The 57,671-nt window shown below is 36.3% G+C and carries 54 protein-coding genes, 2 tRNA genes, 1 pseudogene and 2 riboswitches (2 of these 59 running past the window's edge); of the genes and pseudogenes, 9 read left to right on the top strand and 48 right to left on the bottom strand.

The features are described from left to right. A pseudogene (locus C7437_RS17430) lies at window positions 1-181 on the top strand (YolD-like family protein) (it extends 112 nt beyond the left edge of the window). Between the two features lie 223 nt (window positions 182-404). Further along, window positions 405-1,502 (top strand): 3-phosphoserine/phosphohydroxythreonine transaminase, encoded by a 1,098-nt coding sequence (gene serC, locus C7437_RS02800; RefSeq protein ID WP_111438111.1) that lies wholly within the window; start codon window positions 405-407, stop codon window positions 1,500-1,502. A gap of 112 nt (window positions 1,503-1,614) precedes the next feature. On the opposite strand, the gene C7437_RS02795 is transcribed toward serC, so the two are convergent. The 13 genes from C7437_RS02795 to C7437_RS02735 form a co-directional block, all read right to left on the bottom strand. Next, window positions 1,615-1,803, bottom strand: a complete 189-nt coding sequence (locus C7437_RS02795) for a cysteine-rich CWC family protein (protein WP_111438110.1) — start codon at window positions 1,801-1,803, stop codon at window positions 1,615-1,617. 149 nt (window positions 1,804-1,952) lie between these two features. Then, the gene (locus tag C7437_RS02790) at window positions 1,953-2,135 is read right to left on the bottom strand and encodes a hypothetical protein (protein WP_111438109.1); all 183 of its coding nucleotides are present in this window, start codon (window positions 2,133-2,135) and stop codon (window positions 1,953-1,955) included. 136 nt (window positions 2,136-2,271) lie between these two features. Next, window positions 2,272-4,563 (bottom strand): 5-methyltetrahydropteroyltriglutamate--homocysteine S-methyltransferase, encoded by a 2,292-nt coding sequence (gene metE / locus C7437_RS02785; protein WP_111438108.1) that lies wholly within the window; start codon window positions 4,561-4,563, stop codon window positions 2,272-2,274. Window positions 4,564-4,733: 170 nt separating this feature from the next. Further along, window positions 4,734-4,917, bottom strand: a riboswitch (cobalamin riboswitch). A gap of 106 nt (window positions 4,918-5,023) precedes the next feature. Beyond that, window positions 5,024-5,518: a GNAT family N-acetyltransferase gene (locus C7437_RS02780; RefSeq protein WP_111438973.1), complete on the bottom strand. Its 495-nt coding sequence runs from the start codon at window positions 5,516-5,518 to the stop codon at window positions 5,024-5,026. A gap of 90 nt (window positions 5,519-5,608) precedes the next feature. After that, a complete protein-coding gene (locus C7437_RS02775; RefSeq protein ID WP_111438107.1) occupies window positions 5,609-5,980 on the bottom strand; it encodes a hypothetical protein in 372 nt (123 codons plus the stop codon). A gap of 313 nt (window positions 5,981-6,293) precedes the next feature. Further along, on the bottom strand, window positions 6,294-7,370 hold the full coding sequence (locus C7437_RS02770; protein ID WP_111438106.1) for an FAD-dependent monooxygenase: 1,077 nt from the start codon (window positions 7,368-7,370) through the stop codon (window positions 6,294-6,296). Between the two features lie 289 nt (window positions 7,371-7,659). Further along, window positions 7,660-8,811 (bottom strand): NADH-dependent flavin oxidoreductase, encoded by a 1,152-nt coding sequence (locus C7437_RS02765; protein WP_111438105.1) that lies wholly within the window; start codon window positions 8,809-8,811, stop codon window positions 7,660-7,662. Between the two features lie 68 nt (window positions 8,812-8,879). Then, window positions 8,880-9,812 carry an aldo/keto reductase gene (locus tag C7437_RS02760; protein WP_111438104.1) on the bottom strand — a complete coding sequence of 311 codons (933 nt, stop codon included), beginning with the start codon at window positions 9,810-9,812 and terminating at the stop codon, window positions 8,880-8,882. A gap of 34 nt (window positions 9,813-9,846) precedes the next feature. Beyond that, on the bottom strand, window positions 9,847-10,593 hold the full coding sequence (locus C7437_RS02755; protein ID WP_111438103.1) for an IclR family transcriptional regulator: 747 nt from the start codon (window positions 10,591-10,593) through the stop codon (window positions 9,847-9,849). Window positions 10,594-11,129: 536 nt separating this feature from the next. Further along, complete coding sequence (locus C7437_RS02750) at window positions 11,130-12,311, bottom strand: FAD-dependent monooxygenase (RefSeq protein WP_111438102.1); 1,182 nt, start codon at window positions 12,309-12,311, stop codon at window positions 11,130-11,132. 104 nt (window positions 12,312-12,415) lie between these two features. Further along, a complete protein-coding gene (locus tag C7437_RS02745) occupies window positions 12,416-13,540 on the bottom strand; it encodes a cupin domain-containing protein (protein WP_111438101.1) in 1,125 nt (374 codons plus the stop codon). Between the two features lie 24 nt (window positions 13,541-13,564). Beyond that, entirely contained in the window at window positions 13,565-14,050 is a 486-nt protein-coding gene (locus C7437_RS02740) for a DinB family protein (RefSeq protein ID WP_111438100.1), read from the bottom strand. A 3-nt stretch (window positions 14,051-14,053) separates the two neighbouring features. Next, window positions 14,054-14,995: a fumarylacetoacetate hydrolase family protein gene (locus C7437_RS02735; protein WP_111438099.1), complete on the bottom strand. Its 942-nt coding sequence runs from the start codon at window positions 14,993-14,995 to the stop codon at window positions 14,054-14,056. A 383-nt stretch (window positions 14,996-15,378) separates the two neighbouring features. Here C7437_RS02735 and C7437_RS02730 point away from each other — a divergent pair, with 383 nt between their 5' ends. Both C7437_RS02730 and C7437_RS02725 read left to right on the top strand, forming a co-directional pair. After that, window positions 15,379-16,140: an IclR family transcriptional regulator gene (locus C7437_RS02730; RefSeq protein ID WP_111438098.1), complete on the top strand. Its 762-nt coding sequence runs from the start codon at window positions 15,379-15,381 to the stop codon at window positions 16,138-16,140. A 408-nt stretch (window positions 16,141-16,548) separates the two neighbouring features. Beyond that, complete coding sequence (locus C7437_RS02725) at window positions 16,549-17,898, top strand: MFS transporter (protein ID WP_111438097.1); 1,350 nt, start codon at window positions 16,549-16,551, stop codon at window positions 17,896-17,898. Window positions 17,899-17,957: 59 nt separating this feature from the next. Here the strand turns inward: C7437_RS02725 and C7437_RS02720 are convergent, their stop codons facing one another. Continuing rightward, the gene (locus C7437_RS02720) at window positions 17,958-18,128 is read right to left on the bottom strand and encodes a hypothetical protein (RefSeq protein ID WP_425450545.1); all 171 of its coding nucleotides are present in this window, start codon (window positions 18,126-18,128) and stop codon (window positions 17,958-17,960) included. Between the two features lie 328 nt (window positions 18,129-18,456). Here C7437_RS02720 and C7437_RS02715 point away from each other — a divergent pair, with 328 nt between their 5' ends. Further along, entirely contained in the window at window positions 18,457-19,683 is a 1,227-nt protein-coding gene (locus C7437_RS02715) for an MFS transporter (RefSeq protein WP_111438096.1), read from the top strand. A gap of 43 nt (window positions 19,684-19,726) precedes the next feature. On the opposite strand, the gene C7437_RS02710 is transcribed toward C7437_RS02715, so the two are convergent. The 22 genes from C7437_RS02710 to C7437_RS02605 all read right to left on the bottom strand — a co-directional run bounded on the left by C7437_RS02710 (window position 19,727) and on the right by C7437_RS02605 (window position 42,037). Then, on the bottom strand, window positions 19,727-20,461 hold the full coding sequence (locus C7437_RS02710; RefSeq protein ID WP_111438095.1) for an SDR family NAD(P)-dependent oxidoreductase: 735 nt from the start codon (window positions 20,459-20,461) through the stop codon (window positions 19,727-19,729). Between the two features lie 79 nt (window positions 20,462-20,540). Continuing rightward, complete coding sequence (locus C7437_RS02705; protein ID WP_111438094.1) at window positions 20,541-21,284, bottom strand: SDR family NAD(P)-dependent oxidoreductase; 744 nt, start codon at window positions 21,282-21,284, stop codon at window positions 20,541-20,543. A 254-nt stretch (window positions 21,285-21,538) separates the two neighbouring features. Continuing rightward, window positions 21,539-22,321, bottom strand: a complete 783-nt coding sequence (locus tag C7437_RS02700) for an enoyl-CoA hydratase/isomerase family protein (RefSeq protein ID WP_111438093.1) — start codon at window positions 22,319-22,321, stop codon at window positions 21,539-21,541. A 35-nt stretch (window positions 22,322-22,356) separates the two neighbouring features. Further along, a complete protein-coding gene (locus C7437_RS02695) occupies window positions 22,357-23,547 on the bottom strand; it encodes a thiolase family protein (protein ID WP_111438092.1) in 1,191 nt (396 codons plus the stop codon). A 67-nt stretch (window positions 23,548-23,614) separates the two neighbouring features. Then, window positions 23,615-23,995 carry a MaoC/PaaZ C-terminal domain-containing protein gene (locus tag C7437_RS02690; RefSeq protein ID WP_111438091.1) on the bottom strand — a complete coding sequence of 127 codons (381 nt, stop codon included), beginning with the start codon at window positions 23,993-23,995 and terminating at the stop codon, window positions 23,615-23,617. A gap of 12 nt (window positions 23,996-24,007) precedes the next feature. Next, the gene (locus C7437_RS02685) at window positions 24,008-24,415 is read right to left on the bottom strand and encodes an FAS1-like dehydratase domain-containing protein (RefSeq protein ID WP_111438090.1); all 408 of its coding nucleotides are present in this window, start codon (window positions 24,413-24,415) and stop codon (window positions 24,008-24,010) included. Between the two features lie 23 nt (window positions 24,416-24,438). Continuing rightward, window positions 24,439-25,320, bottom strand: coding sequence for a 3-hydroxyacyl-CoA dehydrogenase family protein (locus C7437_RS02680; protein ID WP_111438089.1), 882 nt, complete (start codon window positions 25,318-25,320; stop codon window positions 24,439-24,441). A gap of 375 nt (window positions 25,321-25,695) precedes the next feature. Next, window positions 25,696-26,847 (bottom strand): acyl-CoA dehydrogenase family protein, encoded by a 1,152-nt coding sequence (locus C7437_RS02675; protein ID WP_111438088.1) that lies wholly within the window; start codon window positions 26,845-26,847, stop codon window positions 25,696-25,698. Between the two features lie 49 nt (window positions 26,848-26,896). Then, on the bottom strand, window positions 26,897-27,646 hold the full coding sequence (locus C7437_RS02670) for an SDR family NAD(P)-dependent oxidoreductase (RefSeq protein WP_170122300.1): 750 nt from the start codon (window positions 27,644-27,646) through the stop codon (window positions 26,897-26,899). 104 nt (window positions 27,647-27,750) lie between these two features. After that, entirely contained in the window at window positions 27,751-28,497 is a 747-nt protein-coding gene (locus C7437_RS02665) for an SDR family NAD(P)-dependent oxidoreductase (RefSeq protein ID WP_111438086.1), read from the bottom strand. A gap of 22 nt (window positions 28,498-28,519) precedes the next feature. Next, window positions 28,520-30,163 (bottom strand): AMP-binding protein, encoded by a 1,644-nt coding sequence (locus C7437_RS02660; RefSeq protein WP_111438085.1) that lies wholly within the window; start codon window positions 30,161-30,163, stop codon window positions 28,520-28,522. A gap of 87 nt (window positions 30,164-30,250) precedes the next feature. After that, on the bottom strand, window positions 30,251-31,048 hold the full coding sequence (menB, locus tag C7437_RS02655) for a 1,4-dihydroxy-2-naphthoyl-CoA synthase (RefSeq protein WP_111438084.1): 798 nt from the start codon (window positions 31,046-31,048) through the stop codon (window positions 30,251-30,253). Window positions 31,049-31,091: 43 nt separating this feature from the next. Further along, a complete protein-coding gene (locus tag C7437_RS02650; RefSeq protein ID WP_111438083.1) occupies window positions 31,092-32,243 on the bottom strand; it encodes an acyl-CoA dehydrogenase family protein in 1,152 nt (383 codons plus the stop codon). Window positions 32,244-32,493: 250 nt separating this feature from the next. Continuing rightward, complete coding sequence (locus tag C7437_RS02645; RefSeq protein ID WP_111438082.1) at window positions 32,494-33,714, bottom strand: acyl-CoA dehydrogenase family protein; 1,221 nt, start codon at window positions 33,712-33,714, stop codon at window positions 32,494-32,496. Further along, the gene (locus C7437_RS02640) at window positions 33,711-34,892 is read right to left on the bottom strand and encodes a CaiB/BaiF CoA transferase family protein (RefSeq protein ID WP_111438081.1); all 1,182 of its coding nucleotides are present in this window, start codon (window positions 34,890-34,892) and stop codon (window positions 33,711-33,713) included. Before C7437_RS02640 ends, C7437_RS02645 begins: the two co-directional genes overlap by 4 nt. Window positions 34,893-35,169: 277 nt before the next feature. Next, complete coding sequence (locus C7437_RS02635; protein ID WP_111438080.1) at window positions 35,170-35,484, bottom strand: DUF3870 domain-containing protein; 315 nt, start codon at window positions 35,482-35,484, stop codon at window positions 35,170-35,172. Between the two features lie 393 nt (window positions 35,485-35,877). Beyond that, window positions 35,878-37,248 carry an argininosuccinate lyase gene (gene argH, locus C7437_RS02630; protein ID WP_111438079.1) on the bottom strand — a complete coding sequence of 457 codons (1,371 nt, stop codon included), beginning with the start codon at window positions 37,246-37,248 and terminating at the stop codon, window positions 35,878-35,880. Beyond that, a complete protein-coding gene (locus tag C7437_RS02625) occupies window positions 37,245-38,453 on the bottom strand; it encodes an argininosuccinate synthase (protein WP_111438078.1) in 1,209 nt (402 codons plus the stop codon). The genes argH and C7437_RS02625 overlap by 4 nt, the downstream gene beginning before the upstream one ends. A 123-nt stretch (window positions 38,454-38,576) precedes the next feature. Further along, entirely contained in the window at window positions 38,577-39,392 is an 816-nt protein-coding gene (locus C7437_RS02620) for a polyphosphate kinase 2 family protein (RefSeq protein WP_111438077.1), read from the bottom strand. Between the two features lie 118 nt (window positions 39,393-39,510). Further along, complete coding sequence (locus C7437_RS02615; RefSeq protein WP_111438076.1) at window positions 39,511-40,176, bottom strand: GNAT family N-acetyltransferase; 666 nt, start codon at window positions 40,174-40,176, stop codon at window positions 39,511-39,513. Between the two features lie 398 nt (window positions 40,177-40,574). Further along, window positions 40,575-40,802: a YdbC family protein gene (locus tag C7437_RS02610; RefSeq protein WP_111438075.1), complete on the bottom strand. Its 228-nt coding sequence runs from the start codon at window positions 40,800-40,802 to the stop codon at window positions 40,575-40,577. A gap of 128 nt (window positions 40,803-40,930) precedes the next feature. Continuing rightward, the gene (locus C7437_RS02605) at window positions 40,931-42,037 is read right to left on the bottom strand and encodes a BRCT domain-containing protein (protein WP_245909226.1); all 1,107 of its coding nucleotides are present in this window, start codon (window positions 42,035-42,037) and stop codon (window positions 40,931-40,933) included. 57 nt (window positions 42,038-42,094) lie between these two features. Between C7437_RS02605 and C7437_RS02600 the strand changes: the two genes are divergently transcribed. Next, a complete protein-coding gene (locus C7437_RS02600; RefSeq protein WP_111438073.1) occupies window positions 42,095-43,027 on the top strand; it encodes a hypothetical protein in 933 nt (310 codons plus the stop codon). Window positions 43,028-43,421: 394 nt separating this feature from the next. On the opposite strand, the gene C7437_RS02595 is transcribed toward C7437_RS02600, so the two are convergent. Then, window positions 43,422-43,637: a hypothetical protein gene (locus C7437_RS02595; RefSeq protein WP_111438072.1), complete on the bottom strand. Its 216-nt coding sequence runs from the start codon at window positions 43,635-43,637 to the stop codon at window positions 43,422-43,424. 625 nt (window positions 43,638-44,262) lie between these two features. Here C7437_RS02595 and C7437_RS02590 point away from each other — a divergent pair. Then, on the top strand, window positions 44,263-45,318 hold the full coding sequence (locus C7437_RS02590) for an ATP-binding protein (protein ID WP_245909191.1): 1,056 nt from the start codon (window positions 44,263-44,265) through the stop codon (window positions 45,316-45,318). 363 nt (window positions 45,319-45,681) lie between these two features. On the opposite strand, the gene C7437_RS02585 is transcribed toward C7437_RS02590, so the two are convergent. Together C7437_RS02585 and C7437_RS02580 are read right to left on the bottom strand one after the other, a co-directional pair. After that, a complete protein-coding gene (locus C7437_RS02585; protein WP_170122299.1) occupies window positions 45,682-46,407 on the bottom strand; it encodes a lysophospholipid acyltransferase family protein in 726 nt (241 codons plus the stop codon). Window positions 46,408-46,690: 283 nt separating this feature from the next. Next, window positions 46,691-47,020 (bottom strand): DUF3889 domain-containing protein, encoded by a 330-nt coding sequence (locus tag C7437_RS02580; RefSeq protein WP_111438069.1) that lies wholly within the window; start codon window positions 47,018-47,020, stop codon window positions 46,691-46,693. A 163-nt stretch (window positions 47,021-47,183) separates the two neighbouring features. Between C7437_RS02580 and C7437_RS02575 the strand changes: the two genes are divergently transcribed. Next, window positions 47,184-47,256: transfer RNA gene (locus tag C7437_RS02575), tRNA-Lys, on the top strand. A 327-nt stretch (window positions 47,257-47,583) separates the two neighbouring features. Here C7437_RS02575 and C7437_RS02570 read toward each other — a convergent pair. The 5 genes from C7437_RS02570 to tenA form a co-directional block, all read right to left on the bottom strand. Then, a complete protein-coding gene (locus C7437_RS02570) occupies window positions 47,584-48,879 on the bottom strand; it encodes an MFS transporter (protein ID WP_111438068.1) in 1,296 nt (431 codons plus the stop codon). Between the two features lie 404 nt (window positions 48,880-49,283). After that, entirely contained in the window at window positions 49,284-49,913 is a 630-nt protein-coding gene (gene thiE / locus C7437_RS02565) for a thiamine phosphate synthase (protein ID WP_111438067.1), read from the bottom strand. Then, a complete protein-coding gene (gene thiD, locus C7437_RS02560; RefSeq protein ID WP_211309970.1) occupies window positions 49,903-50,724 on the bottom strand; it encodes a bifunctional hydroxymethylpyrimidine kinase/phosphomethylpyrimidine kinase in 822 nt (273 codons plus the stop codon). The genes thiE and thiD overlap by 11 nt, the downstream gene beginning before the upstream one ends. After that, window positions 50,721-51,473 carry a hydroxyethylthiazole kinase gene (gene thiM / locus C7437_RS02555; protein ID WP_111438066.1) on the bottom strand — a complete coding sequence of 251 codons (753 nt, stop codon included), beginning with the start codon at window positions 51,471-51,473 and terminating at the stop codon, window positions 50,721-50,723. The genes thiD and thiM overlap by 4 nt, the downstream gene beginning before the upstream one ends. Beyond that, window positions 51,460-52,143 carry a thiaminase II gene (tenA, locus tag C7437_RS02550; protein ID WP_111438065.1) on the bottom strand — a complete coding sequence of 228 codons (684 nt, stop codon included), beginning with the start codon at window positions 52,141-52,143 and terminating at the stop codon, window positions 51,460-51,462. The genes thiM and tenA overlap by 14 nt, the downstream gene beginning before the upstream one ends. A gap of 55 nt (window positions 52,144-52,198) precedes the next feature. Further along, a riboswitch (TPP riboswitch) is annotated at window positions 52,199-52,297 on the bottom strand. 126 nt (window positions 52,298-52,423) lie between these two features. Here tenA and C7437_RS02545 point away from each other — a divergent pair. Beyond that, window positions 52,424-52,496: transfer RNA gene (locus tag C7437_RS02545), tRNA-Val, on the top strand. A gap of 107 nt (window positions 52,497-52,603) precedes the next feature. Here C7437_RS02545 and C7437_RS02540 read toward each other — a convergent pair. From C7437_RS02540 to C7437_RS02525, 4 genes are all read right to left on the bottom strand, one after another. Then, window positions 52,604-53,737, bottom strand: a complete 1,134-nt coding sequence (locus tag C7437_RS02540; protein WP_111438064.1) for a site-specific integrase — start codon at window positions 53,735-53,737, stop codon at window positions 52,604-52,606. A gap of 85 nt (window positions 53,738-53,822) precedes the next feature. Continuing rightward, complete coding sequence (locus C7437_RS02535) at window positions 53,823-54,020, bottom strand: helix-turn-helix domain-containing protein (protein WP_111438063.1); 198 nt, start codon at window positions 54,018-54,020, stop codon at window positions 53,823-53,825. A gap of 542 nt (window positions 54,021-54,562) precedes the next feature. After that, window positions 54,563-57,037: an HD domain-containing protein gene (locus C7437_RS02530; protein WP_111438062.1), complete on the bottom strand. Its 2,475-nt coding sequence runs from the start codon at window positions 57,035-57,037 to the stop codon at window positions 54,563-54,565. Window positions 57,038-57,355: 318 nt separating this feature from the next. After that, a protein-coding gene (locus C7437_RS02525) for an SMODS domain-containing nucleotidyltransferase (RefSeq protein WP_111438061.1) crosses the window boundary here: on the bottom strand, window positions 57,356-57,671 show its 3' portion. The gene runs 1,007 nt beyond the window's last position; only the last 316 of its 1,323 coding nucleotides appear in the window; the start codon falls outside the window, past its right edge; it ends in the stop codon at window positions 57,356-57,358.

The raw sequence follows: 57,671 nt of genomic DNA, 5'->3' as shown, positions 1-57,671 counted from the left end.
TGAGGCAATGACATCGAATCTACCTTTACAATTTACTTATTACTATCAAGGAGCAATTAAAATACTAGTGGGTCGCATCCAAGTGATAGATAGCTTTCAAAGAAAATTACGTATAATGGTGCTAACGAATGATATACAGACACTCTTCCTGGAAGATATATTGGAGATTGAACGAAATTAAAAAGGTTTGAATAAGCAAGCTCTTGTGCAAAAAATATAATGATTTATATATAAGAATGTACATTCCTTTTTCTTTTAATATTTACTATTATTTACGCCAAAATGAAAAAAGTTAACAATTTATTCACTTTCTTTTAAAAATTTTGCGTATTTTTCCCGTCTTTCATGTAAATCGGTATATAATCTTAAAGAAGATATATCAAAATTGACTAGGAGTGTTCAACTTGAATCCATCAAATCATCGTGCTTATAATTTTAACGCAGGTCCATCTGCTCTTCCGCTAGAAGTATTAGAAAAGGCACAAAAAGAACTAACTAACTTCCGTGGTACTGGTATGTCCATTATGGAAATGAGTCACCGCAGTGCCGCTTTCGAAGAAGTACATAACGGAGCAATCTCCCGCTTAAGAAAACTGTACTCTATTTCAGATGAATATGAAGTACTATTCCTTCAAGGTGGAGCAAGTCTTCAATTCTCTATGATTCCGATGAACTTCTTAAAAGCTGGACAAAAAGCTGGCTACGTAATGTCAGGTTCTTGGTCTGAAAAAGCAATCAAAGAAGCAAAATTATTTGGGGAACCTTACCAAGTAGCAAGTACGAAAGAAAACCAATACCGTAACATTCCTTCACTTGAAAATATTGAGTTTAATTCAGAAGATGCTTATGTACATGTGACATCAAATAACACTATCTATGGTACACAGTGGTCTAAATTCCCTAACACAGGTGACGTTCCATTGATCGCAGATATGTCTAGTGATATCATGTCTAAACCAGTGGATGTAAATCAGTTCGGAATGATTTATGCTGGAGCTCAGAAAAACCTAGGTCCTTCTGGTGTAACAGTTGTTATTGTTCGTAAAGATTTACTTGAAAAAGCAAACACAGAAATCCCAACTATCTTAAAATACAGCACACATGCAGATAATAATTCTTTATACAACACGCCACCTACATTTGGTATTTATATGTTAGGAGAGGTACTTAATTGGATTGAAGAAAAAGGCGGACTTGAAGCAGTTGCTAAAAACAATGAAGAAAAAGCAAACCTTATTTATGACGCAATTGATGATAGTAACGGTTTTTACACAGGACACGCGACTCTTGAAAGTCGTTCACTAATGAACATCACATTCCGTGTTGCAGATGAAAAATTAGAAAAACAATTCTTAGTTGAAGCAGCAGAAGCGGGATTTGTTGGATTAGCTGGACATCGTTCAGTTGGTGGATGCCGAGCTTCTACTTATAACGCAGTTCCAGTAGAAGCATGCCAAGCACTTCGCGAATTTATGATTGAGTTCCAAAGCAGTAATAGTTAAATAGTAACAAAGGCCTTGCCATTCAATTCTTTTGAATGGCAAGGCCTTTATATTTATCAAAATAATAAAATTCGAAAATAAAAATACCTATAGATAGAGATATCTTCTCCATCTATACCTCCTTATACGTATCCACACACTTTCTACATATACACTTCTTCCCTCGACTCTCTGCAGGAACCAACTCCAATAATTTATCAGGAAATTTCCCTGCATTGATACACCAACAGTTACTTTGTTCTACTGTTCCTACCAGACACTTGTTTTGTTCCCCACATATTGGACAATGATCAGTAGTCATTATGCACACTCCAAATAACAAAAAGTATAATATCCACCATTCAACACTCCCATATTTTTTAAAAATGAATGCTATAACCTATCACAGAGTGAAGAAAATAGTGCATGCCCCTACTAAAATAAATTCATTTTCAGAGAATGTTACTCTACTTAACCAACTATTTCCCGCTTTACTTTTAGATAGGCATCATTAATATTTTGATAATCATGGCTATATGTATTAATCATTTGTAGTTTATACGCTTTTAAACAACAATCATTGTTTCCAAATAACGTTTGCATAATTTGATTTTTAAATTGTTCTTCATAAAAGTCAATTGAATGTGATGTCATGTGCTTCTCTCCTTTTTCATTCTAAATAAAATCCGCTACTAATGCGTGCTAATTAACCTGAAGAAGCGAAAAACCTAATTTCCTTAGAAACTAGGTTTTTCATTTTCTAGAAAAGCCTTCATAGTTTTAACTTATTTCAATTGATTGCATAGACTCGTTGACGTAATTTATGTGCTGCCGTCACCATATTTTTTAGTGCTGCAACCGTCTCAGGCTCTTGACGTGTTTTTAAGCCACAATCTGGATTGACCCAAAACTGTTCTTTCTCAATAACAGCCAAGCTATCCGTTAAAATGCCTTCCATTTCCTCGACTGAAGGTACACGTGGACTATGAATATCATAAACACCTAGTCCAATACCTAATTCATAAGGATTTTTTTCTAACGAATGAATCAATTCCCCATGACTTCTTGAAGTTTCAAGTGAAATTACATCGGCATCTAATGCACGAATCGGTTCAATAAAATCATTGAATTCGCAGTAGCACATATGTGTATGAATTTGCGTTTCATTTTGAACACCCGATGTTGCAAGTTTGAAAGCATTGACAGCCCAAGTTAAATACTGCTTCCAGTTTTCTTTACGCAAAGGTAGTCCTTCTCGAAGTGCAGGCTCATCCACTTGAATAATCGCAATACCACTATCTTCTAATGCCTTAATCTCTTGACGGAGAGCAAGAGCAATTTGATTAGCGACTGTTTCCCTAGGTAAATCATCTCGTACAAATGACCAGTTTAGAATAGTCACCGGTCCAGTTAGCATGCCTTTAACATATTTTTGTGTCAGTTTTTGTGCATCGACAACTTCTTTTACCGTCATCGGTTTTTTCCATTCCACATCACCATAAATAATCGGCGGTTTTACACAGCGAGAGCCATACGAAACAACCCAAGCTTTTTCTGTAAATGCAAAGCCTGTTAATTTTTCACCAAAGTACTCGACCATATCTGTACGCTCAAACTCACCATGCACAAGAACATCTAAGCCGATCTCTTCTTGTAAAGTAATCCAGCGTGCTGTTTCTTTTTTGACAAATTCAGCATACTCATCGTCTGACAGTTGCTTCTTACGCCAAGCAGCACGTGTTTTTTTCACTTCTGCAGATTGTGGGAAGCTACCAATCGTCGTTGTTGGGAATTCTGGCAATTGTAATGCTTGCTTTTGAATCGCTTGGCGTTCTTTAAACGGGATAGCTCGTGCAAAATCTGTAACTGATACGGATTTAAGAAGCGTATGGACAGCTTGATTTTTTCGTACAGGATGTGTAGCAAGAGCCTCTATCGCCAGGATACTTTCAGACACTACATTAGCTCCAGTCCATTCTTTATCTCGAATATAGGAAGTTACTTGCACTAACTCCATTATTTTTTCATCTGCAAAGGAAAGGGCATCTCGAAGTACTGGATCTAAACTTTGTTCAGATATCGTTGTAACAGGTACATGTTGTAAACTACAAGATGACTGTATCCATACATTTTGAACGTTACTCAGTTTTAGAACGGCCTGTACTTCGGTTGATACAGCTGCGATATTAGCACACCAAATATCACGTCCATTAACACAACCGATTCCTATTACTTTGTCTTTAGGGAATCCAAACTTTCGAAGGGAAGTCATATTTTCTTTTTTGCCATGCACGAAATCTAAGCCAATACCAGCAACCGGTAATTTAGAAAGCAGTTCGTAAGCAGACAAGGCCTCAAAATATGTTTGTAACATAATTTTGGCAGTCGGAACACTTTCAACTAGCTGTTTATATATTTCTTGCACAATTTTCACTTCATCTAGTGATAATGATTGTGTCAGTGCTGGTTCTTCTAGTTGAATCCACTCTGCACCAGCTCCCACTAATTCGTTGATTACTTGTGAATATAGTGGAATCAACTCTAAAATAAACGCTACTCGCGCTTTTTCATCATAGCCTTTTGAAAGTTCCACAAATGTATATGGACCAATTAATGTTGGCTTTGTCACGATATCTAGTTCTACCTTTGCTTCAATGAAGTTATCAAGAATGTAATTATTTGTTACATGAAGTCGTTTCCCTTCATATTCAGGTACGATGTAATGATAGTTTGTGTTAAACCATTTCGTCATTTCACACGCAACAATATCTTTCGACCCACGAGCCATAGCATAATATGTGGTAAGATTTGTTGGATTTTCTAATTTTTCATACCGATTTGGTACTAAACCAAACATCACTGCCAAGTCCAACATCCGATCATAAAAAGTAAAATCTCCAACGGTTATCAATTCTACGCCTAGTGCTTTTTGACGCTTAATATGATCTAGACGTAGCTCTTTCATTTGCTGCTGAAATACTTCCTCCGTTACATCTTGTTTCCAAAAACTTTCTACACTACGCTTCCATTCTCGATTTTCCCCAATGTATGGGTAGCCAATTACTGTGTTTACTAAATTCATACCAATAGCCTCCTTTGAAATTTACATAACCCAAATACAAAAAAGCTATTTCCCCTAAAAGGAAATAGCTTTGGATACTTATCTATGCATACTGAAAAAACACGTAAAAAGAGCGTCTTTTTATCGTTTATATCGCACGGAGGCACCAACCTATTTCCACGTAGGTATCTGGTGTGTACTAGAGTTTGGCAGGTCTCCTGACTTTTCATCAACGCTTGTCATGCCTTCCCGTTTTTACACAGTGGCTCTTTGTATGACTCGCTCCGAATTACAGTTGCGGGACAGTGTCGGATTTTCACCGAGCTTCCCTATTAAGCTTATAGTTATATAAGCACCAACTCTTACACGTTATGTAATTGAATTTACTATAACACAAAAGTTATTTTAATAGTACAGCATTTTCAGTTTATTTTAATTGAAATATTACCGAACGCAATCTGTATAATTTATTAGATGTGTCTCATTGGTATTCGACGTTTTTACTCATATTGTACCAAACAATTCCCCCGTGTTCTGAGTTAGAAACACCACAGTTCACGTATCCGAATTTTTCATAAAAGTGAATTAAGTTTTCTTTACATGTGAGCGTAATCGACTCTCTTTTACTCGCTCTAGCTTCTTTTTCAAGATGTGTTAGTAATTCTGATGCCACACCTCTTTTTTGATAATCTGGAGACACTGCTAAACCTAAAATACTTTGATGACCCCCAGATTTGGGATTCTCTTTAATATTGTCAAATAAATCATCCGTAATGAATGTTGTTTCGATGACCGGTCCATTGACTAAGCCCATGAGTACGCCATTCTCTTCCGTTACAAAGAAACTATCCGGAATGAGGTGAATTCTCTTTTCAAACGCTTTTTTCGTCGCAGCTTCTTCTTTTGTAAAACAGAGATTTTCAATAACTACTAGTTGAGGTAAATCACTGAATGTAACATTTCGCAAAGTGATCATTTCCATTCTCCTTTTCCCCTTTGGTTGTTAATAAAAAATTCACCTACTATTCGTTATATAGTAGGTGAATCTTGGGTTAGATTAAAGTTGTTATTTAACTAAAGTTTTATCGGAAAAACCTAGCTTGTCCATCATTTCACCGTAAGCTGTGACCAATTCTTCATACATTATTTCTACCTGTCGCACGTCAATTTCTGCTTCATAATCTGTTCTTGTACCTGCAAAAACTGCTCCGAATAACGTCATTTTTCGTTTGAATGCTTGAACTTCTGTTAAGTTTTCAATTGTAGCATCAATATATGTATAGACATTAAAAGAATGTTGGTTTGCACAATATCGCTCATATAAACTAGAGCGTTCTTTCCCCTTATTCTTAGCAATTCGCTTTAAATCCTTTGTGCATGCTAGCACGTTCTGTCCTTGCTCTGCAAGCATTTTTGCACATTCATTTGTTGAATACATTTATATTACGACCTTTCTCCAATTAGATAACATATACATACTGCAATAATTAGTGTAGCACAACAGAAAATCGATAACTTACTTGGTGATTTATCAAAAGGAAAACAACAAACTGACTTTGCAGTAAGAGTAACATTTCTTCTTTAAAGTTAACTACTAATTATTTAATTACATATGGTTAACCAAGTTTTCAAGGTTAACCTTTTTAAAAGAAAATAATAGCAGTGTTATAAATTTCTAAATACGAAAAGAAACCAGTCAAGCGTATTTTTCTCTTGGCTGGTTTTACTGCTTATAGATGGGGGTGTAAATATTAAACCATGACAACAAATTGAGAGGCAAATGATTGCTCTTTTTCAATCTGAATGGCTTGAATCTTTGCAACTTCTTTTTTTCGCTGCGTTGCACAAGTAGTAAAATCAAGCTGGGCAATCATATTTTCATCAATTAAGGAAGCAAGTGTATCTGCATCCTTTAAAGCACTATTTAATCCGAAAGCTCCAGTAGGGGTCATCGTATGCACTGCATCACCAATTAGCGCAACGCCTTTTTTGCCCCAGTTCTCACTAGTGCTACTATATACATCTAATAACACGAAATCTTGCCACGACTGAATATGTTCTCGAACGGTTTGTTCAAGCACTGGAAATGCATGAATTAACTGTTCGATAAAAGGTGTAAATGGCAGCTTTCTTAGTTCTGCATATGAACCTTCTTCAATATTCCAACCAATTTGAATAAATCCTTTTGCCTGAGTAAATAGAGAGATTTGCTTATCACCTATTAAAGTCATTTTAATAGAAGGTGTCCAATTTTTTGGAGCTGGAATTCTTGCCCAAAGTAAATCATAACCGTGTTTACGGACCGTTACATCAAGGTCTGCTTTTTTTCGAACCGTCGAATAACGACCATCAGCACCGATGACAAGTTCACTTTCGATAACAACTTTTTGCCCGTCTTGCACAGCTTTGACACCAGTATAAGTTTCGTTTTCATCTTGTAATAACTCATCCACTTTTGTATTCAACATTAAATGAAAGGTTGGAAATTGCTGGGCAGCTTTTATTATTACTTCGAGTAAATGCGCCTGCGGGACATGGATACCAAGATGACCAACAGCTGGATCCGGTAATATTGTTTTAAACAATTCCCCATCATGCCAATACTCCAAGTTCTCCATTCTCAAAAGCCCTAGCTTTTCAACTTCGTCAAATAAATTATATTTTTTTAAAATTGCTTCTCCCTCTTCATTTAAATGCTCCCCGCGAAATGTTTTCCCTATTTTATTTGTTCGCTCTAAAAGCAAGACAGAAACATTCTTTTTCGCTAATAAATAAGCAAGAAGTGCGCCACCTGGACCCGCTCCTACAATACATACATCTACTTTCATCGCAGCTCATTCCTCCCTATGCTTAAGTTATGCGTTACGGGCTGAATTCGTAATGCTTTACTAATTTTTTCACTATGTGTTTCATTTATATTATGTAGAAAAAATTATCCACTTATTAAATTGCTTACATATCATTAGTAACTATATATTAATAACCACCATAATACCAATAATCCTTATTAATTTTATTACAAAATATTATTTTTTTCATCTAAAATGTGACAGAGGCACTCTGAAATTTTATCAGAGTGCCTTTGTCACATTTTATTTACTATAGCCTAAAACTAATTTAGCTCGTAACTTTTTCTAATGGGAACCATCCATCTACGGTACAAATTAATTGCCAGAGTGGATCTGGAATCGTTAATTCCTGCTGCTTATCTTGTTGGATCTCTCGCACAATTGATTGTTCTTCTCCCTGGGCAATTTTTTCTACCCATTTCGGATCCATGATTAAAGCTCGTCCGATGGAAACAAACGGAACATTTGCTTTCGTCATAACTTGTAATGCATCTTCTGCAGTTTGAATCGAACCGACACCAATTAATGGAACGCGCCCCGCTATATAGTCAGCTAAAATTTCAGTACGTGATTTGTCGCTTACAATACCACGTCTTGGCTTAGACCAGGCATCAGTGAGGGCCAAATGTAAGTAATCTAACTCTTTTTCTATTAATGTATCCATCAATGTATTTGTTTCTTTCATCGTAATACCAGGTGTTTCTGGTTCTTCAGGTGAGAAACGGTAGCCTACTAAAAATGGCTTTTCCGCATATTCTTTCACAACACGTTTTACTTCATCAATGATTGCAAGTGAAAAAGCTAAGCGTTTTGTTTCATTGCCGCCCCATTCATCATCTCGTATATTAGAATGCGGGGAATAAAATTGTTGAAGTAAATAGCCACTGGCACCATGTAATTCAACACCATCAAATCCCGCTTCGATGGCACGTCTTGTTGCATCACCAAAGTCTTTTATTATGTCTAGTACTTCTGTATGCGTTAATGCTTTGGGTGCTTGATCAATACTGTAAAATCCTCGATCTAATAATGGTGCAACACTACTAGCACTTACAGTTTCTCCATTTGGGATGAGCGCAGGCACTGCTATACGTCCACCATGATAAATTTGCACAACTGCTTTTGCACCTTTTTGCTGAATTGTATTTGCCAGTAATGTCAAGCGCGGAATTGTTTCGTCGCAATCAATTGCCATTTGCCCTTCAAAGCCTTTTCCGCCTTTCGAAACGTACGCACAAGCAGTAATAACTACTCCAACACCATCCGCACGCTTTTCATAATATGCAAGTTCTGCGTCTGATACATAGTCTTGCTCATCCGCAGAAAACGTCGTCATCGGCGCCATCAGTAGACGGTTTTTTACTTCTACTCCACTTCGAAATGTAAAGGGATTAAATAATGGGGAATATTTTTTATTCATGTTATATATTGCACCTCTTTGTAGTTAAATATCCCTTATACTATTTAGGTATAAGGAATTACGATCATTCATTGAAATACAGCGCTAATTTCAGCAATTTCATTTGCTGATAGCTGTACTTGTAATGTTTTTAAATTGTTTACTACTTGCTCTGCTCGTTTTGCACCTGGAATAACTGAGTCAATTGCAGGTTGTGCTAAATACCAAGCTAGAACGATATGTTGAACTTCAACACCTTTTGCATCTGCAATAGCACGAAGCTTGTCTACTTTTGCTAAGTTTTGAACGAACGCTTCCCCTTGTAAATGAGGCATATCTGCACGCAAATCATTAAATGTCATGGAAGCATTATACTTCCCTGCTAAAATTCCTGCTGCAAGTGGAAAATATGGAACAAATGAAATTTTGTGATCCAACACATAAGGGAATAGCTCTTGTTCAGCCTTGCGATTGATTAAGTTGTATTCACCTTGGAATACATCAACATACCCATCTGCATTTGCTTCTTTTAACTGATCTAGTGAAAAGTTAGATACACCAATTGCACGTATTTTCCCTTGATCTTTCAACTCTTTTAATGCGCCGACCGCTTCCGCTTTTGGTGTAGCTTCGTCTGGAAAATGAATATAAAACAAATCAATATAATCCGTATTTAATCGTTTCAAACTACTTTCAACTGCCTCTTTCAAGAAAGTTGGTGAGTTGTTAATGTTCATACCACCTTCTACAAATTCATGAGCTCCTTTCGTCGCTAAAATAATTTGTTGACGTTTGCCGCTTTCCTTTAGCACTTCCCCAACTAATTCTTCCGAGCGACCTGGACCGTAAATAAAGGCTGTATCTATAAAATTGACGTCATTGTTGATCGCTTCTAATACAAGGTCTTTTCCTGCTTGTTCATCTAAAGTGGGATATAAATTGTGTCCTCCAACGGCATTTGCTCCAAGTCCAATTGGATTTACTAGTAAATCTGTTTTACCCAGTTGTACGTATTTCGTCATTTTATTTCCTCTATTCGTTTTATATTATGTAGAATTAACTTAAGACTTCCATTTCACGAGCGATTTTTACACTACCCTCTACTAACTTATGTGTAAGAAGCTTTATATTTTTACGCGAAATTCTTTCTACTGGTGTGGCAATTGCTATAGCTGCAATTACTTCGTTATTCTTAAATAAAGGTACAGCGATACAACGTATACCAACAACACGTTCTTCATCATCAAAAGCAAATCCTTGTTTTTTTATGACATCTAAATGATGTACAAACAAATGCCCGTCATTAAACGTATTGTTCGTTGCTTTCTCTAGGGATAGTTTTTTAAAGACTTCCTTTTGTGCATCCGGGAGTAGATTGCCTAAAATTACTTTCCCTAGTGCTGACTGGTGTACAAGTGAACGATTTCCAATTTCTTCACGCGCGGGCTCCGTAAAAGGGGCATTCAACACTTGTGTCATGACCAAATTAGTCTCATCAAGCCTTCCTATATAAAAGCTTTCTCCAAGATCCTTCGCTATCTTATATGGCGATTTAAGGGCAACCCAGTCTTGAGCCGTTCGTTTCTCAAAATGAGATGAAAACATTTTATGATTAATCTCAAAGTGATGATTAAACTTTTGGATGTACCCCATTTCTTCCAATGTTACCAGCATACGAAATGCAGTTGATTTGCTAAGCTCTAGTTGTTTTGTAATCTCAGTAAGCGTGAGTGCGTCATGTTCTTTTAATAACTCCAAAATTTGCAATCCCTTTTTTAAAGTCGTTACCTCATATTTGCTCATTGAATCTCCTTAAGCTCCCTTATATCATAAACAACTATGAACTGATTATGCAAAAAGGAATGTATTTGTTTCATTATATGAAACTTTTAGATCGATTTCTAATGTTTAAACTTATGGTCTTGACATTACATGCACAAAAAAAGAACTACAAGACCATTTAAGGTGTTGGAGTTCTTGATAATTATGGTTGTACAATATATGACGTTGGTGAAATAAAATACTGATCCACGCTGATTTTCGTTCCGAGCGGACGCTTTCCGTGGGGCGTGCGGTGAGCCTCCTCGTCGCGAAAACCGCTCCTGTGGGGTCTCACCTGTCACGCTAATCCCACTGGAGTCGCCGCTCGGAACGAAAATCAGATAAGAGAATAGAGGAAACAAAAGTCTCAAATAGATATAGAAAACAAGACTTGAAAAACTACATAAAAAAACAAATTATAGCCGACTAAAATACTTTACCAACGTCATTTGATAAAGAACCATAATGAAAAAGTAGGAAAACCATTCTCATGGCTTCCCTACTTTTTTAGTTTTTACTTATTTTTTTGCTGGTCCACCATGTAACCAGTCCGTGTAGCTGAAATCATTCGCTGGACGTTTTGTAAAGATATCGTTGCGAAGTGCAATAGAAACTGGATCAACAGCGTGAATAATTTCACCCCAGAAACGTGCAGTCGTTTGTACTTTTGCAGAACGTGGAATACGCTCATCTTGGTACTCTTTAAACGCTGCTTCGTAATTATCTCCATGTACTTTTAATGAATCAGCAAGTTTAGCTGAGTCTTCTAATGCTTGAACGCCACCTTGTGCTAAGTATTGAAGCATTGGATGAGCTGCATCACCTAAAAGTGTGATATTTCCTTCTGTCCAGTTTTCAATCGGATCACGATCATACATTGGCCATTTAAATTCTTTATTAATGAATGTAAGGGCTTTTTCTACTTTTGAATAACAACCTTCGAAAACTTGGTCCAACTCTTCTGGAGTACCCCAAACTGTTGATTCAGGTGTCCATGTTGGGCTCTTGAAAACAACTACTTGATTATACAATTCTCCACGGCGTACCGGATATTGCACAACATGTAAATTCGGTCCTATCCACATAATTACATCATCTACATCCGTATCATCCGATACTTCTGAAATTGGAAGTGTTCCACGGTATGCAACATATGCAGAGTTTACTGGCTCATCATCCGAGAAGTTTTTACGGATATTAGATCTGATTCCGTCTGCTCCGATTACAGCTTTACCTTTAATTTTTTCACCGCGTTGGTTTGTAATAACTACACCCTCAGCAGTTTCTTCAGCAGAGATAATTTCATTGTCTGTATAAAGATTAATTAATGGATTTTTTTTACAAGCTTCTAATATTACGCTATGTAAATCAGAACGATGTAGAACAAGATATGGAGCACCATATTTTTCTTGGTATTCACCTTCTAAATCTAATGCTGTTAGTTCTTCACCTGTAAACGCATCTTTTAATACTAATCGTTTTGGAAATACTGCAAATTCAGAAATGCGTTCAAGTAATCCGAAACGTTTTAGAACAGCAACACCATTTGCTGCTAATTGGATACCTGCTCCAACTTCTCCAAATTCAGGTGCTCTTTCAAATACTGTTACTTCTTGACCTGCTTCTGCTGCTCCAAGTGCTGCTGCTAATCCACCGATTCCAGCTCCACTGATTAAAATTGTATTTTCTGTGTTTTTCATGTAAAAACCCCCGATTTTTTTATGTAACTTTTTATAAAAGGACCGTACAAAGCAATTTAAAATAAAGACTGCTTTGTACGATTAACTTTATATCCAGTTAGTAATTAAGGTAAAAATGGTTTAAACTCACCAGTTACTTCTTGGTAACCATTATTTTTGTCATATGCTTCTTGTCTTTCAAGATCAAATTTCTCCATGATCGGTAGGTCATTTACTGTGAAGAAATACGTATCTTCTGCAGCTACATGCTCAACCCAAGCCCAGTTTGGAACTGCAAGGAAATCTCCTTCTTCCCAGTCGAAACGAACGCCGTTTACGATACTGTATCCAGACCCTTTATATACTTGATGTACAGAAGAGTTTGTGTGACGTTGTGCTTTTGTATGGAAGCCTTTTGGAAGCTTTTGAACCCAAGCAGCAATTGTAGGATTTGCTGTTTGGCCATTAGATGGGTTAATAAATTCAACTGCATATCCTTCAAATGGATCTGGATCAAATTTGCTTAATGATTCAATTGCTTTTTCAGTATGTTCCCATTTGTACGAACCTAGTGGCGCGATAGATGGTTTGCGATCCGAAATCGGACGTAACATACCTGCTGCATAACGTTGAGAACCGTAGTTATCTGGAACTTCTGGTAATTGAATTTTTTCAGGGTAGTTTTCAAAGAACGTTCCACCTAAAGCATAAATAGTTGGAATATCTAGAACATCCGTCCAAATCATTGGTTTCGTTCCTTCGTGTGCATGTCCATGCCATAAATCTTTCGGTGTAATTAAGAAGTCTCCTTCTTCCATGTAAATTCTTTCTCCTTGAACGATCGAGTAAGCACCTTCGCCTTTTGTAATGAAACGAAGAGCATTTTGTGAATGTCGATGTGACGGAGCTACTTCACCTGGTTGAAGTAATTGCATTGCTACATATAGTGTTTGAGTAGTAGAAGCCCAGCCCCAAGGTTGACGATAGTCTAAACCAGGGTTTTGTAAATAGATTGCTCGTCTTTCCCCACCACGATCAGGTGTGAAAATCGTAGCAGCCTCTCCTAATTTCTTCTGTAACAAACTACCTTTCCAAAGGTATGCTTGTGCATGTGGCTCTGGAGATTTATGCATTAAAGCTGGAATTGCTTCCCAAAGTGGTCCTAGATTATATTGACGAATATCCTTAGTAAAATCTTGTACTAATTTACTTTTCATGAATTCAGCTGTGTCATGATTTTGTTCTGCCATGGTCAAATGACCTCCTCTTATAATTTACTTACTTAGTTTTGATAAATTACGTTGAATTTGGCCTTCATGTTTGTTGACATGTTGATCGATTAAATGATCAATAATGAACGAAAGTGGTTTCGTTCCAAAGTTAGGATTTACACTTGTTGCTTCTGCTGCAAGTTGTTCTGCTGTCAAGTTTTCAATTCCTGCTTGAACCGTTTGTTTCACTTGTTGAAGTTCTTTTACGATCTCTTCTACACTAATTGCGTCTACTGTTTCAGGTTTAACTGCTTGTAAACGTGGCTCATGCAAGTGGTTTCTACCCCATTGTTTTCCTGGAGTTTCAACAAGTTGTTCAATTTCATCTACCCAATAAGGTAGAGCTTCAACGATATGTGCCATAATTTGCATGATCGACCATTCGTCTGCTGTTGGATTCCAACGAATTGTTTCTTCTGATAAACCTTTTACTGTATCTAGTATGCGATCGATTGATTCATTAACGGAAGTTATATTACTTTTTGTCATGAATTACTCTCCTTTTACTGTGCGAACAGTATTTTCTAATACGCCTACTTGATCGATTTCAACACGAACAACATCTCCGTCTTTCAACCAAACTTGTGGTTCCATTGCTTGAATAACGCCACCAGGAGTTCCTGTGATTACGATATCCCCAGGCTCTAATGTTGCAAGATTCGACAAGAATGCTACTAAGTGTTTAACTGAGAATACTTGGTTCGCTGTATTAGTACGTTGACGCTCTTCGCCGTTTACAGTTAACACCATTTCTAATGTTTGTGGATCAGCAATTTCATCAGCAGTGATCAACCATGGTCCCATTGGTAAACTGCCATCTACTGTTTTCCCTTGTAACCATTGAAGCGTACGGCGTTGAATGTCACGGTATGTTACATCGTTTGCTACTGCATAACCAGCTACATAATCAAGTGCATCTTCTTCTGAAACATTTTTAGCACGTTTACCGATAACAAATGCGAATTCAGCTTCATAATCTAGTTGGTCTGAAACAGGATAGAACGGAATATCATCTTCTGGACCAATAACTGTGTTGCCAAATTTAGCAAATAAAACTGGATGAGATGGTAATTGACGTCCCATTTCTAAAATATGTTCTTTATAGTTATGTCCTACTGCAAATATTTTCCCTGGTTTTGGAACAGGAGCGCCTACTTTAACTGTATTTAACGCATGAACAAGTTTGATATCTCCTACTTGTTTGTTTGTTAATGCAAAGTCCACTGCTTTTTTAGCAAGTTCGATTGTTTCTTTTCCACCTTGTAAAAATCCAGTCATGTCTGCTGGTACAAATGCATCCGCAATTTCTTGTGCACGAATTTTACCTTCTTGTTGTAATAATGTTCTATAAGCTATATGTAGATCTACGACTTCCTCGTTTACGATAGCCCCGATAGTAGAAATTCCTTCGCGTGTAAATGTAATAAGTTTCATTTTTTTTACCCCTTTATATGTGAGATTTTGTTTTGTAAATCATTTCCAAGCTGACATGAGTGCGTGATACACTTTTTAGAATTTTCCATTAGTAAACGGTTTCATTTATCTAAGAAAAAATATCTATAGAAATAATTCACCTATTTTGGAAATTCCACCTTTTCCATTACACTAATAGTAAATCAAGTTCACTATTAATATAAATTTAGAATATTATTCAATAAAAGTCAACTGAAATTTTATATTTATTTAAATGTTTATATTTATTAGTTTATTAAAAACATGTAAAGATTTATTTCAAAAACACTGGTATACTTTCTCTTACTATGTTAGGTTATTTACTTTATATAGAAAAAAACAATTCAACTTATAGGAGAACAAAAATGAACCCTGAAAAAAACACGACTATGATTGGATCCCTTCAAATTGGATTGGGGATTGTAGATATTATCGCCAATCAAAATCAACCATTAAAATTTACGGAGATTCAAGAAATTACGAAGATTACGAAGAGTAATCTTTATAAGTATTTAAACACATTGATTCATTTAAACATTTTGTATAAAGATAAAAATAGTGGTGCATACTCTCTGGGATCTAAAATAATTTCTTATGGTATGGCTGCCATTGGACAACAAGACCTTATAGCAAAAGTAACACCATTTCTAAAGGAAAGTAGTCTCCAAACTTCTTTAACAACTTTGTTCGCTCTATGGACTAATTCAGGTCCAGTAGTCGCTAATATTTCAAACGCAAACAGTGGTCTAAATATTGGTGCACAAATTGGCACACAGTTACCTGTTTTATCATCTTCTGGTAAGATTTTTTCCACTTTTGATAGTCCTTCAATTATAGAGGAATGGAAACAGGCTGAATTCCAGCTACTTACTGCCGATGAAAAAACAACATTTCTAAAGGAGGAGGAAGCAATTCGGTTGCAGAGGATTTCCTTCTCCAAAGAGCCACTTGTTTCTCATATATCTTCTGCTTCTGTCCCTATTTTTAATCATAACAAAGATTTACTCGGTTGTATTACGCTTGTTGGATTCTCAGAAATAGTGCCAAAACAGGTAAAAGATGAATATAGTCAATACTTGTTGAATTTATCAAACGAAATTTCTGATTTATTTGGATATAAATTATAAGAAAAGCGGAAGCGCCTATCACTGCGTAAGGCAGATTACCCATTTGACCCCGAGGTGCAACGATCTTCTGCGACGAGTTTCGCGCAGGAGCACAGGCGCTGTAGCTGGACATTTTTTATGTCGAAAAATTTTATACTTTCTTTTCTTATAAGAAACACGTAAGCGAAGACTCCTTTCTTTTTTTTGACTGGAGTCTCTTTTATTTTAATCCAATACCATTTCCTCACCACTCCATAATAGTGCCAATATTGTGTTTTTACGAAATATTATAAATTCTAAATTTTTGTTGTATTATTTCTTATTTCTCTTTATAATCACAATAGTAAATAAAGTTCACTATTAGTTTTTTTTCCGACAATTTTCGACAGTAATGTAAACGCTTTAATCTATATGTAGGGGGATATTTAAATGACGTTAGTAAAAACCGGACAAGTTATTGCGGAAAGTAAATTCAACAAATTTCATTTTATGATTTTATTTTGGTGTACATTTATTATTGTTTTAGATGGATATGATCTTGCAGTTTACGGTGCAGTATTGCCCGTTTTAATTGATGAATGGGGATTATCAAATGTTCAAGCTGGTGCAATGGGAAGTTATGGGTTAGTCGGTGTTATGTTTGGGGCATTTTTCTTTGGGCCACTTGCCGATCGTATTGGCCGAAAAAATGTAATTATTGCATGTTTTATTCTTTTTAGTATTTTCACGGGATTATGTGGTTTCGCAGATTCACCAACTTCATTTTCAACGTATCGCTTCATTGCTGGATTAGGACTCGGTGGGATTATGCCAAATGTTATCGCATTAATGACGGATTATTCGCCTAAGAAAATGCGAAGCTTAACGGTTTCTATTGTCCTTACTGGCTACTCTATTGGCGGGATGCTCGCGCCTGCGTTATCCATATTCTTTATTCCAAAATTAGGTTGGGAATTCGTTTACTTTATTGCAGCTGCACCGATTATTTTATTACCTGTCATTATGAAAACGCTTCCTGATTCAACTGTTTTCCTTGCTGCAAAAGGGCGCAAAAAGGAATTGCGTAAAGTAATGAACAAGATTAATCCAGAGGGTAACTATACAGAGCAAGATGAATTTGAACTATTTGAAAAGAACACAGAAAAAGGTACGCCAGTTACACAAATCTTTAAAAATAAGCGCGGACTAAGCACAAGTATGTTTTGGATTACATATTTCATGAGTCTTTTAATGGTGTATGGCTTAAGTACTTGGTTGCCTAAGCTAATGATGCAAGCTGGTTATGGCTTGAATTCTAGTATTTCTTTCTTAATCATTCTGCATGCTGGTACAATCGTTGGAACGCTTATTATCGGTAAATTAGCCGATAAATTTGGTTCGAAAAGAATGCTTATTCCGATGTATATAATTGGAGCAATTGCTCTAATACTATTAGGGTTTAAAAATGATATGCTAGTTGTTTCTCTGTTAGTAGCCCTTACAGGAGCTTGTACAATTGGATCACAAAATATTATGAATGCCTATGTATCTCAATATTATCCCCCTTTCTTACGTTCAACAGCATTAGGATTGGCTTCTGGTGTAGGTAGATTTGGAGCTATATTAGGGCCAACAATTGGTGGTATTCTATTGACCATGGCACTACCAATTCAAATAAATTTCTTGGTTTTTGCAATACCTGGCTTTATCGCAGCTTTAGCTTTAGTGTTCATTCCTGTGAATCGTGCATACGACTATCAAGATAAGTCTAAGGATGAAAAAGTAGAGGCAAATGGTTAAGTTATTTATCTTTGTAATGAAAAGACGACCTCCTAGGAGATCGTCTTTTTTTATTTTACTTACTTCTTATGACCCCCTAATAACCCTGCACGCGTTATCGCAGTCCCTGCATCTGTATAAGAAACGGCGCGCAAGATAGCGGTTGATCCGTATTTACTTCTTAAATGGTCCATTGTTTTGCCGAGCTTACGTTCTCTCCATTTACCTTCATCAAACAAACTAAGCTGCATGGAGTGCTCTGACTCCAAGTTCGTGATGGAAATCGATAGCCTGTGTACCGGCCTAAGATCATAAAATTCATCGAAAGCACAACACTCCCCTTTTGTTCTAGGTTTGCAATCACCGCAATCGGAGTTGTCATGATATCTTGGCCAGCATCCGCAGCAGTGCAACTTGCATAAAAGCTCCGCATATCAATGCATCAAATAGATATTCTTAAAACGGCGTGCACAGTTTTTAAATGCGTGCGTCGCTTTTCTTTAACAAAATTTTTGAAAGAAAGTTATACTCAATAATGTAATAATTAACGTAACTAAAATAGAAAGGACCGAACATCCTATGGAAAATTGGAAAAAGAATATTATTCTCTTTTTAGGTAGCCAGACCATCTCCCTATTCGGATCATCTTTGGTTCAATATGCCATTATGTGGCATATCACATTAACGACTCAGTCTGGTCTTATGATGACAATATCCATCATTTGTGGTTTCGTCCCTACCTTCATCCTCTCTCCTTTTGCAGGGGTTTGGGCGGATCGCTATAATCGGAAATTACTCATCATTCTGTCCGAATCTTTGATTGCTATTTCGACCTTAATTTTAGCCATTTTATTTTTGATGGGATACGATTCATTATGGTTATTATTTGTGATGTCTGCTGTGCGCGCAATTGGGACAGGTATTCAAGGTCCGGCCGTCGGAGCTATTCTTCCACAGCTAGTGCCTGAAAATAAACTAACCAAAGTTAATGGAACAAACGGAAGCATTCAAGCACTTATTATGCTCATTTCTCCAATGGTGAGTGCAGCGTTACTAACAGTAGCTTCGATGGAAATTATTTTCTTTATCGACGTGATTACCGCAGTTATTGCAATCTTTATCTTACTTGCATTTCTGGATATTCCAGTACATGCAAAGGCATTGCAAAAGCAAACAACTAGTTATTTCATCGACTTACAAGAAGGATTTACGTATATTAAAAACCATGCGTTTCTGAAGAAATTCTTTTTGTTTTTTGCCATTTTCTTTGTTTTAGCTGCTCCAGTCGCGTTTCTAACACCTTTACAGGTAACGCGGAGTTTTGGTAATGATATCTGGCGTTTAACAGCGACAGAAATCACCTTCTCTATAGGTATGATGATTGGTGGAATTTTCATGGCTTCATGGGGTGGATTTAAAAACAAGATTCATACAATGACACTCTCATGCCTAATCTTTGGTGCCTGTACATTTGCACTTGGAGTCATTCCAGTTTTTTGGGTCTATTTAATTTTCATGGGCTTAGTTGGTGTCGTAATGCCCATGTTTAATACACCTTCTATGGTTTTATTACAGGAAAAAGTAGAGGGTGATTATCTCGGAAGAGTATTTGGGGTATTAGGGATGATTTCAACTTCTATGATGCCGCTTGGAATGCTTATATTTGGGCCAATATCTGACTATATGGAAATTGAATGGTTACTTATTGGAACTGGAATTCTGTTGTTTATATTAGGATTCTTCTTAATTGGGAGCAAAGTTTTACTAGAAGCAGGGAAGCCAATTTCAAAAGAAACAGTGGATTAACACAAAAAAATGACTTCCATAATCGGAAGTCATTTTCTTCTTATTATTGTGCTGTGTACCCACCATCAACAGTTAATACATTTCCTGTCATAAACGATGAATCGTCTGAAGCCATGAATAGTACAGCTTTAGCCATTTCCTCTGATTCTCCTAAACGTTGCATTGGCGTCATCGTTTTTAATACTTCTTTGCTTTCTTCTGGAATAATCGGTGTATCGATGAAGCCTGGTGCTAGTGCATTTACACGAATATTTCTTGTCGCATATTCCAATGCTAGTGAGCGAGTTAAGTTAATTACTCCACCTTTTGCTGCATTATAAGCAGCTGAACCAGGCGAACCAACCCAGCCGTACATAGAAGCAGTATTTACAATTGTACCTCCACCGGACTTAAGCATTTCACGAATTGCTTCACGTGCTACTAAAAATACACCATCTAAATCAACATTTACTGTATTACGCCATTCCGCATATTCCAAATTTTCTGTTGGAGTTACACGACCAATCCCAGCATTGTTAAAAACTACATCGACTTTACCGAAAGTGGCAATTGTTTCTTTAAATATATTTTGAACTTCTTCTTCACTTGTAATATTAGCTTTAACAAATAGCGCATCTGCATTTTGGGCTTTTAGCTCTGCTTCAAATGCTTTTCCTTTTTCTTCATTCAAATCAACTAAGACTACTTTTGCACCTTCTTGTACGAAAAGTCGAGCTGTTGCAGCACCAATTCCTGATGCTCCACCTGTTATTACTGCTACCTTGTCTTGTAATTTCATTTTCTAACTCCTCTGAAATATTTATTTTCAATTCTTTAAAGTGACTATATAAAAACCTAATCCTAATATTCATTTAAAATTAAAGATCTGAAATCATACCACCATCAACGACAAATTGAGAACCAGTTGAGTAACTTGAATCATCTGATGCAATATAAATTACTAAATTGGATACTTCTTCTGTTCTCGCGCGACGACGCAATGGAATATCTTGTTCCAATTTTTTAATAAACTCGGCTACATCACCTTGTTCAGCCATAGGAGATTCAATAACACCAGGGTGAACAGAGTTTACACGAATATTGTATTGGCCAAGCTCAGCAGCAGCACCTTTTGTCATACCAGTAACAGCATGTTTGGATGCACTATAAGCAATTGCTGTTGGTGCACTTACTAAACCATCAACAGATGAGATATTGACAATTGAACCAACGCCTGCTTTTTTCATGTATGGTACTACTGTTTTCATTCCTAAGAAAACACCAAGTTCATCAATTTCAAATGTTAGTCGGAAGTCCGCTTCCGTTAAGTCTTCTAAAAGTTTGAAAATACCGATACCAGCGTTATTTACTAAAACAGTTACTGGACCGAATACTTCTTCAGTTTTTTCGCAAACTTCTTTCCAATTGTCTGCTTTTGAAACATCTAATTTTAATGCAATTGTATTTTCTCCAACTTCATCAGCTAATTGTTGGGCTGCTTCTAAATTAATATCTGTAATTACTACTTTTGCACCTTCTTCCACAAATTTTCGTACGTGCATTGCGCCCATACCTTGTGCTGCTCCAGTAATAATTGCTACTTTTCCATCAAGTTTACCCATTACTAATCAACCTTTCTTTTTGTAGAAATGTGCTTACAATCTTATTATAAATCTTTTTTTCATTACTCGTACACAAAAGGACTTTAACTTCAGAATAATTAGAGTAGTATACGATATATCAGGAGAACGGTTAATTTATTATGACTTTTTATCTATTAGGTCTTGATAAAGCAACCAAAAATAATCAACCATTTTCATACATGGTTGATTACATATTTCCTGTATACAATACTAATTTACCTAATAGACTACTTTTACTTTGATATAAATTCTGGAGAACGTTTCTCTAAAAAGGCGCTCGTTCCTTCGTTTTTATCTTCCGTTGAATAAAGTACGGCTTGAGCGAGTTTTTCTATTAAGAGAGCAGATTTCATATCTGTTTCAAAACCAGCATGAATCACCATTTTTGCCAGTTTTACAGCCAAAGGACCTTTTGCTAATATTTGAGTCGCTTTTTTCTCAACTGCTTCTTTTAATTGATCTTGTGGTACACATTTAGAAATGAGTCCAATTTTTTCAGCTTCTTCAGCTGTAATAATTTCCCCAGTCAATATTAAGTCAACAGCTTTCCCTTTGCCAATTAATCGAGACAAACGCTGAGTTCCCCCCGCACTAGGAATAATGCCTAGATTTAACTCGGGTAGTCCAAATTTTGCATTTACAGAGGCAATTCGAATATCACATGCCATCGCTAACTCGCAGCCACCACCAAGTGCAAAACCGTTAATCATCGCAATTGTAGGTTTGTCATATGCTTCGATATAATCATATACTTCTTGCATATTTCCAGGTCTAAATACGTCTAAAGGAACACGATTTTTAAGTAGTCCGATATCTGCCCCTGCAGCAAATGATTTATCTCCTTGCCCTGTAAAAATAACACAATTTGTTTCGTTGTCACTTTTTAATTGCTCTAATGCGTCTTTCATTTCACCAAGTGTTTCATTGCTTAATGGATTACGCTGCTCAGGCAAATTTATAATAATATAAGCAAGTTGATTTGATTTTTCCACTAAAATATTTTTAAAATTGTGCATCTACTCACCCCGCTCTTATGATTCTAGTAACAGAATTAAACTTGTAAATTTTCAATTAAAATGGCCATTCCTTGTCCACCTCCAACACATAAAGAAGCGATTCCAAAACGTCCACCTGTTTTTTGTAATTCATGCATTAAAGTGACGACTAATCTTGAACCAGTAGAACCAACTGGATGTCCTAGTGCAATTGCCCCGCCATTCACATTTAGCTTCTCTGGATTAATGTCCAGCTTACGTTGCACAGCAAGTGCTTGGGATGCAAATGCTTCATTAACTTCAAATAAATCAATATCATTAATTGATAAATTGGTCTTTTCAAGAAGTTTTTGAATCGCTGGAACTGGTCCAATTCCCATAATTTCTGGTGGAACCCCAACCGCTACCCAGTCTATGATTGCAGCACGAGGTGTAAGCGACTGTTCTTTCGCTGTGGATTCACTCATTAGAAGAACAGCAGAAGCTCCGTCGTTACGTCCACATGCATTGCCAGCAGTGACAGATCCGTCTTTCTTAAACACAGGCTTTAATTTCCCTAGTTGTTCAATTGTTGTTTCAGGTCGAGGATGTTCATCCGTATCAAAGATAATCGTTCCTTTTCTTGTTTTTATTTCATAAGGAACAATTTCCTCTATAAATTTTCCACTTTCAATCGCTACAGCTGTTCTTCTTTGACTTTCGATAGCAAATGCATCTTGATCTTCTCTAGAAATTTGTTCCCTCTCTGCAACATTTTCAGCGGTAATTCCCATACCCATGTCTTCGCCGTAAATTTCTTTCGGTTGCTGACCTGCTTCTGCATTTGAATCGACCAAATATGTTTTGTCCCCACCAAATCGAGAACCACGTATGTAAATCGCTGAGTTACTCATACTTTCAGTTCCTCCAGCGACAACAATGGCAGCCTGATTCGATTGAATTTGCTGAACTCCTGAAACGATTGCCTGCATTCCAGAAGCACAAAGGCGATTCACTGTAAAAGCTGGTTTTTCAACAGGAATGCCTGCTCGAATTGCGGCAACACGAGCTACATTTGAGGACTCTGTCGACTGCCTTACCTCTCCCAAAATAACTTCATCTACTTTTCCAGGTGAAAGTGACGCTTTTTTTAGTAATTCCTCAATAACATGGGAACCTAAAAATCCAGAGTTAATTTCTTTTAATGCGCCCCCATATCGACCAATTGCCGTACGTACCGCTTCAACAATGACTATTCGTTCGCTCATTTTATAGTACCCCCTGTAGAATTTTATGTTATTGGCTAAGGAATCACATTACCGTATATCTCTATTACTATTTTCGTACTTCAAAATGAGCACTTGCCTTTATTTCCCCGTGCTCATTTACTGCCTCTGCTTGACATACCCAGAGATGCTCCGTTTCTCCCACAATAAGTCCACTGACAGTAATACTTTCTCCTGGTCGTGTAATTGTTTGAAATCGGGTGGAGAATTTTACGAGATCATTTGACGCGCACCATGTGTCAATGGCTTGGCCAATAAAACCCATAATCATCATGCCGTGTACAATCACACCGCCTAGACCGGCTTTCTCACCAAACGGAACTACCGTATGAATCGGATTGAAATCACCTGATGCCCCTGCATATCTGACGATTTGAGTATGCGTAATTTCTTCTTTGTGTATTTTCTCGAAATGAAAACCAATATGCATATTTCGAGCCTCCTATTGCTTTTCGATGAGGGTAGAGCGTCCTATTACGACAGTTTCCCCTTCTTGATTGACAAATCTTTGTTTAATCACAATGAAATTCATGGCTGATTTTGAGTAAGTATCTTCAATTTCACCATGTACCGTAATGTCATCTCCTACTTTAATCTTGCCAAAGTATTCAAATTCCTGCTCGCCATGTAAAGTTTTTTCCAAATTCAATCCTAAAAAATCGAATATGGAATAAGGTGATCCCCAGTAATCAATAACCGTTGGAAAAGTAGGAGGTATATCCTCTTTCTTCTGTAAAGAGAGTTGATTTTTATCAATAGCGAGTGCAAGCTCCCGAACTTTACTTAGTTCTACCTTGTAAGTAAACGGTTCGAGCTGCATGCCAATCATTTTTTCATATTGATTGTTCAAAATTCCACTCCTCCCGCTAAACTTTACACTCTAATTCCTTTTTCATCGTATTCATAAAAACCTTTTCCTACCTTTTTACCAAGCTCGCCTTTTTCAACTTTTTCAGTGACAATACGGGATGGTTTATCATTCTCATCACCGCTTTCGTTGAATCGTTGCATTCTCACGAAATAATTTACGTCGATGCCTGTTAAATCCATTAAAGCAAAAGGACCAATCGGATGATTTAATGCTTTTTTACAGACAAGATCAATTTCTTCATGAGTCGCGTAGCCATTTTCATAAAGGTACACAGCTTCATCCATCAATTTTCCGAGAATGCGATTTGCGATGAATCCAGATATTTCTTTTTTAAGCAATACAGGTGTTTTATGAATGCTCTTCACAAACTCCATGCTTGCTTGAGCTGTTTCATCTGATGTATGTGGTCCCTTCACTACTTCCACCATCTCCATAACCAATACTGGATTAAAGAAATGAATGTTGCAGATGTTTTCAGGATGACTAACTACATCTGCTATTTTTGAACTGACGATCGTTGAACTATTCGTCGCTAATATCGTGTCATTTGCAACAATTTTATCGAGCTTTGCAAACAATTCACGTTTCGCATCCAACTTTTCAATAATTGCTTCAATTACTATATTTGCATTTGATAGATCTTCCAAATTTACTGTAAAAGAAAGACGGTCAAATGCGTTGTCTACTTCTTCCCTTGTAAATCTTCCTTTTTCAACCCGTCGATTCATCTGTTCATCGAGAAATACTTTTGCCTTATCTATACTTTGTTGTTCAATGTCCTGTAGAGTGACTGGATAGCCCGCTAACGCACAAACCATTGCAATTTGTGAACCCATCGCACCCGCACCAACAACTGCTACTTGTTTAATATTTTTGTTTCCCACAAAGCATCTCCCTTTCCTCTCACATGTCATAAACCTAAGACTTTAGCTACTCCTTGTAACCTAATTTGCTCTATAGCATTTGGATTTTCAAGATTTTTCATGGATGCATATGTTTCGCCCTTAGCTTCTGACTATGATGCTTAAGCCTCTTAATGCCAGTACAATCAACAACGTTAATGAAAAGAGAATGACGAAAACATTCCAAAAATCCATAGTATCTCCCCCAAGGCATCAGATTTTACGTTTGAATAACTAGATATTGTCTATCAAAGTTCCATAGAAAATACCCTTTCGTAAAGGAATACGGAGGGCAGGGAAGTATCATACTAGTTGAATGAGTCTTCACGCAATCATTCTCTCACTCTATTTCTGATATTACTTGTTTTCATTCAATACATGTCTTGCGATAATAATGCGCTGTACTTCACTCGTACCTTCATAAATTGTAGTGATTCTCGCATCCCTATAAAATCTTTCGATTGGATAATCGGACACATAACCCATCCCACCATGAATTTGAACAGCTTTATCCGCCACACGATTAAATACTTCAGAAGCATACAATTTTGCCATCGATGATTCTTTAATGGCTTTCTTTCCTTCGTCCATCATTGTTGCAGCTTTCACCATCAGCATACGAGCAGCTTCCGTTTCAGTAGCCATATCCGCTAACATCCATTGAATCGCTTGATTATCTGAAATTGGATTGCCAAACTGTTTGCGTTCCAGAGCATAAGATGCAGAAAGTTCAATTAATTTCTCACAAGAACCTACTGCTCTTGCAGCAAGACCAACGCGACCTTCTCCAAGAATTTTCAATGCAGACATATAACCCATTCCGACTTCACCGATTACATTTTCATCAGGCACTTCACAATCTTCAAAAATGAGCTGTGCAGTATGAGAGCCATGTAACCCCATTTTTTTATCTATTTTCCCAATGGTAAATCCTGGGAAATCTTTTTCGATTACGAAAGATGTGATGCCGCCTTTTGCCCCTTTTTCTCTATCTGTTAAAGCGAATACTGTAAAGATATCTGCAACTGGAGCATTTGTTATGAAATGTTTTGTTCCATTAACAATCCATTTATCCCCACGTTTAACTGCCGTCGTCGATAAGCTAGTTGCATCAGATCCCGCACCTGGTTCCGACAAGGCAAACGCCCCAATTTTATTACCAGACGCCATATCCGGTAAATACTTTTGTTTTAGACTCTCTGAACCTAAACGAACAATCCCGACACTACCTATGCCGGTATGCGCACTAATCAAAGTAGCAAATCCATTACTTGAACGTCCTAACTCTCCAAGTACTGTCGCTTTTCCTAAGACACTTAAACCAATCCCACCGTATTCTTCAGGAATGCTCATCCCGAATAGTCCAAGCTCTTTTGCTTTGTCGATTAATTGTTGCGGAATATGATCTTCCTCTTCTATTTGCTGTGCAAGAGGCTCTACATCTTTGTCCACAAAAGTTTTTACCATTTGTTTAATTTGTTCAATTTCTGGAGCTAGAGTATCTAACATGTTTATTTCCTCCTTTAGTTTTTACCATTGATAATATATTTTCAACCTTCTACCCGATCATGCTTTGTCCACCATTAACTGAAATCACTTGACCAGTGATCCAATCTGACCATGCCGACAACAAGAAGAGAATTATTCCTTGAACATCTCCTGCATTTCCAAGTCTTTTTAATGGGTACTGCTTCAATATTTTCTCTAACATCGCAGCGTCAAACTCTTGTCCCTGATCGATGAGTCCTAGCGATACAGTATTGCACTGTATATTATAGCGACCAACTTCTTGAGACAATGATTTAAGGAAGCTAGTAGCACCACTTCTTGCAGCTCCAGAGATAATCAAGTTCCGATCACCTGTACGGGCAGAATCACCAATGATATTAATCAATTTTCCTTCATTGCTATTCATCATATCTGGCATAAATGTATGCGCTAAATGAAGTACACCATAAAAGCAAACATCCACTTCACGCGTCCATTCACCAGGCTCGTACTTAAAAAAGGATTTATACTGCGCGTAGCCTGCATTATTAACGATCGAATGAACAGTCCCAAGCTGTTTTTCTATGGTTTTTTTCATCGTTTGTACATCATCTATAGAAGCAAGATCACCTTTTACAAGAGCTACTTTTACCCCTAGCTTCTCAATTACATTTGCTGTTTCTAGAGCTTCTTTTTCTGAAGTTTGATAATGAAGAGCGATATTGCCTCCTTCTTCAGCAATTGAAGTAGCTATCGCACGGCCAATCCCCTTTGCTGCTCCAGTAACTAATACCGTTCTACCTTCCAAGCCAAGATTCAAGTTAGCATCTCCTTCCTTTACAAAGGTACAATTACTTTCTTCTATAAAAAGAAAAGCCAACACTAAAAGTGCAATAGTGCTGGCAGTGTATCAAATTGTAAAAATTAAATCATTGTTAGACCGCCACTAACTGAAAGTGTTTGCCCTGTTACATATTCAGCTTCGTCTGAAACAAAGTAAGCAACTGCTCCAGCGATATCACTCGGCTGAGCTAAACGACGAAAAGGAATTGCTTTTTCTAGTGCAACAGTTAGTCCCTCGTGTTGTTCGCCAATTTCTTTAAACAATGGCGTATTACTAGGGCCTGGTGCCACACAGTTAACATTAATCTTATGGCGAGCCATTTCACGAGCAATCGTTTTTGTAAATGCAATTACGCCACCTTTTGCCGCAGAGTAAACCGCTTCTCCACTTGAACCTACTCTTGCTGCATCGGAAGCGATATTCACCACTTTACCGTAACCATTCTCGATCATGATCGGCAAAATCTGCTTTGAAGTATTTAACTGTCCGATTAAATTAATATTAATAATCTTTTGCCAAATAGATGGTTCACTCTTAAGGAAAGGCTCTACTTTATCCCATCCGGCATTATTAACTAAAATATCAATTTTGCCATATTGTCTAACCGATTCATCTACCGCATTTTTCACATTTTCTAGATCCGTCACATCACACAACACCGCTATTGCTTCATTTCCACTTTCTCTAATGATGGAAACAGTTTCTTCTGCACCAGCCATATTAATATCTGCTACTATTACTTTAATAGATTTAGAAGCAAGCACTTCCGAAATTTCTCTTCCGAGACCACTTCCTGCACCTGTTACGAACGCTACACGTTGACTCATCCTTATTCCCCCATTCACTTTTTTAATCTATTTTAATAGTAGTCAATTTTTCATTAACCAGCTCTCGCAATTTAAACTTTTGGATTTTCCCACTAGCAGTAGTCGGGAAATGATCTACAATTTCAATATATTCAGGCCAATATTGCTTAGCGACCCCTTTTTCAAGTAAAAACGCTTTCATCGTTTCCAATGTAAGTGCTTCTTCATTCTCTTTCATACAAATTACAGCGCATGCCTTTTCCTGCAGACGTTCATCGGGAACAGCAATGAGTTGAACGTTTGCAATACCAGCATGTTCATAGAGAGCATTCTCCACATAAACTACCGGTATATTCTCGCCTCCTCGAATGATGATGTCTTTGACACGACCAGTAATTCGAATATATCCGTCCTCATCCATTACAGCACTGTCACCAGTATTAAACCAACCATCTGTAAATTCTGCTTTTGTTTGCTCAATGAGTTTTAAGTACCCTACAAAAAGAGCTGGCCCCTTGCACATCAAATTTCCAACTTCATTAGCAGGCAATCTACCCCCTGCTGGATCTACTACTTTCACTTCCATTTGTGGAAATGGTTTTCCATCTGTATTTGTCACTTTTTCTTCCGTGTCATATAGTAATGTACTCGTAACCATGCCATTTTCTGTTTGGCCCCAGCCAGTCAAAATACGACAAGGTAATATTTTCTGAGCTTCCTTAATAACTACTCGAGGTATTGGTGCACCTACAGTGATGAAAACCCGAAATGAACTTAAATCATTCGTAGATTCCGTTGCAGCTTTGATTGTGTCTTGTAAAAAAGGTGTAGCACTTACGGTAAAGGTAACTTTTTCTTTTTCTATTAGTTCAAGAAACTCGATTGGATTCCAAACATCTTGGTAAACGCCAGTGCCTCCGAAAATTACCGGTAAGTGAACACCGTAAAGGAAACCTGTTTGATGAGCAAATGTAGATGCCATGAAAACAATGTCATCTGATTTTAATGATAAATGATCAATCCAATAGGAAGCTGCAGTGTTTATAGAATTATGCGTATGCATAACTCCCTTAGGATCACCAGTTGTCCCAGAAGTAAAGATAAGCTCAGTTACTTCGTTAGCATCATGTGTAATTTCATCTAGCAAAGAAACATTTCTGAATTTTTCGGAAGGCTCTTCCAGTAGACTAGCAAAGGAATTCATGCCTTTTGGTACATCATCACCAAGTACAAAAACATGTTCCATAGTTGGCCATTGTGGCAATAACTTTTCAATCATTTTTGGGTAATTAAACCCACGAAATTCATCGGGGATCACAATCATTTTCGATTCCGCCATTTTAACCATAAATCCGATTTCTCTTTCACGGTAGATCGGAATAAGTGGGTTACTAACTGCTCCTATTCTAGTAACAGCAAAATGTAAAATAACGAACTCATTCCAATTTGGTAGTTGAAAGGAGATAACATCGCCTTTTTTCAAACCAAACTCCAACAGTCTAAGGGCTACCCGATCAACTAATTCACCAAGTTCCTTAAATGAGTAACGACTTTTCTTATCAATGATAGCAATTTTATTTGGACTCTTTTCAATTGTTTCGTTTAGATAATCTAAAATAGTCTTATTTTTCCATTCTACTTGATAAGTTCGAACGTATTCTGGGGTTAAAATTGTTTCATAACTCATTTAAGTCCCTCCGATTTTTTAATAGAATAAGAAAGTAAAAATTTAGTTGGTATCTGTCTAGCGCAAGCATTGGCGCTTTCGCTTTTCTTATTTTCTAAACTTATTGAAATCAGTTGGGCGTTTTTCCAAAAATGCATCTCGGCCTTCTGCTGATTCTTCGGAATTGTAAAACATTGCAAGACTTCCCATCGCAAGTTGTGAAATCCCCTCAATATTTGCAGAGTCTGCGTTGAATGAGTATTTCAACATTTTAATAGCTGTAGGACTCTTCGCAACTATTTTTCTTGCCCAATCTTCTGCGGCTTCCATCAACTCTGCTTGTGGAACTATTTTATTCACAAGTCCCATTTCTTTTGCTTCCTGAGCTGAGTACTTTTCACATAAATACCAAATTTCTCTGGCCTTCTTCTCCCCAACAATTCTCGAAAGATATGCAGATCCGAACCCAGCGTCGTAACTTCCAACTTTTGGTCCTGCTTGTCCAAATACTGCATTATCTGAAGCAATTGTTAAATCACAAATGACATGAAGGACATGGCCCCCTCCAATAGCAAATCCATTTACCGCAGCGATTACTGGTTTTGGAATGCTTCTAATTGTATGGTGCAGTGCTTCCACTTCCAACCCTATGCCTCCACCTAAACCACCAGAACTATCGTACCCACTATTACTTTTTTTACTTTGGTCGCCACCGGTACAAAATGCTTTCTCCCCTGCACCTGTTAAAATTACCGCTCCAATAGCGTTGTCATCCCAAGCATCTCTAAAAGACCAGATTAACTCTTTCACCGTTAGTGCACGAAATGCATTGTATACTTCTGGTCGGTTAATGGTAATCTTCGCTACCCCATCCATCTTTTCATAAATTACATCTTGTAAATCCATTTATTCTTCCTCCATTCTCTTTTTAAGATGACACTAGGACAATTTAATAAGGACGGAAATCTTTTCCGATAATCTCTCTAGCAATAACAAATTTATTTGCTTGAGCAGTTCCATCTCCAATTTCCAGTCCGATTACATCTCGAAGTCGTTGCTCTAGAGGCATTTCGTTTGTATAAGCATAGTGGCCGTTTAACAGCATACATTCATGAATTGCTTCCTGGCTCATTTTAGGACCAAGCCATTTAACAGAAGATGCTTCTTTAGAATGCTTCAGCCCTTGATCACGAAGCCAAAGACCTCTATATGCCTGCCATTTTATTAATTCTAAATTGGTATAATGTTCAACTATTGGAAATGATACTCCTTGATATGTAGCAAGTGGCTTTCCAAATGACTGTCTTGTTTTAACGTGTTCAATCGTTTCGTCTAGACTTTGAAATGCTGCTCCAACACATTGAAGACCAATAAGTAGACGGCTTAGATCAAAGCCATTCATTACTTGAGCAAATCCTTTATTCTCTAACCCTATTAAGTTCTCTTTAGGAACTGCCACATCATTCAAATAAACGGAACCTCTGCCAATAAGCTTATTTCCCATATCCCCATAGCCTTTGCACTCCACACCATCTAGGTCAGTAGGAACAATGAAAGCACTAATTCCACGGCTACCTAAATCCGGTGAAGTCTTGGCAAAAACGACAAACATATCGCCAATCGTAGCAGCACTAATACCAGACTTTTCTCCATTTAAGATATAATGATCACCTTTTAAACGAGCAGTAGTGAGGATTCCCCCTGCATCTGTTCCTGCTGAAGGCTCAGTAATGGCCACTCCAACAATTTTTTCTCCACTAGCAATTTGTGGTAGCCACGTTTTTTTAATTGCTTCCGTTGCATGATTACTAATAATTTCTGATGCCAAAGCATTTAGCATAACTGCATAAGTTAAACTAAAATCTCCACGGCCAATTTCCTCCGCTGCAATACCTGTTGTTAAACAATCTGCACCACTTCCCCCGTATTCTTCTGAAATACGAAGACCATTTACTCCAAGTTGACCAAGTTTTTCCCATAAATGTCTTGGGAATATATTTTCTTGATCCCACTTCATATATTGTGGCAACAATTCTTTTAAAGAAAAGTCTCTTAACACTTCGCGAAAAGCTTCTTGTTCGCTATCAAAAGTAAAGTTCATAATGGTCAGCACCTCTCTATTTTCAATATCCAATATTTAGAATACTCTACCAATTGGTTCTTGTCATTGATAGAAAGACTCAAAATAGTAATTTTTACATATTTTTAATAATAAAGAAAAAAATATAAATATTTCAATAGAAACCGCTTACAAATAATGTCCTTAATAGAGTTAGTTACTTATAAACTTATCAAGGATGAAAAGCTCCCCATGATAAGTCCAATAAGTAAATAAAGTAATTTCTTAAATACTAGATCTGCAATTCAATCTGTTTATTTTTATCGCCTTCCCATGTAGGAAGCATTTTGCTTAATTGTCTGTCTTCACGGTATCCTAATACGTATTCAGCCTGCATAACAGTATGAACTTCACGAGTTCCTTCGTAAATTACTGGAGCTTTCGAATTACGTAAATAACGCTCTACTGGATACTCATCCGAATAACCATTCGCCCCGTGAATTTGAACTGCATCATCTGCTGCTTGATTTGCAAAATCACATGCTTGCCATTTTGCAAGTGACGTTTCACGCGTATTTCGTTTACCAGCATTTTTCAATTCACCAGCACGATAAACAAGTAAACTACTCATTTGGAATCCAGCTTCCATTTTGGCAATCATTTGTTGAACAAGTTGATGTTTCCCAATTTCTTTGCCGAACGTTTGACGCGAGTGGCAATAACTAGTACTAGCTTCAATACAAGCCATGATTTGACCCACAGCGCCTGCAGCTACTGTGAAACGCCCATTATCAAGTGCTGCCATAGCAATTTTAAATCCCTCTCCTTCTTGACCAAGCAAGTTTTCTTTTGGTACTTTGACATCTTCAAAGAATAACTCCCCAGTATTTCCAGCACGAATTCCAAGTTTTCCTTTTGTAGCTATTGAAGAAAACCCTTCCCATGTGCGTTCTACAATAAATGCTGAAATTGCTTTATGTTTTTCAGATTTATCACCTGTATAAGCAAATATTAAGAAATGATCAGCAAGGTCACAAAGCGAAATCCACGCTTTTTGTCCATTTAATATATAATTGTCACCATCTTTTACAGCAGTTGTTTCAAGTGCGGCTACATCTGATCCTGCTGCAGGTTCTGTTAAACCAAAAGCACCAATTTTTTCCCCTTTTGCTTGAGGGATTAAATACTTCTGCTTCTGTTCTTCCGTACCCCACTGTAACAATGTCAAGCTATTCAAACCGATATGAACAGAAACCGCTGTACGGAAAGCTGTGTCTCCACGTTCTAGCTCTTCACATACGATAGCTAGCGAATTATAGTCCATGCCGCTTCCACCATATTCTTCTGGAATACAAACACCCATTACTCCGAGATCAGAAAGCTTTTTGTAAATTTCTGGATCAGACTTTCCAGCACGGTCCCAAGCTCCAATGTGAGGCATAATTTCTTTATCTACAAATCCTCTTACCGATTTACGTAACATGTTTTGTTCTTCAGAAAATGAAAAATTCATAATATATTCTCCCCTTTTTTTGTAGTTGTTTGTATTATTCCTAGTCGATTCATTATTTCCTCATTATGTTCCCCTGGATTAGGTGGATGGTATTTCATTTGAACAGGTGTCCTTGAAAGTTTAAGTGGACTTCCAATTAGCTTGATTTTCCCTGCTGTTGGATGATTTTGTGTGATAAACATATCACGTGATTGAAGCTGTTTGTCATTGACAACTTCCTCTAAACTTTGAATGGGACCACTTGGGATATTATTGTTTCGGCATTTTTCTTGCCAATACTTAGTCTCCTGAGTTAGGAAGATTTCCTGTAACAAAGGCACTAAGATATCCCTATGCTCCACCCGGTTTGGGTTCGTTTGAAAACGTTCATCTGTTGCGTATTCTGGTTTACCTAGTACATGACAAAGTGCCTTGTATTGATTGTCATTTCCAACCGCGATGACCATTTCACCATCAAGTGTTTGAAACGTCTGATATGGAACAATATTCGCATGCATATTCCCAAGAGTCGCAGGGACTTTTTCTGCCATTAAGTAGTTACTTCCAATATTCACCAACGCGCTTACAGCTGAATCATATAGTGAAATATCTAATTTCTGACCTTTTCCAGACTGCACTCGTTCAAGCAAAGCTGCTTGAATGCCGATACACGCGTACAATCCTGTCAAGATGTCTACAATGGCAACACCTGATTTTTGTGGCCCAGATTCCTTGGTTCCTGTAGTACTCATTAATCCGCTCATTGCTTGAATGATAAAATCATAACCTGGCAGATTCCGTTCTGGACCCGTTTCACCAAATCCCGTAATAGAGCAATATACTATGCGAGGATTGAGTAGAGCCAAATCGTCATAACCTAAGCCGAAAGAGTCCATCGTACCTGTTTTGAAGTTACTAATAATTACGTCACTCTCTTGGACTAGCTTTTTAATAATGTCGATACCTTCATCTGACTTCAAATCTACAGTAATTGCTTTCTTATTTCGATTTGCACTTAAATAATAAGCGCTTACATCATGTTGGAATGGAGGACCCCATTTACGCGTTTCATCACTTCCACCAGGTGCTTCCACTTTTAAGATCTCTGCACCTAGATCACCCATAATCATCGTACAATATGGTCCAGCGAGAACACGTGATAAATCCAAAACCTTAATATTCTCCAATGCCCCAGCCATAAAGTAACCTTCCTTTCTGCCAATACAGTAAAAGCCAGTTCAAAAAGACTACAGACTAGGCTGTTGGTCAATTTAAACTGGCTTTTTATCTACGACTAAAAATTCGGGAAAGAATTTTCTGCAGATTAGGCAGTATTGGTTTTGTTCTTTTCTTTTACATTGATCATGTGGTTATGAACGTTGGAACGTTTCAACATGATTCATTAAAGTAATCATAAATGAAGAATTGTGTTTTGTAAACACAATAATCAAAATTTTTATAATATTACGTAAATTATTATTTAGAAGCTTCATATGCTTCATAATGTTTATATAAATCTTTCAATGCTGACATTAACGCATTTCCTGCTTTTCCTAGATAATGATCTTTTACACTTGCTAACGGCTTATCAATACCATCTTGTAAACTATGTCCTCTAAGTAAATGGTGTATAAAATCTCGTCCATGTTCGGTAGCTAATGTACAACTTGCTGTTACAATCACTCCAAACTTTTTGTCGATTTCTGCTGTAATTGTCAATGTTTCATATATATTTTGTGCAGCCATCCCCGCAGGAAGCCTCGCATGCCCTGCTATAAAAACTGTATTCATTAATTCATACCCCTTCATGGCGAAATAGTTATTATTAAAGCGTTTAGCATACATTAAGAATACAATAAGTAGGGATTATTTAATAGTATTTCATTAGGAATATTCTGTAAATAATAGCGGATTACGAGTAATAGACACCATGCAAAACACTATGAGTTACACGCAAAGCCACTGCAGTTCCACACAAACGCTATGAGTTGCACACAAAGCCACTGCAGTTCCACACAAACACTATGAGTTACACACAAAGCCACTGCAGTTCCACACAAACGCTATGAGTTGCACGCAAAGCCACCGCAGTTCCACACAAACGCTATGAGTTGCACAATCCTCCTCTAATAATACAAAAAACTGTAGACTACTCAAAGGATCTGAGTGTCTACAGTTTTTTTGCTATAGAAGAGTTTTTGCTTCTGCAATTTGAATTTTTACTTGATCGAAACCAGTTCCACCTAGAGAATTTCTACGTCTAACAGCAGCTAGAGGCGATAATACGTCGTATATATCAGACTCAATCAAGCTATTTGCTTCTTGAAGGTCTTCTAATGGAAGATCCAATAAGAAGTATTCACGTTGAATACATAGGAATACTAATTTACCGGTTACTTCATGTGCTTCACGGAATGGAAGTCCTTTAGCAGCAAGATAGTCAGCAAGTTCTGTTGCATTTGAAAAGTCTTTATGAACAGTATCGTGTAGACGCTCTTTATGAACATCCATAGTACGAACCATACCTTCAAATATTTTCAGTGATCCAACAATTGTATGCACAGTATCGAACATACCTTCCTTGTCTTCTTGCATATCTTTATTATAAGCTAGTGGCAATCCTTTAATCACAGTCAGTAAGCCCATTAGATTTCCATACACACGGCCTGTTTTTCCACGGATTAACTCAGCCATATCTGGGTTTTTCTTTTGCGGCATAATACTTGAACCTGTTGAGAAAGAATCATCTAGTTCGATAAAGTTAAACTCCGAGCTTGACCATAAAATAATTTCTTCAGCAAATCGAGATAAATGCGCCATTAACATAGAAGAATTACTTAGGAATTCCACGATGAAATCACGATCACTTACTGCGTCCATACTGTTGGCATAGACGTTTGCAAATCCAAGATACTCTGCAGAAAGTTTACGATCTATTGGGAAAGTAGTCCCTGCAAGGGCACCTGCTCCAAGTGGAGAAATGTCGATACGTTTAATCGAATCTTTGAAACGATCCTTGTCGCGTTCTAGCATCCAGAAATAAGCCATTAAGTGATGTGCAAATGAAATTGGTTGCGCACGTTGTAAATGTGTATATCCTGGTGCAAGTGTTTCCACATGCTCTTCTGCTTGTGCCACAAGTGTTTTTTGGAAAAGCTCGATTAACTCGATCACTTCTCCTACTCTATTTTTTAAGAATAGGTGCATATCTGTTGCTACTTGATCATTACGGCTACGTCCAGTGTGCAATTTCCCACCGACTGGTCCGATTAAATCAATTAGCATTTTTTCTAAATTTAAATGTATATCTTCATTGGCAATAGAAAACTCTAATTTGTTTTCTGCTGCACTTATTTTTAATTGTTCAAGACCACTTAGTATTAGCTCCACATCTGCTGAAGGCAGGATTTTGCAATCGCCTAGCATTTTCACATGCGCAATACTGCCGTCTAAATCTTCTATTACTAGTGTTTGGTCGAAACTTATAGAAGCTCCAAATTCATCCACCCATTGTTCTGCAGATTTTTGGAATCTTCCTCCCCAAAGTTTGGTCATGCTTGCACCTTCTCCGCTCCCTTGTTCACCATTGCGTGAACTTTTGTTGGAAGACCCCAAAGTTCGATAAATCCAACTGCTGAAGCATGGTTAAATTCATCATCCGATGTATAAGTAGCAAGTTTTTCATTATATAGAGAGTTTGGAGATTTACGGCCTTCTACAATCGCATGTCCTTTGAATAATTTCACACGAACTGTACCATTAACATATACTTGTGTTTCTTTTAAGAATGCTACAAGAGCTGTTCTAAGTGGAGAGAACCAAAGTCCTTCATAAATAAGCTCTGTTAATTTTTTCTCCATAACTGGTTTAAAATGAGCAAGTTCTTTTACTAATGTAATATCTTCTAGTTCTTTATGTGCTAGTAATAATGTTTGAGCACCTGGAATTTCGTATATTTCACGTGATTTAATACCTACAAGACGGTTTTCTACGTGGTCGATACGTCCAACTCCGTGCTTCCCTGCTAAATCATTTAATTTTAAGATTAATTCAAATAACGGGTATTCTACGCCATCAATTGAAACTGGAACACCTTTTAAAAATTCGATTTCAATAACATCTGCAGTGTCTGGAGTGTCTTCTAATGCAACTGTTAAATCATATGCATCAGCTGGTGGTGCAGCCCATGGATCTTCTAAAATACCACATTCGTTTGCACGCCCCCAAAGGTTTTGGTCGATAGAGAACGGGCTATCTAAGTTAATTGGAATTGGAATATTTTTTTCTTTTGCGTAAGCAATTTCTTCCTCACGGCTCCAGCCCCATTCACGAACTGGTGCGATCACTTCTAAACCTGGGTTTAATGCGTTAAACGAAACTTCGAAACGAACTTGGTCGTTCCCTTTACCTGTACAACCATGTGCTACTGCAGTTGCTCCTGTTTGTTCTGCAATTTCCACTAACTTTTTAGCGATTAATGGACGTGATAATGCAGAAACTAATGGATACTTGTTTTCATACCAAGTATGCGCTTGAAGAGAAATTAGTGCATATTCATTCGCAAATTCTTCTCTTGCATCAATAACATAACTCTCAACAGCTCCAACAGTTAACGCTTTGTTTTTGATAAATTCTAAGTCTTTACCTTCGCCAACATCTAAACATACTGCAACGACTTCGTACCCTTCGTCTTTTAACCATGTGATTGCTACGGATGTATCTAGTCCACCTGAGTATGCTAAAACAACTTTTTTATTCATTATAATATTCCTCCATTGCATTTATATACGTTTTTTTAGTATTAATATACATAATATATCATGTGTCCTGTATAAATACAACAAGTAATTTATTAAATATACATATTTCCCGTATTTTTTTGTTTATTCTTCTTTTTCGACATCATTTCCTGCCATTTCTTCTACTATTTCATCCGCTACTACAACTGTTTCTGAAATAAGTGTATATTCGATTCCACGTTTATCTAGCTGTCTTTCGATTTCGTATATGATATTTGTAAGGACAGTCAAACGCGCATGTAACTTGTCATCTCCGTGAACGAGAAGCCATGGCGCATTTTCAGTATTTGTTTTTTCAAACATTTCTTCTGCCGTTTCAATATATAAATCAAATTTGTCTCGATTACGCCAATCTTCATCCGTCAGTTTCCACATTTTATATGGATCCGTTTTTCTTTCTAAGAAGCGTTTGAGTTGTTCTTCGTTGGATACGTGGATCCAGTGTTTAATAATAATATAATTTTCATCGCTTAACGTTTTCTCAAAATGATTAATTTCAGTATAAGCACGTTTCCATTCTGCTTTAGTTGCTAAATTCTCGATACGTTCTACTAATACTCGTCCATACCATGAACGATCGAAAATACTGATTTGTCCGTGCTGAGGTAGTTTACGCCAGAAGCGTTCCAAATAGTGATATCTAAGTTCATGCTGCTGCGGAGCAGAAATAGGATGAACTACATACCCTCGTGGATCTAAACGTTGCGTTAATCGTTTAATCGCACCACCCTTACCAGCTGCGTCCATTCCTTCAAATACTAGTATTAGGCCAATTTTTTCATTTAATAATGTTTGTTGTAGACTAAGTAAATGATATTGTAACTTTTTTAACTCTTTTTTATATTCTGGTTTAGAATGATCATATTTTTTTGCTTCTAACTTGCCCAATTTTTTAGCCAAATTAACCACTCCTATTTTCTTCTAGTATACCTAATATTTCGAAAGATTAGTATTATAATTGACAATATTCGACACTGGATTATTTTATTAACTAGAAAACTAGCTAAATTCAGTTTACTTAGGAATAGAAAGGATTTTTCCACTCCATAAGTGCTCCATAATGACAGGATTCTTCATCTTCCAGATAGTTTGCGGCTATATGTACCGGTGTGCGACCGCATCGTAGTAAAAAGGAAATAACCGGGTCTTTCAGATCCCCTTTTGTAACAGCATGAAGATATTCTTGCGGGGTCATGTCATTTGCTTTCTTATGATATCCGGGCATTCTTCCACCACCCAGTAGCCTTTTCAACCCTAAATGTGTAACGACGTCAGACATGGAAAACATTAACCATTTTCCTAACCCTAGTTTTCTATAGGCTGGGAGAACACAAATATCAACAATATACAGTGTATTGCCACTCGCATCATGGTTACGAATATACCCATCATCGGTTATCTCACTCCAGGAATGCTCAGGATGTTGTGGGTCAAAACGAACAATCAATCCCGTAATCGAACCAACGATTTCTCCATTAATTTCAATACATAGTGCACCTTTGGGAAAAAATCTAACATGATTGGACAGTTGCTCCTCGTTCCACCATAGTTCAGAAGGAAATGGTGGTGGAAAGCTTTCTCGCTGGATACGGATTAAGTCTGGAAAATCCTTCACTTCGTAATTCCGAATAATCGCTGGAATGGGTGTATCTCCATTAAAAACAAACAGCTCTTTTCGATACATAGTAAAACCTCCAATGATTTTTTGTTTCCTATTATATATAGGCTACTCTTATTGAAGCGAAAAGAACACCTTCAGAGCCCGGCGCGACTACTCGTTTTAAAAATGTAACATGACAAAGGAGCTGTACAAGACAGCTCCTCTTTCTAAAGATAAGTATAAAAAAATTCTGCATAATCTGTCTAACGCAAGCAGCCTGTGCTCCTGCGCGAAGCTCGTCGCAGAAGATCGTTGCACCTCGGGGTCCAAATGGGGAATCGACTTTGGTGGCTGAAGAGCTGCCTCGGGCCCGCACGAAGCGGGTCATGTCTGCATTGCCACAAGATGTGGCGACCTTTGCAGACCAACTTATATTCCCCATTTGCTGCCTTACGCAGAAATAGGCGCTAACGCTTTTCTTATTATTCTAAGTTAGGTAATTCATTCAACGCTTGTTTCAAAGCCTGCAATTCAGATAATGTAAACGTAACGCCTTTACGCATCTTGTCATGCTCCTCTGACCATTCCCGAATATCATATTTCGGTTCTCGATCATTCCAGCTTATTAAATTCAGCTCTTTCTTCCAACCTTTACTTCCTTCAGATAATATCGCAAGCGTTTCGATGATGTCGTATTTGATATCTGCTATTATAATTACCTCCGTTTTATAGTTTTTTTCCCTTTGTCAGAAACAAACATGAAAATCATAACAATCACGTTTGTTTGAATTGACTTGAATGTTTCTAACACAGGGTAGCTTTTTTTATTTGTTGCTTTTCAATTAAGTAGCATACGATTAAAGACTGAAGCAGAAATCGGCTTGATGTTTCGTTCGTTTGCTTCTTTTAACATAACGTAATCTCCACCATCTTTATAAATCATATAATCCACATTTTTTGCATTTGAACCTTTTGAAATGATTGCATCCATTCCTACAAGTAATTCAACAATCTTGCTCTGCATACGTAAAGATAAACAAGCCACATTAACTTTCTTCCCTTCAAACTCGTGTAGACGCTTATATGGGGAATTTGCCTCCGTTACTATTTTCCCATCATAATTACCCTTATTTTCTGTTAGTACTTGTTCTAAAGAAAGGTCTTTGAAAACAATATCTATGAACCAATCATCATCGTACATTGGTACATCAAGTTCAATTGCCTTAATGATTTTACTTTTCCCTACCTTTTCCCCACAAATCAGAAAATCCGTTTTTTTATTCACAGTATTGCCTACGGTTGACCCACATGCAACGGCTATTTCTTGCATTAAGATTCTAGGGAACTGTGACGTTCCTGTAAATACCATGTGTTTACCATGAAAGACTTCTGATTCACCCTGTAACTTCATACCACGTTCAATAAATGATTTTGCAGTAGAAGTGAACTTTTTAGGCAGAGGCTTAAACAAAGGAATCCATGATTGCGGATTCGCCTTTTGTAACACTTCGAACAATGCCATTACATCACTGAGAGCTGTATGAGAATGTTCTTGCTTCACTCCAAAATATCCAACTACAAATCCTAATGAGTAAGAGAATAAATGAGGATGAGATATTTTCAACGCACGTATAGAATCATAAACAACATACTCCTCATTCATCCATCCGTAATGCACAAGGAACTTACGGTCAAATGAAGCATTATGAGCTACTATAGGATAATCATATCGACTAAGTATATCTATGAATAATCTTCGATAGATGTCATTTTCTTCAATAAAAATATAGCCTGCTCCCATTCCTTCATTAATCAGTTCTTCATCCTCTGCTTCACCAATATGCAGTACCTCTACAATTGAGTTCTTTTCAACAACGACTATTCCTACTTCAAGGATACCATCCTCTACTTGAAATCCACCTGTTTCAATATCAATGAGAATCATGTTATCCACTATTACCACCCCTTATTCTATATCCAACTTATATGGGAAGGTGTGGATGTGTGGAGTAGGGATCAGTACGAAACAGTGTATGAACTTGTCCTACAACAAGTACTAACTCAAGAATTGGATGATTGGTCAGACTGGAGTATCTCCTTACTTCGTACCTGTATCCCTTTATGCCACGACGATACAATTGAAGTAAGATACATCGCTCTACTGACTTCGCTGAAAACAACTGAAAATGGCTGGAGTGCTGAGTATTTTAATAAAGAGCTTAATGAATTACAGTACCAACTCATCGCCTCCAAATATAGTAAAAAAGAAGTTGAAACGTTTTTAGAAGAAAATATAAATGATGCCAAAATGCGTGAACGCGTTATTATATCCGCTATCGAGCGAGGTGATTATACAAAAGTATTACAACTTTCGATAGACGGACAAGCGCATGATCACAACTCACCAGGAATCGTGTACGATTGGAAACGATATGCTTTTTCGGCGCACAAAGAATTAGGCAATACAAATGAAATGCGCGAATTAGCCATAGAATTATTAATGAATGGCCGTGACGATGAATATTACGAAGAATTAAAGTTGCTCTATCCAGCGGATGAATGGCTTTCTACACGCGAAAAAATCCTGGACGATTTGAAAGAACAAAATTCACATCTATACGGTACACTGATTATCGAAGAACAACAGACTGAGCGTATTCTTGATTATTGTAAAGAATCCCCTACTAGAATCGAAAACTATTATTCGTACTTAACCGCACCGTATAACGAAGAAGTTTGTGCACTTTTCATAGAAACCATTACTATAAGTGCAGCACGAGCATCTGACCGCAAACGCTATCAAGACGTTTGTCGCTCAATTACAAAGATGCAAAAAGCCGGCTACGAACTGGAGGCTAAACAACTGATTGGAGAATTGAAGCAAAAGCATCCAAAACGACGTGCTTTATTAGATGAGCTGGGGAAGTTGGGATGAATGATTGATCCCTGCGCTAGATACAAACATGGAGATTTAAACATTCACGTTTGTTTGAATTAACGTGAATGTTTCTAACACAGGGTCAAAATACTAAAAAAGTACAAATACAGGAAACAAGATTCTTTTCTGCACTTTTTTTCGAACATGTCATATATTCATTTTGCTTTATTTTAAAAATCATAATTAATAATTTGAAGCGTGTAGTAGTGCTAGCTGTCAATTTGTCTTTGATGGTGACATTTTATCTAATGCATTGCTATGTATGTAATTGAAATAGCGCGGGTTGTGTATTTCTTAAGCCACGCTATAAAAGGTTTAAATTAGTTATATTTAAAAGAATAACCTCTGTTAAAATATGAGCATTTCGACAGTCGATGCTATGTCCTGTAGTTCACGTTAAGATTGCTTGTCTATCCATTTCATATAAATACGAACCTTTTTCATACAGTTCTACTAATGAGATTCCTCTTCTTTTAGCAGTAAGCTCAATTAGGTTAATTTCTGATTGCATGGCATTGGATAGAATACCGCTGTCCATATTTTTGTTTATGAAGTAAAAAAAACCTGCAACCATTTCTGTTTCCATTCTATCGTAAAGTGAATCCATAATTTATCGTGCTCCTTTTTTCTCATTATACACATTTTTCCATATATTGAGTGCAGAGTTTCGAAAAATTTACATGAAAAAAATATAATCTTAACAAACATACAATTAAGGAAGTTACCTATTCTTTTATTGTAAATAATTCAAAATGTTATATATTTAAAGTAACTCAACTTCCAAAGCGACACCAAATGAACAAAATACTACCAAATTTCAGGGGTAGTATTTGCATCTTACTAGTGCAGTTCCATGAATGACGCTTGATTTATCAGAAGCTAAGTACAGATCAAGATCCCACGTCGTTTACTTTTGTATTAGGCTGGTAATATGGTTTCTGATCCCCCCTCCGCATTTTCAGGGAAAGCCATTTTTGTTAACACGAAGACTATAAACATATGCGGTTTATAAGATATTCATACTAAATTATGAGGAAGTTTTTATGAGAAAAAAAAGACAAATTATTTCTATCATTGCAGCCACTAGTGTTGTGATACTGTACCAATTTATTCATGTACTATTTATAGGAGAATTTTCAATTAAAGATTTTATGCTTGATTTATTCCTAACGATCATTCTTTTTTGGTTTATTGCTAAACATTATGACAAAATGAAGTTTTATATGGAGAGAATGGAAGAAAGTGAAAAAAACTATAAAATTTTAATTGAAACGATACCAGATGCCATTTTGATTTATTCCCAAAATATCATTGTTTATACCAATGAAGCCGGAACAAACATGCTTGGAGGTCAAAAAAAGGAGGATATTCTTGGTAAATCTATATACCACTTTATTAATCCTCAATATCACGAATTAGCCAAGAAACGGTTGGAAAAACTTAGGAAAAAAGAAAAGTTAATAAATCATGTGGAGCAAAAAATAGTACGTCTGGATCAAAAAAATATTTTTGTTGAAGTCTCTACTCGTCTAATTATATTTGAAGGTAAAGAAAGCATATTCTCCATTTTTAAAGATGTTACCAATAAAAAGGAAGAAACGGAAGGTCTCCTTCAAAAATCAGAGAAACTGGCGCTTGTAGGACAATTAGCTGCAGGTATCGCCCATGAAATTCGGAATCCACTTACCTCTATAAAGGGATTTATTCAATTATTCAAAGCCAAGTATAAAAGTGACGAAGTGCATTTCAATCTCGTATTAGCCGAGTTAGAACGAATTAATCTTATTGTTAGTGAATTCTTAGTATTGGCCAAGCCAACTGCTGTTGAATATAAAGACAAAGAAATAAAAATTTTACTAAACGACGTTGTTACTCTCATCAACACGCATGCCATTATGAACAATGTTCAAATTATTGTAGAATTTGAATCAGAAATTTCTACGATTGTGTGTGAGGAAAATCAATTAAAACAAGTGTTTATTAATATTTTGAAGAATTCCATTGAAGCGATGCCAAATGGTGGAATCATTGACATCAAGGTAAAGGCAATAGAAAAAGATACAATATCCATTTCCTTTATCGATCAAGGCACTGGTATTCCTGAAGATCGAATTCCAAAACTTGGTGAACCATTTTACACAACCAAAGAAAAAGGAACAGGTTTGGGATTAATGACAAGCTATAAAATTATTGAAAATCATGATGGGCGACTAAAAATATCAAGTAAAATAAATGAGGGTACCAAGGTTGAAGTTATATTACCTAGGGTTCCTTCAGAACTATATTGAAAATTAATTACATGAGTACAAAAGTTCACTTGCAATAAATAAAATAGATTTAGGTTCAGCAGCAAAGAATCATAATCTTTAACCAAATGACACAAGAATTAGTAAAAAGTATTTTCTAAAAAACTGCGAAAAGCATAAATAAGCAAAATGGACATACGACATATTTTAAAATAAGTGCAAATACAGGAGAAAAGTCCCTTATTGCACTTATTTACGATTATGTCGTATATTCATTTTGCTTAATTTTTAAAATCATCGATATTCAATTAAGTAGAAATATTTAAAGGGTACTAATGGTAGATGTCTACCTGTTTTTAATGGTTCAAAATCATGTTAGTCGCCGAAGCGTCTTTTGATTAACACTCATGGCATTTGAAGTAGAGGAGTACTGTTTATGCATATGTGCTTTTGTATTTCGTAAAGAACTTTTTGCGCAAGTCCATTTGTATCTTTGAAGTCTTTCGAATCTATTGGCTTTCCGTAATGGATAGATACTTTAGCTGGTGTAATCTTTCCTGTCTCTTCCATTAACTTATAGGAGCCACTAAGGGACACTGGAATTACTTTTACTCCAGCTTTTAATGCTATGCGCAAACTACCAACTTTAAACTCGCCCATTTCAGAACCCTTACTTCTTGTACCTTCTGGGAAAATAGCTATTGAAAAACCCTGTTTTAGATTATCAATTGCTTCATTGATGGATTTGATAGATTCACGAACGTTTTCTCTATCCATGAACACGCATTGTCTTTGTTTCATTAAAAATCCGAAAATCGGAAGTTTTACCATTTCTTTTTTAGCAACGAAACTCATTTTTTGTGGTGCTGTTAAGTACAGTAAAGGAATATCCATGTTTCCTTGGTGGTTGCCAACATACAAAACTGCTTCATTTACTGGAACATTTTCTGCTCCAGTAACGGTGACATCTGCTCCCGTTATTTTAATTACTTGTTCTAAGACTGGAACTAGCATTTTATCAACAAATTGTATTTTTTCTTTTTTTTCGGTAATTTTTTTCAGTCTAGATATTCTAGGATACAGACGTAAAAGTGTAAATCCAATATATCCTTTAAACAATATGTTTCTCATTAAATTATCCTCCATACTTTAATTATCTATTTGATGTTAGGACCAATAGAATTGGGTCACGAAATGAAAATCCTACATTATGTATGCGTGCATATGTAATGATTAACGTCATCATGACGCAGAACATATAATAATAGTTTCATATCAGACTATTCTGTTTAGTATTGCCACTCTTTTTTCTGGGTAATTATTACAATTCCCTCGATTTTCCTACAAAGGATTGATTTACTTTTTTATTAAAAGTAAGCATACTTTTCAGCTTATTTGCCCAAACTGTGAGGGCTTATCTAGAAGTTTCTTGTAGGTCAATCTTAACCACTGCTTCCGTTTGAGTAGTATATTCAATCCTTACGAATACGCCGAATTCATTCTCACCATCTTTTAACCATAGCTTAAACTTTTCAATGGTAGAATTCCCTTTAGTTTCACTACCTTCATGCAGGTAGTCAATAATATTTGCTTGGGGATATTTTGCTTGGGTTTCTTCAATGGCGATCTTTCCCCATTTAGCGTAGGACGGGATTTCTTGTTGTGCTTGAACGGTGGATGGGATATGTGTTAGAACTGTATTAACTGTGAGAAATATTCCGAGTGCTATAAATGTTTTTCGCATAATTGTTCTCATCTCCCTTTTCGTTAGGATGAGTAATTTGCTTAAAATCATTCTACAATGAGTACGATTTTTAAAAATTCTATATACCCTTTTTCAGAAATTCAACTGGAAGTTTTTTCTTGCAATTTAATAATATTGTTATATAATTAAGTATGTACTTAACGGGGTATTAGCTCAGTTGGTAGAGCAGTTGACTCTTAATCATCAGGTCGTAGGTTCAAACCCTACATGCCCCATAAAATATTGCAATCAAAGGATCAGGTACTGAGTGCCAGGTCTTTTTTTGTTCTTTTTTACTTTCTATAATAAGCATAAAACTGGAAGGGTATGGCTAAGGGAGACAATATATCTTGCGAAAGTGACAATGCGACCTTTCAACACAACAATAACTCCCACGAAAGTGACAATCCGCCCACTGAACACGACAAAATGAAAATCCCTTTGAATAGTTCACCCATTTTTTTGTCATATTAACTAAAGATAATAAAAAAATGGCCCTTTGAAATCTATCATTTCAAAGGGCCATTTTTTCAACATCTATTCTTTTTACGGATACTATTCCATCAACTAACTGATTGATTTTTCCCCTTGAAATGAGCCCAAATAATAATAGGAATGAATAATAGTGCTAAATAAGTACCTATAAATCCTAATAAAGCAAAACTTGAATAGGCTACAATTACACCAGATAACAAACTCCCTGCAGTACCAGATAAAGCTACCCATACATCCACAGAGCCTTGTACTTTGGCACGATTATGAATATTCGTTGAGTCAATAATAATTGCTGTACCACTGATTAAACCAAAATTCCATCCAAGGCCTAATAAAACAAGAGCCATCATCAACCAAATAAACGAATCACCAGGTGCAAAAGCAGCGAGTAAGCCAGCAATTGCCAATGTAACCCCCGAGGCAATTGCCATAAAGGTCCGACCAACTTTATCGACCAATATGCCCGTACCGAGTGAAGGTAAATACATGGCAGCTACATGGAATCCAATAATCATTCCAATCGCGGATAATCCACTTCCATGATTTTGCATATGTACTGGTGTCATTGTCATTATCGCAACCATGATCACATGGGACAATATAAGTACCGTTGCACCGACAAAAATTCCAATGCGATTTACCTTATTTTGAAGTACCTTAGTTACGGAAGATACATCCAGTTTCTCTAACTTCTCCTGCTCAACTGCAATAGCTTTTGCAACCAACAATGGATCTGGACGTAAATAAATGAATAACGTAAGACCCGCCAAAATATAAGCTACTGCAGCCAAAATAAACGGTCCTGATAATGCAGGTAACCCAATAGCTGTAGCAACCTTCCCCATCGGAGTTACCAAATTTGGTCCAGCCACCGCACCAAATGTTGTGGAAATCATCGCAATACTAATAGCTGTGGCTCTTTGTTTTTCGCTTGCCAAATCTGTCCCTGCGTAGCGTGCCTGTAAATTCGTCGAAGTCCCTGCTCCGTAAACAAACAATGCTAGGAATAGTAAAACCACACTATTCATACTAGCTGCAAAAATAACACCAATTGCACCGATTCCTCCTGCAATAAAACCAAAAGATAAACCATAACGCCGGCCAAAACGCTGGGAAAGTCTTCCCACGACAAATGCGGCAAGCGCAGATCCCAGTGTAAATAAAGCTGCAGGTAGTCCAGCAACACTTTCCACCCCTAACATCTCTTGTGCCAACAATGCCCCTACCGTAATACCAGCTGCAAGTCCTGCACCACCAAATATTTGTGAAAATACAACAACTAATAATGTACGTTTATACAACTTTTGCTGCGCTTCAGGTGAATGAACATATTGCTCTACATTCACCGAGTCCTTACTTTTCATAAAAAAGTCATTCCTTTCATCCGAAAATATACTGTGTAGGGTATTCGATTTTTGCGTTTTTTAACAATAATAGTATTTATATTTTACAGGGAAATGATTAATTCCTTGTACACTAAGTCCTAAACGTTATTGTTAATAGGCATATTCCCATAATAACCGTAACGAACCCACTTATTATACTGCTTTTTAACCTCTATACCAATTTTCCGCATTTATACCTATACGGGTATTATACATATGATTAGCAATTCAACCAAGAAAAATATTATTATTGCATCTTTTTAAAGAAACAAAGCACGCAAGACATTAAAAGGAGTCGTGTAATCTCTGCAAAAGAATAACAGTCTTATATAAAAACAAACAACCTCTTTTTCATATAGATGAAAAAGAAGTTGTTTGTCTCACTATTTGTTAATCTTAAATAATTGGACCGTAGCTTGAATATCTTCACTTTCGCAAATTGCTGAAATAACAGCTACTCCGTCTCCTCCCGCACGAATAACCTCATGCGTATTTTCAGGAGTAATCCCGCCAATTCCAACAATTGGAAGGCTAGGATAATTTGTTGCTACTTGATTTAAGAAACGAGTTCCTGTTGCTGGTTTCGCGTCATCTTTAGATTTTGTACCATAAATTGGACCAATGCCTACATAGTCTGTATCAAATTGTATAGCAACTTCTAGCTCGCTCATCGTATGTACAGATACGCCGAGAATCTTTTCACCTATACGCTTACGAGCTTCTTTTACAGATAGATCATCTTGGCCAATATGTAGGCCATCTGCATCCAATTTTAATGCAAGCTCTATATCATCATTGACGATAAATGGAATAGTGTATTTTTGGCAAAGCTTTTGACATGCACGAGCAAAGTCCTCATAAGCTTGACCTGTTCGTGCATCTGCTCCTTTTTCTCGAAACTGGAAAATAGTAACCCCTGCTTGTAAAGCTTTTTCTAATACAGCTAATGGCTCATTACTTTTCACATTTTGACTGCCCATTATAAAATACACTTCTAGTTGCTCACGCTTCAATGATAGTCACCTCACATTGTCTATTTTCTTGGTTGTATGCAAAATGATTTGTCGGTCCGTTTCCATGACCAATATTCAATGGATTTTCTATGGCTAATTGCACAAATTTCTTTGCTTCAATAATGGAATCTCTGAGCGAGCGTCCTTGTCCTAAAAAGGCAGTTAAAGCTGCTGAGAACGTGCACCCTGTACCATGCGTTTGCTTTGTAATAATCCGTTCACTTTGAAGTGCAAATTTTGTACCGTCGCTAAAGAATACGGTATCTGTTGCTAGATCTCCTTCTAAATGACCACCCTTCATCACAACACAGGACACACCCGTGGTAAGAATTCTTTTCGCTGCTTGTTCTAGGTCTTCATCATTTTGTATCTTCAAGCCACTAATAACTTCGGCTTCCGGTATATTCGGCGTTAAAACCGTCGCTAGTGGCAGTAACTTTGTTTTTAGTGCTTCCGTAGCTTCATTTTGTAGAAGACTTGCGCCACCTTTAGCAATCATGACTGGATCAATCACTAGCTGAACATCTTTATTTCGCAAACTTTCTACTACTGCTTCAATAATTTCAGCTGAAAACAGCATGCCTGTCTTCACTGCCTTTACAGGTAAATCTTTAAAAACGACATCAATTTGTTGTTGAACAAAATCTGGTGTTGTCGGAAAAATCCCTTCCACACCTAATGTGTTTTGTGCAGTTAGAGCTGTAATAGCAGTTGTTCCAAAAACGCCAAGCTCTTGGAAAGTTTTTAAATCTGCCTGAATACCTGCACCACCACCACTATCCGAGCCAGCTATTGTCATCACAATATTCACTTCAGTTCACCTCTAGAAATTTCATCTAATGCATTTAGTACGTCCACTTGGAAGGAACCTAATAGGGTCGATTTACTCGCTTTTGTAGCTACTTTTTTATAATCTTGTAGAACCTTTTGAAGGTTTTCAAAACGCTCACCACTAAAAGCAAGTGCAGCACTACAAATCGCACTTAATAAACAACCCGTGCCTGTCACTTCTGTCATTCGTTTATGTCCGCCTGTAATTCGTATTATTTTGTTACCATCTGTTAATAAATCAGATTTTCCCGTTACAATAACAAGGCAGTTATGCTTTTTGGCTACATCCACTGCTACAGTTTCTAAATTCATCTGACCACTACCACCGTCAACACCTTTTGCCTGCCAATCGACACCAGCAATCGCTGCAAGCTCTCCAATATTACAACGAATTAATGAAATATCAACGACTTCGAGGATGTCACGAGTTAATTGGAGTCGAAATGTAGTTGCACCAACACCAACTGGATCCAACACGACCGGAATATTTAATGCATTCGCCTTTTTACCTGCTAAAAACATAGATTCTTTTGTTCGTGTATTAACGGTTCCAAGATTTATTAGTAAAGCATTCGCAATTGACACCATTTCTTCCACTTCAGAAGCTTCATCTGCCATCACGGGCGAAGCTCCAATAGCTAATAAGCCATTTGCAGTGAAATTCGCTACCACATAATTTGTGATGCAATGAACTAAAGGACTTTTTAGACGAATATCAGATATACTCATAAAGTTTTACTTCCTCTTCCCAGTTTTCAAATGTCCATGGCATTTCCCAGAATTTCCACTCATAATAGCAGCTTTTTGAGAAATGTGCCTTTAAGACATGTATTTTTGCAGGATTTTCTAACGCATATCGATTCATCATCGCTTTTTGCACGTCAATCTTTTCTTTATACTCGGGAGCACTATACAACTCAATCCAATCTGCATAAAGCTTCACACCTGGTTTTGCATCTTTATACTTTCCACCAATTTCTTGGTATAACCACGGGCAAGGGAACATGGCTGCAAAACTTTCCGCAACATCGCCGTTATGGGCAGCATTATACATATGACTCACGTAATTGTAAGCTGCTGGTGCTGGTTCAAAATGTGCTAACTCTTCTTCTGTGACACCCAGTTCTTGAAAAACAGTGCGGTGTAATTCGAGCTCTGCCTCATTAATATAACGGGCAGTTTCTAAAAAGAAATTAATATCTTCATTTGTTTCAGCCTTTGACGCAGTAATCGCCAATACTTTTGTATAATGCTTTAAATAATATGCATCTTGCATCATGTAAAATTTAAATTTTTCAAGTGGTAACGTGCCATCCGCAATTCCTTTTACAAAGGGATGTTCAAAACTCCCTTCCCAATATAAATTTGTTTCTTTCCGTACTTCTTCACAAAATGTCATCTTATTTCCTCCTTTTTGGTGGACGTAAGCGCAAAATAAAGGCCCTTTTGTACAAGACAAAAGAGCGATCGCTCCCTACGTCAGTGTTAACTGTCAGGTTCTAAGGGTCAGGTTTTACCTTCTCAACGCAAAATGCGTCCCCCCGCAAATAATTCAATTGTCTATATATTAGCATTTATATGAAAATTTAACAAGATGCTAAATGGTATATACCATTACTAGTTTTTATGCTAGAATCTAAATAGAAACATTGTTATATTGATGTTTTGTATTTCTTCTCGGTCTTGTAGCTCAGTTGGTAGAGCATCACCTCGACAAGGTGGGGGTCGCTGGTTCGAGACCAGTCGGGACCATCATTTGCCATAGCCTGTAAACGTTGATATAACAACGTTTACAGGCTTTTTCTTTCGGAACGCTTCCTGTACTAAACCTCGAATTTTAGGAAATGCTCACAAATTGCTCACGAGATTTTTTCCAGTGCTTTTTCAAAAACATCTGCTAAATCGTTATCTTCATCTGGAACGAGGTGGGCATATGTTTCTAAGGTAATTTTAGCATTAACGTGTCCCAAACGTTTTGACACCTTCACAACATCAACACCCTTAGAAATTAAAATGGATGCGTGTGTATGACGTAAATCGTGGAATCGAATATGGGTTACGTTTGAAGTGGTAATAAGTCTTTTCAACGCTCGTAACACATTTCGAGGATCTTGTTTTGACCCTGTTTCCGTACATATCACAAGGTCTTCCTCCTGATATTGTTCACCAAGTTGCTCTTTCCAAATTTCTTGTTGTTTACGGTATTTAACTAACTCATTCACAACCATATCCGAAATTGGAACGATTCGATTGGATTTCCGAGTCTTAGTTGACGTTAAAATATAACCTTTTTTCGGTATATATGCTAACGAACGTTGAACACGAATCGTTTTATTTACCAAATCAATATCGCTCCATTTTAACCCTAAAATCTCGCCTCGTCTCAATCCTGTATAAATCGCAAGTAAGAAAGTTAAATGATGTCTTTCCCCCTTACAGTGTTCAAGAAACGTATTGATTTCATCATAAGACCAAATTTTCATCTCTTCTTTTGTCACAGCAGGTGGATCAGCATCAATAACCGGATTGTATTTGATTCTTTTCCATTTAACTGCTTGATTGAATGCTTGATTTAGTATTTGATGCATTTTACGAATATAACTAGATTTATACTCTTCATCAATTTTAAGGTTATAAAAAGCATCAATTTCTTCTGTCGTAATCTTTGATAAAGGTTTATCAGCAAATGGATTTTCTCTTATTAAGTGTTTATTAATTAGAGATTGAATATTAGATGCCGTGGTTTCTTTAATCCGTTTTTCATAGTGAGATGTAAACCAACTTTCAATAAAAAAGGAAAAAATTTCTTTACTTGGTTCTATATATCCTTGTACATCAATTTCATTAAGCACTTTGTTAAGAGCTGCTTGTGCATCTTTTTGGCGTTTGAAACCACCTTTTGTTTTTTGTTTACGGCTACCAGTAAAAGGATCTCTTCCGACATCTACTACATACTGATAAGCCTTACCTCTCTTTTTTACACTACCTCTCATTATTATTGCTAACCTCCATTTAATATTTTGTATTAATAAAGGTAAGCAAGTGATCTAATTTCATTTTGACCACTTACTTCCTTTTTTATAAGCCGCACACCTGTTGCTGTGAAAGCCAATTAAAAAATTTATCTTTTAAAACTCGTTTACTACGACCAATTCGAATCAATGGAAATGAAGTCTGCTCCATCAATTCATAAGCAGTTGGTTTTGAAATCATCAAAATTTCAGCTATATGTTCAGCGGTCAAAATCATTGGGTAATCTTCAACATTTTTATGCATGTTTACGTGTCACTCCTTTCGAAAAGAAAAACCGCAGTAGAACATAACCACCAAAATAAATTAAGTGGTTATATTCCCTGCGGTTTTCGCTTGTTAATGGGATTTAATATTAAGTTTTATAGATTATATCTTATAACTTTTCTTATTCTAAGTACTTTTTAAATATTATTAGAAAGAAATTTTTGATTAAGAGTAATTGATCTAACTATGCTTAATTTCTATTTCAACTTCATTTTGAAGTAGGGGGGCGATAATAACATCTATTTTTTAATTACCCTAACTACATGTGCGGAGTATATGTAGCAACACACAAGATGCTGGTTGGTTTATGTTAAATACTTGGTTGCACTGAAACGCCCTTTACGTCTTACCTAAATAAACCACACATACTTATGATACGGTTCACCGTAACATGACTAGCAGCAAACAAACTGCAACAAATTTACTTAAAATAAAAATTTAAAAATAAAAATCTATTCTAATGCAAAGGTTAATCATAATGAGGAATCTTTGCATTGAATAGACTTTCAATTACCTTATAATCATAAATTATTTATTATCGATTTAAATTCATCTTTTAATAAACTTTTTTGATAATTATGATATTTTTTTATATATCCTTTAAAAATAATTTTTTCAATAGGGTCCTTTATTTCATCTAACATGTGTAAATATAATGCTTGCTGAACAGAATTACTTAAGAGCATAATATCTGATTTGAGCAATTCATTTCTTGCTACATTAGGAACAATTTGTTTATTGGATATATTTAACTCAAACCTTAACCTGTTCTTTGCAAAATATAATCCATTATCAAAGATTAAATTCGAATTCTCGACAAAAACATTCCTTACAAAAAAATCAGTAGTATTAGGTTTACTTCTGAATGAATTAATTTCTAAGTATTTATTTAGTCCTTCAATTCCAAAGAATATTAATTCATTTCTATAAAAAAACGTACCGGATGAATTTTCATGATAAAACTCATCAAATTCTTCTAAATCTTCAAATTTTAATCCCTTTACTATTTCATCAGTTTGAATTAGAGTTGTGGGAAATTTCTTTATTTCGATCCCTGGTGAAATAGCTATTGTTATGTCTTCATCATGATGTTTTTCTCTATAATAAACCTCTACATCATCAATATATTCTTCTAGTGCAATAATATCATATAATTCACTTGAAGACTCAACACCCATAAAAGAAACCGTTTTAAGTTTATTATTAGATAAATAGTTTCCTAGAGGGATATTACATTCTTTTACATCTATAACCTTTATTCCATCGAAACAGTATGAAATCTCTTCCCGTTTGATTTCCGATAAATGTTCAATAAAACTAGGCATTAAAGGATTAGGGGGAATTAAAGTAACGTCTATACCATCTAAGTATCTCGACAAATTAAGTTCTCGTTTATTTTCTTTTTTATCATTTGTGACCTGAATTTTATCCCCATCTATAACATCAATAATAATTTGAAAATCTTGTATTAAATAATTTTCTTTAATATACTTTTCAACTTCTAATGCACTTTCAAATACATCAAAAAATTGGTCATAGTTTAAGATAATTTCTGTACCATGAAAGTTAATATTTTCTTGTTCTTTAATTGAAACATATTCATTATCTTTAAAAATATCAACTTCTAAAAGTTTATTATCTGTATAATCTCTCGTTCGAACTTTTAATGAATCACTTAACATAAAGCTCGCCAAGAAACCTATACCGTAGTTGCCGATAGATTCATAATTATATCCACTTAATAAAAACTCCTGTGACTTATAGTATGATGCACCAACCTCTAAAAAATATCTTTTTAATGAATAAATACTCATACCTATTCCATTATCTTTTACTCTAACTATATTGTTTGTTCCATCAAAAATAATGTGAATTTTGGGATGATAATCCTCATAGATACTTTCACTATTTCTAGATTTTATTTCTTTTAATAATAAGCACGCATCTATGGAGTTTTGAATCAATTCCCGTAGTCCTACTTTTTTATCTCCATATAAAGATTCTCCCATTAAAAATTCAATTGTATTTTTATAATTCATTTGAAATTTTAAATCAACAATCGAATATTCTTCAGACTTAATGTTATCTATTACTTTAGGATGGATTTCTATTTTATGAAATTCATCAAATTCTTTAGTTATTTCAATTGCATTTATTATTTCTTGATTAACCCAATCTAGATAGCTTAAAACTTTTCTATGTATTTTTGGCTCTGAACATTTACCATAAAAATGGATTGACTTTTTTCCTCTAGAATCTTCAAATACTTTTTCTGTATTATCAATGTCAAAATGTTGTTCCCATTCTTCTTTACTATAACCAGATGGGCTTATAGCATTATATAATCTTCGTGGAGTCCTTGCCCCATCAAAATCTAAAATATCGCCTAGCCTTAATAATACTGCATAAAATTGGGGTACTATTTTAAATTCCCCAATAACATATTCTTTTTCTAGATTATTTTTAACCCACATTATATCTTCAGTGTGAGATTTACATATCAAAGCCAAAACTTCAGAATATGACTTGTTTGTCATACCTGGTATCACTAATTTTTTTTTAAAATTTTCTTTAATAAAATTGGCTGACCTTTCCGCATGAACTCTTCTTAAATAGTCTTGAGTCGCTTCAATTTTATTACCATTAAACATTTCCAAAAAGCTATTATAATCTAAATTATTATAGACTAAGTTTCCTTCTTCAATTTTCTTTATTTCGTCTTCATTTGCTGCCATCCCAATATCATGTAATAAAGAAGATAATATTATTAATGTTATCTCTAAATCATTAAGCTCATCTATATCTAAGAGAATTTTTTCTATGTGCTTTATAATTCTGGTAGAATGTGCCACATCATGCTGCGTGTATGTAGGAAATACTTGTGGTATTCGAGAATTCAATAATGATTCAACCTCTTCATAAATATTCAACACAGTAGAATAAAACCTTGAGTTTCTCTCTTCTAATTTTTTTATCAATTTAGTTTCTCTAAACAAAACAACCCCACCACTCTTTTTTTAATATTATAACAAAATTTGAGCCTCAAGAAATTGAGAATTTTTCTTCAAATGATTTGTTTGAGGCTACTTATGATACGGTTCACCACTCCTATCTAAAGGTAATGGATTAAACTATGTCATACCATGTAAATGTTATTTAGTAGCGTTAAAAAAAGGGAAAGGAGATACAATTCCTTTACCTTTTTTATTACAGTAACTTTCTGGTTCTTCCTTGACTATAGTAACCCGTTAATTCATTTTCTTCTACAAATTACATTCTGAAATCTTCACGTACCATGTTGGCTAACATACTTATCATCTCGGAGTATAGCTCTCCATAGCTATTGGAACATCAATACTATCTCTCGCAACGCAAACTCCATTATGAATTAGATAGCATTCTACATAATGACCGCCTCTAAACGATGTTCGTTCTATTTTGATTTCCTTACCCTTTACAATATCTCCCCTTAACATCTTTCTCTTGATAGCTTCTTGCCCTCGATTTCTCACTTTCCAATAGATATCAAAACTTAGTTCTTTTTCAGCTAATTCATTTTTTGTAATGAATAATGCAAGTTCCTTATTAATAAGGAGGGGTTTACGTTGTTTGATTAAAGTTCTCAACAAT

The sequence above is a fragment of the Psychrobacillus insolitus genome (assembly GCF_003254155.1).
Taxonomy (GTDB): Bacteria; Bacillota; Bacilli; order Bacillales_A; family Planococcaceae; genus Psychrobacillus; species Psychrobacillus insolitus.
The sequence above is the reverse complement of the archived record's forward strand: the minus strand, read 5'-3'. Positions and strand labels throughout refer to the sequence as shown.

Bases quoted from the DNA above. Each gene is read 5' to 3' on its own strand.
- C7437_RS02695 (WP_111438092.1), bottom strand. From the start codon at position 23,547: ATGAGCGAACGAATAGTCATTGTTGAAGCGGTACGTACGGCAATTGGT.
- argH (WP_111438079.1), bottom strand. From the start codon at position 37,248: ATGACCAAACTTTGGGGAGGAAGATTCCAAAAATCTGCAGAACAATGG.
- C7437_RS02780 (WP_111438973.1), bottom strand. From the start codon at position 5,518: ATGATCACTTTGCGAAATGTTACATTCAGTGATTTACCTCAACTAGTA.
- C7437_RS02710 (WP_111438095.1), bottom strand. From the start codon at position 20,461: ATGAAATTACAAGACAAGGTAGCAGTAATAACAGGTGGAGCATCAGGA.
- metE (WP_111438108.1), bottom strand. From the start codon at position 4,563: ATGAATTTAGTAAACACAGTAATTGGCTACCCATACATTGGGGAAAAT.
- C7437_RS02765 (WP_111438105.1), bottom strand. From the start codon at position 8,811: ATGAATAAAAAATATTCCCCATTATTTAATCCCTTTACATTTCGAAGT.
- C7437_RS02635 (WP_111438080.1), bottom strand. From the start codon at position 35,484: ATGAATACAGTTTTTATAGCAGGGCATGCGAGGCTTCCTGCGGGGATG.
- C7437_RS02690 (WP_111438091.1), bottom strand. From the start codon at position 23,995: ATGCATATTGGTTTTCATTTCGAGAAAATACACAAAGAAGAAATTACG.
- C7437_RS02665 (WP_111438086.1), bottom strand. From the start codon at position 28,497: ATGAGTCAACGTGTAGCGTTCGTAACAGGTGCAGGAAGTGGTCTCGGA.
- C7437_RS02775 (WP_111438107.1), bottom strand. From the start codon at position 5,980: ATGTATTCAACAAATGAATGTGCAAAAATGCTTGCAGAGCAAGGACAG.
- C7437_RS02585 (WP_170122299.1), bottom strand. From the start codon at position 46,407: ATGAGAAACATATTGTTTAAAGGATATATTGGATTTACACTTTTACGT.
- C7437_RS02660 (WP_111438085.1), bottom strand. From the start codon at position 30,163: ATGAGTTATGAAACAATTTTAACCCCAGAATACGTTCGAACTTATCAA.
- C7437_RS02535 (WP_111438063.1), bottom strand. From the start codon at position 54,020: ATGCATAAAAATGTTGAAGATTACCCAATGATTTTGACCGCTGAACAT.
- C7437_RS02540 (WP_111438064.1), bottom strand. From the start codon at position 53,737: ATGAGAGGTAGTGTAAAAAAGAGAGGTAAGGCTTATCAGTATGTAGTA.
- C7437_RS02580 (WP_111438069.1), bottom strand. From the start codon at position 47,020: ATGCGAAAAACATTTATAGCACTCGGAATATTTCTCACAGTTAATACA.
- C7437_RS02700 (WP_111438093.1), bottom strand. From the start codon at position 22,321: ATGCACAATTTTAAAAATATTTTAGTGGAAAAATCAAATCAACTTGCT.
- C7437_RS02725 (WP_111438097.1), top strand. From the start codon at position 16,549: ATGACGTTAGTAAAAACCGGACAAGTTATTGCGGAAAGTAAATTCAAC.
- C7437_RS02750 (WP_111438102.1), bottom strand. From the start codon at position 12,311: ATGAAAAACACAGAAAATACAATTTTAATCAGTGGAGCTGGAATCGGT.
- C7437_RS02590 (WP_245909191.1), top strand. From the start codon at position 44,263: ATGGAAGAAAGTGAAAAAAACTATAAAATTTTAATTGAAACGATACCA.
- C7437_RS02720 (WP_425450545.1), bottom strand. From the start codon at position 18,128: ATGCAGCTTAGTTTGTTTGATGAAGGTAAATGGAGAGAACGTAAGCTC.
- tenA (WP_111438065.1), bottom strand. From the start codon at position 52,143: ATGACATTTTGTGAAGAAGTACGGAAAGAAACAAATTTATATTGGGAA.
- C7437_RS02745 (WP_111438101.1), bottom strand. From the start codon at position 13,540: ATGGCAGAACAAAATCATGACACAGCTGAATTCATGAAAAGTAAATTA.
- C7437_RS02625 (WP_111438078.1), bottom strand. From the start codon at position 38,453: ATGAATAAAAAAGTTGTTTTAGCATACTCAGGTGGACTAGATACATCC.
- C7437_RS02645 (WP_111438082.1), bottom strand. From the start codon at position 33,714: ATGAATTTTTCATTTTCTGAAGAACAAAACATGTTACGTAAATCGGTA.
- C7437_RS02705 (WP_111438094.1), bottom strand. From the start codon at position 21,284: ATGGGTAAACTTGATGGAAAAGTAGCAATTATTACTGGAGCAGCACAA.
- thiM (WP_111438066.1), bottom strand. From the start codon at position 51,473: ATGAGTATATCTGATATTCGTCTAAAAAGTCCTTTAGTTCATTGCATC.
- C7437_RS02760 (WP_111438104.1), bottom strand. From the start codon at position 9,812: ATGACGAAATACGTACAACTGGGTAAAACAGATTTACTAGTAAATCCA.
- C7437_RS02715 (WP_111438096.1), top strand. From the start codon at position 18,457: ATGGAAAATTGGAAAAAGAATATTATTCTCTTTTTAGGTAGCCAGACC.
- C7437_RS02615 (WP_111438076.1), bottom strand. From the start codon at position 40,176: ATGTATCGAAAAGAGCTGTTTGTTTTTAATGGAGATACACCCATTCCA.
- C7437_RS02755 (WP_111438103.1), bottom strand. From the start codon at position 10,593: ATGAGCAAATATGAGGTAACGACTTTAAAAAAGGGATTGCAAATTTTG.
- C7437_RS02640 (WP_111438081.1), bottom strand. From the start codon at position 34,892: ATGGCTGGGGCATTGGAGAATATTAAGGTTTTGGATTTATCACGTGTT.
- C7437_RS02790 (WP_111438109.1), bottom strand. From the start codon at position 2,135: ATGACATCACATTCAATTGACTTTTATGAAGAACAATTTAAAAATCAA.
- C7437_RS02605 (WP_245909226.1), bottom strand. From the start codon at position 42,037: ATGATTCTCATTGATATTGAAACAGGTGGATTTCAAGTAGAGGATGGT.
- C7437_RS02770 (WP_111438106.1), bottom strand. From the start codon at position 7,370: ATGAAAGTAGATGTATGTATTGTAGGAGCGGGTCCAGGTGGCGCACTT.
- C7437_RS02730 (WP_111438098.1), top strand. From the start codon at position 15,379: ATGAACCCTGAAAAAAACACGACTATGATTGGATCCCTTCAAATTGGA.
- C7437_RS02735 (WP_111438099.1), bottom strand. From the start codon at position 14,995: ATGAAACTTATTACATTTACACGCGAAGGAATTTCTACTATCGGGGCT.
- C7437_RS02675 (WP_111438088.1), bottom strand. From the start codon at position 26,847: ATGTTAGATACTCTAGCTCCAGAAATTGAACAAATTAAACAAATGGTA.
- C7437_RS02740 (WP_111438100.1), bottom strand. From the start codon at position 14,050: ATGACAAAAAGTAATATAACTTCCGTTAATGAATCAATCGATCGCATA.
- C7437_RS02650 (WP_111438083.1), bottom strand. From the start codon at position 32,243: ATGAACTTTACTTTTGATAGCGAACAAGAAGCTTTTCGCGAAGTGTTA.
- C7437_RS02570 (WP_111438068.1), bottom strand. From the start codon at position 48,879: ATGAAAAGTAAGGACTCGGTGAATGTAGAGCAATATGTTCATTCACCT.
- C7437_RS02795 (WP_111438110.1), bottom strand. From the start codon at position 1,803: ATGACTACTGATCATTGTCCAATATGTGGGGAACAAAACAAGTGTCTG.
- menB (WP_111438084.1), bottom strand. From the start codon at position 31,048: ATGGATTTACAAGATGTAATTTATGAAAAGATGGATGGGGTAGCGAAG.
- C7437_RS02595 (WP_111438072.1), bottom strand. From the start codon at position 43,637: ATGGATTCACTTTACGATAGAATGGAAACAGAAATGGTTGCAGGTTTT.